The 57,429-nt window shown below is 49.5% G+C and carries 57 protein-coding genes and 1 pseudogene; 18 read left to right on the top strand and 40 right to left on the bottom strand.

Translation table 11 applies throughout. The annotated features are described in order from the left end of the window. Positions 1–164: 164 nt before the first annotated feature. On the bottom strand, positions 165–1,076 hold the full coding sequence (gene mak, locus WBL83_RS18520; RefSeq protein WP_424590505.1) for a fructokinase: 912 nt from the start codon (positions 1,074–1,076) through the stop codon (positions 165–167). Between the two features lie 125 nt (positions 1,077–1,201). Here mak and rdgC point away from each other — a divergent pair, with 125 nt between their 5' ends. Next, entirely contained in the window at positions 1,202–2,113 is a 912-nt protein-coding gene (gene rdgC, locus WBL83_RS18525) for a recombination-associated protein RdgC (protein ID WP_424590506.1), read from the top strand. An 89-nt stretch (positions 2,114–2,202) separates the two neighbouring features. Here the strand turns inward: rdgC and ppnP are convergent, their stop codons facing one another. The 5 genes from ppnP to WBL83_RS18550 form a co-directional block, all read right to left on the bottom strand. Beyond that, positions 2,203–2,496, bottom strand: a complete 294-nt coding sequence (ppnP, locus tag WBL83_RS18530; protein WP_424590507.1) for a pyrimidine/purine nucleoside phosphorylase — start codon at positions 2,494–2,496, stop codon at positions 2,203–2,205. 80 nt (positions 2,497–2,576) lie between these two features. Then, positions 2,577–3,254, bottom strand: a complete 678-nt coding sequence (locus WBL83_RS18535) for an AroM family protein (RefSeq protein WP_424590508.1) — start codon at positions 3,252–3,254, stop codon at positions 2,577–2,579. Positions 3,255–3,531: 277 nt separating this feature from the next. Next, the gene (locus tag WBL83_RS18540; RefSeq protein WP_424590509.1) at positions 3,532–3,723 is read right to left on the bottom strand and encodes a YaiA family protein; all 192 of its coding nucleotides are present in this window, start codon (positions 3,721–3,723) and stop codon (positions 3,532–3,534) included. A gap of 44 nt (positions 3,724–3,767) precedes the next feature. Further along, entirely contained in the window at positions 3,768–4,292 is a 525-nt protein-coding gene (gene aroL / locus WBL83_RS18545; RefSeq protein WP_424590510.1) for a shikimate kinase AroL, read from the bottom strand. 109 nt (positions 4,293–4,401) lie between these two features. Further along, positions 4,402–4,863: a YaiI/YqxD family protein gene (locus tag WBL83_RS18550; RefSeq protein ID WP_424590511.1), complete on the bottom strand. Its 462-nt coding sequence runs from the start codon at positions 4,861–4,863 to the stop codon at positions 4,402–4,404. Positions 4,864–5,035: 172 nt separating this feature from the next. Between WBL83_RS18550 and proC the strand changes: the two genes are divergently transcribed. Beyond that, positions 5,036–5,845: a pyrroline-5-carboxylate reductase gene (gene proC, locus WBL83_RS18555; protein WP_424590512.1), complete on the top strand. Its 810-nt coding sequence runs from the start codon at positions 5,036–5,038 to the stop codon at positions 5,843–5,845. A gap of 41 nt (positions 5,846–5,886) precedes the next feature. Here proC and adrA read toward each other — a convergent pair whose 3' ends face one another. The 5 genes from adrA to WBL83_RS18580 form a co-directional block, all read right to left on the bottom strand. Further along, positions 5,887–7,014, bottom strand: coding sequence for a diguanylate cyclase AdrA (gene adrA / locus WBL83_RS18560; protein ID WP_424590560.1), 1,128 nt, complete (start codon positions 7,012–7,014; stop codon positions 5,887–5,889). A 90-nt stretch (positions 7,015–7,104) separates the two neighbouring features. Then, the gene (locus WBL83_RS18565; protein ID WP_424590513.1) at positions 7,105–7,422 is read right to left on the bottom strand and encodes a PsiF family protein; all 318 of its coding nucleotides are present in this window, start codon (positions 7,420–7,422) and stop codon (positions 7,105–7,107) included. A 235-nt stretch (positions 7,423–7,657) separates the two neighbouring features. Next, complete coding sequence (gene iraP / locus WBL83_RS18570; protein WP_424590514.1) at positions 7,658–7,918, bottom strand: anti-adapter protein IraP; 261 nt, start codon at positions 7,916–7,918, stop codon at positions 7,658–7,660. Between the two features lie 252 nt (positions 7,919–8,170). Beyond that, positions 8,171–9,391 carry a multidrug efflux MFS transporter gene (locus WBL83_RS18575; protein WP_424590515.1) on the bottom strand — a complete coding sequence of 407 codons (1,221 nt, stop codon included), beginning with the start codon at positions 9,389–9,391 and terminating at the stop codon, positions 8,171–8,173. 66 nt (positions 9,392–9,457) lie between these two features. Further along, positions 9,458–10,135 (bottom strand): extensin family protein, encoded by a 678-nt coding sequence (locus tag WBL83_RS18580; RefSeq protein WP_424590516.1) that lies wholly within the window; start codon positions 10,133–10,135, stop codon positions 9,458–9,460. Positions 10,136–10,289: 154 nt separating this feature from the next. Between WBL83_RS18580 and ddlA the strand changes: the two genes are divergently transcribed. After that, positions 10,290–11,390, top strand: a complete 1,101-nt coding sequence (gene ddlA, locus WBL83_RS18585) for a D-alanine--D-alanine ligase (RefSeq protein WP_424590517.1) — start codon at positions 10,290–10,292, stop codon at positions 11,388–11,390. A 3-nt stretch (positions 11,391–11,393) separates the two neighbouring features. Here the strand turns inward: ddlA and WBL83_RS18590 are convergent, their stop codons facing one another. Then, positions 11,394–11,624 carry a DUF2754 family protein gene (locus WBL83_RS18590; RefSeq protein ID WP_424590518.1) on the bottom strand — a complete coding sequence of 77 codons (231 nt, stop codon included), beginning with the start codon at positions 11,622–11,624 and terminating at the stop codon, positions 11,394–11,396. Between the two features lie 272 nt (positions 11,625–11,896). Here WBL83_RS18590 and WBL83_RS18595 point away from each other — a divergent pair, with 272 nt between their 5' ends. Then, positions 11,897–12,223 carry a DUF2755 family protein gene (locus WBL83_RS18595; protein WP_424590519.1) on the top strand — a complete coding sequence of 109 codons (327 nt, stop codon included), beginning with the start codon at positions 11,897–11,899 and terminating at the stop codon, positions 12,221–12,223. 51 nt (positions 12,224–12,274) lie between these two features. On the opposite strand, the gene WBL83_RS18600 is transcribed toward WBL83_RS18595, so the two are convergent. Continuing rightward, positions 12,275–13,384, bottom strand: coding sequence for a DUF1615 domain-containing protein (locus WBL83_RS18600; RefSeq protein WP_424590520.1), 1,110 nt, complete (start codon positions 13,382–13,384; stop codon positions 12,275–12,277). Positions 13,385–13,576: 192 nt separating this feature from the next. Here WBL83_RS18600 and WBL83_RS18605 point away from each other — a divergent pair, with 192 nt between their 5' ends. From WBL83_RS18605 to WBL83_RS18615, 3 genes are read left to right on the top strand one after another with little or no spacing between them, the layout of a single operon-like run. Next, positions 13,577–14,032: a MarR family transcriptional regulator gene (locus tag WBL83_RS18605; RefSeq protein WP_424590521.1), complete on the top strand. Its 456-nt coding sequence runs from the start codon at positions 13,577–13,579 to the stop codon at positions 14,030–14,032. 20 nt (positions 14,033–14,052) lie between these two features. Further along, positions 14,053–15,231 (top strand): efflux RND transporter periplasmic adaptor subunit, encoded by a 1,179-nt coding sequence (locus WBL83_RS18610; RefSeq protein WP_424590522.1) that lies wholly within the window; start codon positions 14,053–14,055, stop codon positions 15,229–15,231. A 10-nt stretch (positions 15,232–15,241) separates the two neighbouring features. Continuing rightward, entirely contained in the window at positions 15,242–16,777 is a 1,536-nt protein-coding gene (locus WBL83_RS18615) for a DHA2 family efflux MFS transporter permease subunit (RefSeq protein ID WP_424590523.1), read from the top strand. Positions 16,778–16,813: 36 nt separating this feature from the next. Here the strand turns inward: WBL83_RS18615 and sbmA are convergent, their stop codons facing one another. The 3 genes from sbmA to lpxP form a co-directional block, all read right to left on the bottom strand. Further along, positions 16,814–18,031, bottom strand: a complete 1,218-nt coding sequence (sbmA, locus tag WBL83_RS18620) for a peptide antibiotic transporter SbmA (RefSeq protein ID WP_424590524.1) — start codon at positions 18,029–18,031, stop codon at positions 16,814–16,816. 95 nt (positions 18,032–18,126) lie between these two features. Continuing rightward, positions 18,127–18,648, bottom strand: a complete 522-nt coding sequence (locus tag WBL83_RS18625) for an isochorismatase family protein (protein ID WP_424590525.1) — start codon at positions 18,646–18,648, stop codon at positions 18,127–18,129. A gap of 56 nt (positions 18,649–18,704) precedes the next feature. Then, positions 18,705–19,631 carry a kdo(2)-lipid IV(A) palmitoleoyltransferase gene (lpxP, locus tag WBL83_RS18630; protein WP_424590526.1) on the bottom strand — a complete coding sequence of 309 codons (927 nt, stop codon included), beginning with the start codon at positions 19,629–19,631 and terminating at the stop codon, positions 18,705–18,707. A 434-nt stretch (positions 19,632–20,065) separates the two neighbouring features. On the opposite strand from lpxP, the gene WBL83_RS18635 reads away from it, so the two are divergent. Beyond that, on the top strand, positions 20,066–20,353 hold the full coding sequence (locus WBL83_RS18635; protein WP_424590527.1) for a hypothetical protein: 288 nt from the start codon (positions 20,066–20,068) through the stop codon (positions 20,351–20,353). A 170-nt stretch (positions 20,354–20,523) separates the two neighbouring features. Then, positions 20,524–21,681 (top strand): D-alanyl-D-alanine-carboxypeptidase/endopeptidase AmpH, encoded by a 1,158-nt coding sequence (gene ampH / locus WBL83_RS18640; protein WP_424590528.1) that lies wholly within the window; start codon positions 20,524–20,526, stop codon positions 21,679–21,681. 33 nt (positions 21,682–21,714) lie between these two features. Here the strand turns inward: ampH and WBL83_RS18645 are convergent, their stop codons facing one another. The 4 genes from WBL83_RS18645 to proB form a co-directional block, all read right to left on the bottom strand. Then, complete coding sequence (locus WBL83_RS18645; RefSeq protein WP_424590529.1) at positions 21,715–22,335, bottom strand: helix-turn-helix domain-containing protein; 621 nt, start codon at positions 22,333–22,335, stop codon at positions 21,715–21,717. A gap of 148 nt (positions 22,336–22,483) precedes the next feature. Next, positions 22,484–25,327, bottom strand: coding sequence for an autotransporter outer membrane beta-barrel domain-containing protein (locus tag WBL83_RS18650; protein ID WP_424590530.1), 2,844 nt, complete (start codon positions 25,325–25,327; stop codon positions 22,484–22,486). Positions 25,328–25,833: 506 nt separating this feature from the next. After that, entirely contained in the window at positions 25,834–27,087 is a 1,254-nt protein-coding gene (gene proA / locus WBL83_RS18655; RefSeq protein ID WP_424590531.1) for a glutamate-5-semialdehyde dehydrogenase, read from the bottom strand. A gap of 10 nt (positions 27,088–27,097) precedes the next feature. Beyond that, positions 27,098–28,201 carry a glutamate 5-kinase gene (proB, locus tag WBL83_RS18660; protein ID WP_424590532.1) on the bottom strand — a complete coding sequence of 368 codons (1,104 nt, stop codon included), beginning with the start codon at positions 28,199–28,201 and terminating at the stop codon, positions 27,098–27,100. A gap of 295 nt (positions 28,202–28,496) precedes the next feature. On the opposite strand from proB, the gene WBL83_RS18665 reads away from it, so the two are divergent. Further along, positions 28,497–29,597, top strand: coding sequence for a porin (locus WBL83_RS18665; RefSeq protein WP_424590533.1), 1,101 nt, complete (start codon positions 28,497–28,499; stop codon positions 29,595–29,597). 41 nt (positions 29,598–29,638) lie between these two features. Here WBL83_RS18665 and crl read toward each other — a convergent pair whose 3' ends face one another. From crl to gpt, 3 genes are all read right to left on the bottom strand, one after another. Then, a complete protein-coding gene (gene crl, locus WBL83_RS18670; protein WP_424590534.1) occupies positions 29,639–30,040 on the bottom strand; it encodes a sigma factor-binding protein Crl in 402 nt (133 codons plus the stop codon). Positions 30,041–30,097: 57 nt separating this feature from the next. After that, positions 30,098–31,345 (bottom strand): esterase FrsA, encoded by a 1,248-nt coding sequence (gene frsA / locus WBL83_RS18675; protein ID WP_424590535.1) that lies wholly within the window; start codon positions 31,343–31,345, stop codon positions 30,098–30,100. 240 nt (positions 31,346–31,585) lie between these two features. Next, the gene (gene gpt, locus WBL83_RS18680; RefSeq protein WP_034457839.1) at positions 31,586–32,044 is read right to left on the bottom strand and encodes a xanthine phosphoribosyltransferase; all 459 of its coding nucleotides are present in this window, start codon (positions 32,042–32,044) and stop codon (positions 31,586–31,588) included. A gap of 265 nt (positions 32,045–32,309) precedes the next feature. Between gpt and pepD the strand changes: the two genes are divergently transcribed. Next, positions 32,310–33,767 (top strand): beta-Ala-His dipeptidase, encoded by a 1,458-nt coding sequence (gene pepD / locus WBL83_RS18685; RefSeq protein ID WP_424590536.1) that lies wholly within the window; start codon positions 32,310–32,312, stop codon positions 33,765–33,767. A 191-nt stretch (positions 33,768–33,958) separates the two neighbouring features. On the opposite strand, the gene dinB is transcribed toward pepD, so the two are convergent. The 8 genes from dinB to WBL83_RS18725 all read right to left on the bottom strand — a co-directional run bounded on the left by dinB (position 33,959) and on the right by WBL83_RS18725 (position 41,198). Continuing rightward, entirely contained in the window at positions 33,959–35,014 is a 1,056-nt protein-coding gene (gene dinB / locus WBL83_RS18690) for a DNA polymerase IV (RefSeq protein WP_424590537.1), read from the bottom strand. A gap of 105 nt (positions 35,015–35,119) precedes the next feature. Continuing rightward, the gene (gene nqrM / locus WBL83_RS18695) at positions 35,120–35,344 is read right to left on the bottom strand and encodes a (Na+)-NQR maturation NqrM (protein ID WP_424590538.1); all 225 of its coding nucleotides are present in this window, start codon (positions 35,342–35,344) and stop codon (positions 35,120–35,122) included. An 11-nt stretch (positions 35,345–35,355) separates the two neighbouring features. Further along, entirely contained in the window at positions 35,356–36,579 is a 1,224-nt protein-coding gene (nqrF, locus tag WBL83_RS18700) for an NADH:ubiquinone reductase (Na(+)-transporting) subunit F (protein ID WP_424590539.1), read from the bottom strand. Between the two features lie 12 nt (positions 36,580–36,591). Further along, positions 36,592–37,188 carry an NADH:ubiquinone reductase (Na(+)-transporting) subunit E gene (gene nqrE / locus WBL83_RS18705; protein ID WP_034461600.1) on the bottom strand — a complete coding sequence of 199 codons (597 nt, stop codon included), beginning with the start codon at positions 37,186–37,188 and terminating at the stop codon, positions 36,592–36,594. Between the two features lie 6 nt (positions 37,189–37,194). After that, entirely contained in the window at positions 37,195–37,833 is a 639-nt protein-coding gene (locus WBL83_RS18710; protein WP_424590540.1) for an NADH:ubiquinone reductase (Na(+)-transporting) subunit D, read from the bottom strand. Beyond that, the gene (locus WBL83_RS18715) at positions 37,826–38,620 is read right to left on the bottom strand and encodes a Na(+)-translocating NADH-quinone reductase subunit C (protein ID WP_424590541.1); all 795 of its coding nucleotides are present in this window, start codon (positions 38,618–38,620) and stop codon (positions 37,826–37,828) included. Before WBL83_RS18715 ends, WBL83_RS18710 begins: the two co-directional genes overlap by 8 nt. After that, on the bottom strand, positions 38,613–39,851 hold the full coding sequence (locus WBL83_RS18720) for an NADH:ubiquinone reductase (Na(+)-transporting) subunit B (protein WP_424590542.1): 1,239 nt from the start codon (positions 39,849–39,851) through the stop codon (positions 38,613–38,615). Before WBL83_RS18720 ends, WBL83_RS18715 begins: the two co-directional genes overlap by 8 nt. 3 nt (positions 39,852–39,854) lie before the next feature. Then, complete coding sequence (locus WBL83_RS18725) at positions 39,855–41,198, bottom strand: Na(+)-translocating NADH-quinone reductase subunit A (protein ID WP_424590543.1); 1,344 nt, start codon at positions 41,196–41,198, stop codon at positions 39,855–39,857. 486 nt (positions 41,199–41,684) lie between these two features. On the opposite strand from WBL83_RS18725, the gene dpaA reads away from it, so the two are divergent. Next, on the top strand, positions 41,685–42,422 hold the full coding sequence (gene dpaA, locus WBL83_RS18730) for a peptidoglycan meso-diaminopimelic acid protein amidase (RefSeq protein ID WP_424590544.1): 738 nt from the start codon (positions 41,685–41,687) through the stop codon (positions 42,420–42,422). Here dpaA and WBL83_RS18735 read toward each other — a convergent pair. Then, positions 42,393–43,160 (bottom strand): class II glutamine amidotransferase, encoded by a 768-nt coding sequence (locus WBL83_RS18735; RefSeq protein ID WP_424590545.1) that lies wholly within the window; start codon positions 43,158–43,160, stop codon positions 42,393–42,395. The two genes, dpaA and WBL83_RS18735, sit on opposite strands and share 30 nt — an antisense overlap. Positions 43,161–43,236: 76 nt before the next feature. Continuing rightward, complete coding sequence (gene lpcA / locus WBL83_RS18740) at positions 43,237–43,818, bottom strand: D-sedoheptulose 7-phosphate isomerase (protein WP_424590546.1); 582 nt, start codon at positions 43,816–43,818, stop codon at positions 43,237–43,239. A gap of 214 nt (positions 43,819–44,032) precedes the next feature. Between lpcA and fadE the strand changes: the two genes are divergently transcribed. Together fadE and WBL83_RS18750 are read left to right on the top strand one after the other, a co-directional pair. Continuing rightward, positions 44,033–46,477 (top strand): acyl-CoA dehydrogenase FadE, encoded by a 2,445-nt coding sequence (gene fadE, locus WBL83_RS18745; RefSeq protein ID WP_424590547.1) that lies wholly within the window; start codon positions 44,033–44,035, stop codon positions 46,475–46,477. Positions 46,478–46,587: 110 nt separating this feature from the next. Beyond that, a complete protein-coding gene (locus tag WBL83_RS18750; RefSeq protein ID WP_424590548.1) occupies positions 46,588–47,355 on the top strand; it encodes an amidohydrolase in 768 nt (255 codons plus the stop codon). On the opposite strand, the gene uraH is transcribed toward WBL83_RS18750, so the two are convergent. From uraH to WBL83_RS18775, 5 genes and pseudogenes are all read right to left on the bottom strand, one after another. Beyond that, complete coding sequence (gene uraH / locus WBL83_RS18755; protein ID WP_424590549.1) at positions 47,352–47,687, bottom strand: hydroxyisourate hydrolase; 336 nt, start codon at positions 47,685–47,687, stop codon at positions 47,352–47,354. The two genes, WBL83_RS18750 and uraH, sit on opposite strands and share 4 nt — an antisense overlap. Then, positions 47,684–48,196, bottom strand: a complete 513-nt coding sequence (uraD, locus tag WBL83_RS18760) for a 2-oxo-4-hydroxy-4-carboxy-5-ureidoimidazoline decarboxylase (RefSeq protein WP_424590561.1) — start codon at positions 48,194–48,196, stop codon at positions 47,684–47,686. Before uraD ends, uraH begins: the two co-directional genes overlap by 4 nt. Beyond that, positions 48,188–49,438: pseudogene (gene hpxK, locus WBL83_RS18765) on the bottom strand (allantoate amidohydrolase); the annotation flags it as partial. The pseudogene hpxK and the gene uraD, both read right to left, overlap by 9 nt. Next, positions 49,438–50,679, bottom strand: coding sequence for a pyridoxal-phosphate-dependent aminotransferase family protein (locus WBL83_RS18770; RefSeq protein WP_424590550.1), 1,242 nt, complete (start codon positions 50,677–50,679; stop codon positions 49,438–49,440). The gene WBL83_RS18770 and the pseudogene hpxK, both read right to left, overlap by 1 nt. Positions 50,680–50,962: 283 nt before the next feature. Then, positions 50,963–51,802, bottom strand: a complete 840-nt coding sequence (locus WBL83_RS18775) for a MurR/RpiR family transcriptional regulator (RefSeq protein ID WP_424590551.1) — start codon at positions 51,800–51,802, stop codon at positions 50,963–50,965. Between the two features lie 116 nt (positions 51,803–51,918). Here WBL83_RS18775 and WBL83_RS18780 point away from each other — a divergent pair, with 116 nt between their 5' ends. Genes WBL83_RS18780 through hpxZ form a run of 4 tightly spaced genes read left to right on the top strand, consistent with a single transcriptional unit; the run spans position 51,919 to position 55,474 of the window. Beyond that, positions 51,919–53,505, top strand: a complete 1,587-nt coding sequence (locus WBL83_RS18780) for a gamma-glutamyltransferase family protein (RefSeq protein ID WP_424590552.1) — start codon at positions 51,919–51,921, stop codon at positions 53,503–53,505. A gap of 10 nt (positions 53,506–53,515) precedes the next feature. Then, entirely contained in the window at positions 53,516–53,704 is a 189-nt protein-coding gene (hpxX, locus tag WBL83_RS18785) for an oxalurate catabolism protein HpxX (protein WP_424590553.1), read from the top strand. After that, on the top strand, positions 53,701–55,080 hold the full coding sequence (locus tag WBL83_RS18790; RefSeq protein ID WP_424590554.1) for an AtzE family amidohydrolase: 1,380 nt from the start codon (positions 53,701–53,703) through the stop codon (positions 55,078–55,080). Before hpxX ends, WBL83_RS18790 begins: the two co-directional genes overlap by 4 nt. A gap of 10 nt (positions 55,081–55,090) precedes the next feature. After that, entirely contained in the window at positions 55,091–55,474 is a 384-nt protein-coding gene (gene hpxZ, locus WBL83_RS18795; protein ID WP_424590555.1) for an oxalurate catabolism protein HpxZ, read from the top strand. A gap of 40 nt (positions 55,475–55,514) precedes the next feature. Here hpxZ and puuE read toward each other — a convergent pair whose 3' ends face one another. Both puuE and hpxA read right to left on the bottom strand, forming a co-directional pair. Beyond that, a complete protein-coding gene (gene puuE, locus WBL83_RS18800; RefSeq protein ID WP_424590556.1) occupies positions 55,515–56,471 on the bottom strand; it encodes an allantoinase PuuE in 957 nt (318 codons plus the stop codon). Positions 56,472–56,502: 31 nt separating this feature from the next. Beyond that, positions 56,503–57,240 (bottom strand): allantoin racemase, encoded by a 738-nt coding sequence (hpxA, locus tag WBL83_RS18805; RefSeq protein ID WP_424590557.1) that lies wholly within the window; start codon positions 57,238–57,240, stop codon positions 56,503–56,505. Between the last annotated feature and the right edge of the window lie 189 nt (positions 57,241–57,429).

Here is a 57,429-nt window from a genome sequence, read left to right on the forward strand (position 1 = left end):
AAAGATAGTTTGCGGACGAAAATTTGACCGTGATGAAGATCACATAGAAAGAAATAGGGAAACGTACAAAGTGGAGGGAAAATTCAATGTCAGGATTGTCGGATGACGCTGCGCTTATCCGACCTACATTCTCTTTTGTAGATCGCAGCGTCATCCGCCAGCTTTTACTTCTCCAGCGGCCACAACCACGCCGCACCGCGCACACCGCTGGAATCACCGTGTACTGCTTTGCGGATTGGAGTTTCAAATTCACCGCCAAACACCCACGGTTTCACCAGTTGTGGCACCGTTTTGTACAAGCGTTCGTTGTTGCTCATCCCGCCGCCCAACACGATGACGTCCGGATCCAGAATATTGACGATGTGAGCCAGCGATTTAGCGAGGCGCATTTCATAGCGAGCGATCGCCAGCTCAGCAACGGGATCTTGTTGATCGACTAAATGCATAATCTCGTTGCCCTTCAGCCGCTTTCCGCTCAGGCGATGGTAGTCTGTGCCAAAACCTGTACCGGATATAAAGGTTTCGATACAACCTTGTTTGCCGCAGTAGCAAGGCACTTCTTCACGAAAACGGAGTTCGTCTTCGTCCATCCACGGTAAGGGGTTATGCCCCCATTCGCCCGCCGTTCCGTTGCCGCCAATCAGGCTGCGACCATTGATAGCCACACCCGCGCCACATCCGGTTCCAATAATCACCGCGAAGACCATTGCCTCGCCCGCTGCCGCACCGTCGATAGCTTCTGAAACAGCCAGGCAGTTGGCATCATTGGCAAAACGCACTTCACGCTGAAGCGCATCGCACAAATCTTTATCGAAAGGCTGCCCGTTAAGCCAGGTGGAGTTAGCATTTTTCACCACACGGGTATAGGGCGAAATCGAACCTGGAATACCCATGCCTACGGTTCCCTTCTCGCCTGTCGCCTCTTCAGCGAGACGCACCAGCTCAACAATGGTAGCGATGGTTTGCTGATAATCATTTTTTGGCGTCGGCAAACGGTGGCGGTAAAGTTGCTTGCCATCATTCGCCAGAGCGATCGCTTCTGTTTTTGTTCCACCTAAGTCGATACCAATGCGCACAGCGATACCCTCATTTAATTAGCATTATCAATAGAATAGAAGTGAGCCACCGTAAAGGCAATGAAACAAAGCGCCTGATTCGCTATCATGCCCGCTGCGTTTAACTGACAGTCCGGGAAAAAATCATGCTGTGGTTCAAAAATTTAATGGTTTACCGTTTAAGCCGCGACATCACGCTTTCAGCGGATGACATGGAAAAACAGTTGGCCGCGTTCACTTTCACCCCATGCGGCAGCCAGGATATGGCCAAGACCGGTTGGGTGTCACCTATGGGCTCGCACAGCGATGCATTAACCCATGTCTCCAACGGGCAAATTGTGATTTGTGCCCGTAAAGAAGAAAAAATCCTCCCGGCCCCAGTGATTAAACAAGAACTGGAAGCAAAGATCAGCAAGCTAGAAGCAGAACAGGCTCGCAAGCTGAAAAAGACCGAGAAAGATTCTCTGAAAGATGAAGTTCTGCACTCTTTGCTGCCACGCGCGTTCAGTCGTTTCAATCAAACGATGATGTGGATCGATACCGTAAACGGTTTGATCATGGTGGATTGTGCGAGTGCCAAAAAAGCTGAAGATACGCTGGCATTGCTGCGTAAAAGCCTCGGTTCGCTGCCTGTTGTCCCGCTGGCGCTGGAAAATCCGATTGAGTTGACGCTAACAGAATGGGTGCGTTCAGGCGATGTTCCTGCTGGTTTTGCGCTGATGGATGAAGCCGAGCTGAAGGCTATTCTTGAAGGTGGCGGTGTGATCCGCTGTAAGCAGCAGGATCTGGTGTGCGACGAAATCGCCGCTCATATCGAAGCCGATAAAGTCGTGACAAAACTGGCTCTGGACTGGCAAGAACGTATTCAGTTCCTGGTCGCCGATGATGGTTCGATTAAGCGTCTGAAGTTTGCTGATACGCTGCGTGAGCAGAATGATGATATCGACCGCGAAGATTTCGGTCAGCGTTTTGATGCCGATTTTATTCTGATGACGGGTGAACTGGCGGCGTTGATTAAGAATCTGGTTGAAGCGTTAGGTGGCGAAGCTCAGCGCTAAAAATCAATGTCGGATGTCGCTTACGCTAATCCGACCTGCTAAGTGCTGTTGTAGGGTGGATTAGCGTAAGCGACATCCACCACAAATTATTATTTATCAGCTAAATAACGGCAAAGATAAGAAGTAGGTTCGGCAACTTGTAAATGGAATTCGCTGTGCCCAGGTACATGGAACACGGAGCCCGCTGCATGGGTTTTCCACTCGGTTTCACCCGGCAGTAAAACGTGTAATGCCCCACTCACCACTGTCATTTCTTCTGGTTGAGCAGTACTGAAAGTGTATTCACCTTCAACCATCACCCCAACACTCGCGCGGCCAGTGCTGCTGCTGGTAAACCCAATTGATTTCACTTTACCGGAAAAGTACTCATTGTTTGAAAGCATGACCAGGCCCTTTTTAAAATAGTTGAAAAAACAATATAGAGGGGAACGGAAGAACCTGTCACGCTAATTATTTATCATCTTTAGGCGAGTATTTCCGACACTAAGCGCGCAATCAACACGTTCGATAACAATACCGGAACATCCAGGGCTTTTTGCAACAAATCACGATGTTTTTGGTGGAAACCCAGACAATCCAGAACCAGCACACCAGCCCCCTCTTTAACCAGTTTCTTACCTGCTTCGATTAAATCTTGCTCAGTGCCATGAATAGGATTCGCCAGTTCGTACAGGGGCTCATTCTCCAACAGTTGCCATTTTTTATTCTGAAACTTTAGCAACTCGGGAACGGGAATGATGATTCCGACCTGATGCCCAACCACTATCGAGGCCACCAGAGGCGGGATAATGCGCTCCGGCTCCAGTAAAATGCCTTTGCGCACCGAGAGATTAGATAAACGATGGGTGCTCATCAGCAAAATGACATCGAAACCCTGGTTATCCAGCACTTCAATCACGCTCTGTAGCGCACGTTCCACTTTTTGCTTATCGACATAAACCATCACGTTCCCGGTTAATAGCGTCAGAAGAGGCTCGTTCCCGGGCGTTGGGGCATATTCTGCCATCACTTCTTCTTCTGTCAGGCCCCCCAGCAGACTGAAGTGTTTGATACTCTCTTCAGCGATGTGATCTGTCAGTAGCGGCAGTATTTCACTGACCGGGACGACGCCGATGGTGATAATTGCTAATGATTGCTTCATGTTTCGTTCCGCCCTTGTTCCATATCAGCCCCTCATTGCTGCGCTGGTATCCATTCAAACCAATGATACTCTGCTGAAGGTCGTTCAATAATTAACCACAAAGCGTAGCAGCATTATTGCAGAGCACCTGCCGCAATATTCAACGAAACGTCAATGACATTAATACAACTTAACTTTAATGAATTATTAACAAATGAAGTTATTGAAAGATGTGACGAATCACAAGGTCGATGAATTAATTTTATAGCGGGGGATTTTCGGCGTCCTTGCCAGGATGTTACGTTTTTTGCGGATCTTCGTAACGCTGCTTAGCATCCAGCGCTTCTTGTTCGGTTTCGTGCTCACTAATCAGCGTATCAGGATGGGGATGATCGGCACGCAGTTGATACCACGTCACCGTTTGGTCTGTTGCACCCTTTTCAATGGTAACTATATGCGCTTCACGGGGATATGGAGGATTGCTCGCCATCGCTCTTCCTTTGGTGATGAATGAGCACTAAGTATAGACAAAAATCAGCTGGCCCGAGCCGTATGCAGTACCGCGAGCACCGCTTCTACGATTTCTGCCGGGGGACGAGTGGCATCAACGACATGATGTGCCGCCTGATGGTAGAGCGCTTCACGCGCGGCGAGAACCTCAACGATTTCATCAGTAATCGGTCTGCCCGTCAGCGTAGGACGCTGGCCTTCCTCCGGGAAAGCTTCTAAACGCGATGCCAGGATTTGTGCAGGTGCGCGCAAATAGATGACCACGCCGTGCTCACGCATAAACTGACGATTACATTCCGCCAGAACCATACCGCCGCCAGTTGCGATAACCGTTCCGGGAGCCGTAACACTTTGCAGCGCATCGGATTCACGACGACGAAAACCTTCCCAGCCCTCTAGCGCCACAATATCAGCGACGCTCATTTGCGTACTACTTAACAGGTAGTGATCGGTATCAACAAAGTTACAGCCCAATGCCTGCGCTAATGCAACACCCACGGTTGTTTTGCCACAACCTCGTGCGCCGACTAAATAAATGGGTTGAGTCATCAGTGGCTAATCCTCAGCAGTCCGCCAGAGTGGGTAAAAAACGGTAACGTTTATCGTTACGCAATCATCATATCAGCTAGCTAGTACGTGGAATAGAATTACATCGGTTTCAGGCGCTTTTTGAACGACTGGCAACCAGTAACCATTTTTCCAGTTCATTAGCAAACAGCTGACGGTCGCGCTGGTTAAGGCTATCCGGACCGCCCGTTTGAACTCCACTGGAGCGTAAAGTCTCCATAAAATCGCGCATCGTCAGACGTTCCCTGATGGTAGCGGGTGTGTACAACTCTCCGCGTGGGTTCAAGGCAATCGCGCCCTTTTCCAGAACGTCAGCTGCCAGTGGGATATCTGCGGTCACTACTAAGTCCCCTTTTTCACAACGGCGCACAATTTCGTTATCTGCGACATCAAATCCCGTTGCCACTTGCAGTGTGCGGATAAAGCGTGACGGCGGGACTTTCAGTCCCTGATTGGCAACCAGTGTCACCATCATTTGTGCGCGTTCCGCGGCGCGAAACAGCACTTCTTTAATCACTTTCGGACACGCATCAGCATCCACCCAAATTTGCATGACGACTCCTGATTGTCGGGCTAATGGGGGCGATCTTGCCGTGCTTTTCCGTCAATCGCCAACTTTATCTTTCCAGGCTTCGACAATGGGCGGTTAAGTTTTAGCGTAGCGCGAGTAGCTGAATGCACGTTAAGCTATGCTCATCACACAACTCAGAAGATGGAGTGAGACTATGGATAAGAAGATTGGTTTTATTGGTTGCGGCAACATGGGAACCGCCATCCTTGGTGGTCTGATAGCCAGTGGACAGGTGCTTCCAGGTAATATCTGGGTCTACACCCCTTCACCCGATAAAGTGCAAGCCTTGCACGACCAATACGGTATCAACGCGGCAGAAAGTGCGCAGGAAGTCGCGCAAATTGCGGATATCGTTTTCGGCGCCGTAAAACCGAATGTCATGCTAAAAGTGCTGAGTGAAGTCAATTCCAGCCTGAATAAAGACACGGTGGTGATCTCCATTGCTGCGGGCATTACGCTGGATTCTCTGGCTAAAGCGCTCGGTCACGATCGCAAAATCATTCGCGCCATGCCAAATACCCCTGCGTTAGTGAATGCTGGCATGACGTCTATTACGCCGAACGCATTGGCGACTTCCGAAGATATTGCCGATGCGGTTAACATTTTCCGCAGCTTCGGGCTTGCCGAAGTGGTTACTGAAAACATGATCCACCCGGTTGTCGGAGTGAGTGGTTCAGCACCAGCGTATGTATTTATGTTTATCGAAGCCATGGCTGATGCTGCAGTGCTGGGCGGAATGCCACGCAAACAAGCGTATCAGTTTGCGGCACAGGCCGTTATGGGTTCAGCCAAAATGGTACTGGAAACCGGCAAGCATCCGGGTGAGCTAAAAGATATGGTGTGCTCGCCAGGCGGTACCACCATTGAAGCAGTTAAGGTTCTGGAAGAAAAAGGGTTCAGAGCCGCTGTGATGGAAGCCATGGTGAAATGTATGGCGAAATCCGAGCACCTGGGTAAATCATAATGGTGATGCCCTCTCCTGTACTCAGGAGAGGGCTTTATATTTTAAGCCGCAATATCAGCCACTTCGGTACGACTACGTCCCAGTTTTTTCGCTTTATACAACGCCACATCGGCCGATTTTAACCATTCACGGTAACTCGCCATATTGTGGTCAAACTCTGCCACACCGACGCTAATACACAGCGAGAAATGCGGGGCATGGGGTAAGCGGAACTCATCCAGATAATCTCTTACACGCGCCATGGCCTGAATCGCGCTCTCTTGCGTCGTGCCGGACATAATCACCCCAAACTCATCACCACCGAAGCGCCCTACCACATCCGTAATACGCAATGTGAGCTGCAAATGTTCGGTAATGGCCAGAATCGCTTCGTCCCCGACATCATGCCCAAATGAGTCATTAATCGATTTAAAGTGGTCGATATCAATCAAAAGCAAGGTTGCACGTCTTTGGTAACGCTGGCAGTTATCATATTCACCATGCAACAGATGTTCCCAGTGACGGCGGTTGTAGACCCCCGTCATGCCATCACGGGTGCTCATGTGCATTAACCTTCGTTTATGTTCGGAAAGTTTAAGCGCGGTTCGGTAACTCACCAGCCCAAAGTAGGTTGGGTAAATCAACAAAAATGGCAGGCAAATCCAGACCTGTGAGGGCATGGTTTGAAGATTTAGCGGGATAAGAAACAGCCCCAGCGTTAGCAGACAACCCAGCACGATGAAAGCTAAACCATTGAAGAACAATTTCAGGCCGCCACAGCCGACATTGTTCATGCATATCATCGCCAGGATTAGCGCTGATGGGAGCGCATTCATTCCCATCACCCCAATCCAGACGCCGCCCATAAAAGCGTCGACCATGAGATTACGGATTTCTGCCTGTGCGGGGTCTGGCGCGTGATCAGCTGTTTGCCATGCAAGGTGCGGCCAGATAAAACCGTAGGCAATGAGTAGCAACCACCACCACCCCGACACCGGTTGCATAACCAGAACCGAGGCGACACAGAAGAAACCAGTCCCTAACCCAATAGTTCTCGGTATATATATGCGCCGGGCAAATCGTCGTCCCGAACGATGCCGGTCCTCATCGAGGTATGTCGAGCTGTCCATAAATCCCCCAGGAAGCCATCTACCAGAGTTGTGATCATCATTCATGATATTTAGGAATATTCTGAAACATTTGCCGTAATTATAGAAAGCATACTCTGGGGGAAAGTATGATTTTTCGGGTGAGTCAGCGAAGCGACTCACCCATTTAGCTTACTTAGGCTGTTTTTTCAGGCAATTACTCATAAAGGTTTTGCGCGTTTCACCGGATAACGTTTGTTTTCCAGCTTCAGCATTACACTCTTTCATTTTCTGCTGTTGTGGGGTCAGGCTTTTATCTGCAGGAGCCGACTCGCTATTTTTCAGGCAATTACTCATATAGGCTTTACGTTCATCCCCTTTAAGGGTTTTCGCAGTGGCCGTTTGATTACATGTGGTCATTCGCTGTTGCTGCGGCGTCAGCGCTTTGTCTGCTGCCACCGCTGAGCCCATAAAACCGACCAATAAAGCCATCATTAATACAGTTTTCATAGCACCACCCTTTTTGTGTTGTGCTTTAATTTTGGTATGAATATGGCGAAAAGGCGAACTGCCGGAAGGAAATATCCTCCCGTCTCGCTCTTTATTGGAAATTATTCAGAGAGACCATGAATGACAAATATTATGGTGGAGATAAAAACTGGATATGACATTACATTAATTACACTTACTAACTATTAAGAGTAACAATAATAAATTTCAGGCAGCAAAACACTTATACTCAAACTCAAATGCAAGGATTGTTCAGCAGCCTGGTTAAATTTTGCTTCAACAGGTTCGCATCATGAGAGGTAACTGGATCACTGGGTCTGACGCTTGATAAAGCATCTTCAATAGTGCTTCTTATTGCCTGCTGGTCGCTGTGTTCCATTCTGTGAAGCATTGCGGTAACGACTATTTCAAGAGCTTCCATCTGTGCAACAAACTCTTTTGACTCTTCTTCTTTTTCGGCGAGTCTGGTCAGTAACTCAGAAATGAGGTTTCTCATGATAATTGCCCCAAAGGATTTGAAGCATGAAGTTATCATTCTGATTTCCGGTTGCCTAGTGGGGGCGGCGACTATTTTTATATGGCTTAGCGAATTTGTGTGGGAGCGCAAAATATCTCGAACTCTCCGACTTAAAAATAGCATCATACCGTTATTTCAGAAGCCAAATTAACAGCATACTTTATAGCTGATGTAAATTTGGCTAGCTTTTGACACCATTAAATGGCGTCCCAGGCAGCAGAAAATTAAAGATTACGGCAACAACTGTTTTCGCAGGGCATCTTGCTGCTTTTTACGCCGTAACATAATGGCCAGCTGCCAGACGTTGAGTAACACCACTAACGCCGTGGCAATGAACACCCAACGATACCCCGCCATTGCTGAGACGCCCGCACCAATTAGCGGGCCAACCACATTCCCCAGATACATGAACGACTGGTTATATCCAAAAATCCGGCCGGTCACCTGGTCGCTGGAATACTTCACCAGCAGCGTTTGCACTGCGGGTAACATCGCACCGTCGGCGAAGCCGAGTAAAAAACGTAATACCGCAAGCTGCATAGGTGATGTTACCCATGACATAGCAAAAAATAATATTACTGAAATAATTAGCGTCGCCATTAATACTCGGGCGGTACCGATTCTGTCACCCAGCTTACCTAATCGCGGAGCTGAAATAAGTGCTGAGATCCCCGGAACCGCTGCGATAAAGCCGCTGATAAAGGCGATGTTGTTACTTTCTGGGGAGAGGTGCTTAATAAATAGCGCGAGGATTGGCCCCACCGACCCATTACAAAGCTGAATGACCATGGTGGTGACAAATAAACTTATCATCAACTTCGGATAAGGAAGAGAAGCAAACACCGCTTTACCCGACAAACGATCCGCTTTACTTATTTTGGGACGCGCACCTTCTTTAATCAGGAACAGCGTCACTAAAAAGCTCACCATTAATAATGCTGCCGTGACGTAAAAGACCATCCGCAATCCGAGGGTGTCTGCCATATATCCACCCAGCAGTGGGCCGACAATAACTCCGCTAATCTGCGCGGTAGAAAGTGTGCTTAAAGCCCAACCGCTGCGTTCCCGAGGGACTTGAGAGGCTACAAGCGCCATCGCATTGGGAATATAACCCGAGGTGAGCCCCATGATGGCGCGAAGAATAAAGAGCTGCCAAACATTCGTGGCAAACGCCTGTAATAAAATGGCGACTGCCATCCCAAGCGAGGCCCGCAGCAACATCAATTTGCGGCCTTTCCTGTCGGCCAGGCTCCCCCACATCGGCGAGACAATAGCAGAAACCAGAAACGTGACGCTGAAGGTCAGCCCGGACCACATTGATAAAGCCTGATGAGATGTCACGCCGAGCTGTTCAACATAGAGCGGCAAAAACGGCAGAATTTGGCTAATGGCTAATCCGGTAAAAAAGCACCCGAACCATACCGAGATGATATTGACCTTCCAGGATTCCATACCGTGCACGCTTTAAAAGTGAGATAAATAAGCGGAATAGTGTGAACAGTATCATAAAAATTTAATTTAACGACATATGCCGTAGCCGCGCATCCCAAGATGAAAGTGATCAGCATGAGCCGCGTTATAGTCCGGTCCTAGCGAATTACCGTAAAACAGGCAGCTATTGTCGAATGCGGCCCGCAAGTACTCACTCCTCTTCCCACTGCCCTTCCAGTCCTTCAAAACACTGAGCTGTTGTTGACTGGCAAAACTAAAACCGCTGATATCCAGCGCGTCCGCTGTGGCATGTTCACTGCGCCGCGCACCTTCACGGTTATAGATATTCCGGCAGGCGAAACTACCCAAATGGTTAATGCGAGTCAGCTTACTGCCCAGTTCAGCTTGTGCCAACGGCACGGCACGTTGATGAATAAACATGGTACTGCTTAGTGCTAACGGGCAACTGGCCAAAAAGCTGCTGCTTACCCCCACACTGCCAAAACTCTGCACCCGCACCACATCAGTCAGCGGGCAATTCCCGGAGGTATCAGAAACAGTACGGAAGGTTAAGAGACCGCGAGTTTTCGCCTGCTCTAACAGCGCCAGGCATTTCTGCGGATCGTTTGCCATCTGACGGAGTTTATAGCGGGTGACCAGCGTCGGCGGGTCATCAATGGAAAGCGGGGCAAACGGATTAAATTGTGCGGGCAGACGCTCATAAAGCCAGAAAGAAGCCGCTGCTATCAAAAAGAGTCCAACCATCGTCTTCGCTCCCTTCGCCATCCCCTCTCCCAGTATTGATTACGGAATAATCATTATAGAAGTTGCACGATTTTAAGCTGCAGGAAGCACATGAATCCTCGCAATGAGCGTGGTATGTTGTCCGCCTTTGTACAGTTTAAGGATGGGTTTAGGCATGGCAAAACTGCGGGTGGGTATCGTGTTTGGTGGCAAGTCGGCAGAACACGAAGTGTCGCTGCAGTCGGCGAAGAATATTGTCGACGCCATTGATAAATCAAAATTTGAAGTGGTGTTATTGGGCATTGATAAACAAGGCCAGTGGCACATCAATGATGCGTCTAACTATCTGTTAAATGCTGAAAACCCGGCATTGATCGCCCTGAATCGCTCAGGAACCAATGTAGCTGTGGTACCAGGCCAAACTGAAAACCAGCTTATTGAATCCTCCTCCGCACAGTTTTTAGCACCTGTTGATGTAATTTTCCCCATCGTTCACGGCACATTAGGCGAAGATGGCTCCCTGCAAGGGATGCTGCGCATGGCGAACTTGCCGTTTGTCGGTTCCGGTGTGTTGGGTTCAGCCGTAAGTATGGATAAAGACGTAACTAAACGTCTGCTGCGTGATGCCGGGCTGAACATCGCTCCGTTTATTACCCTTACCCGCGCAAACCGAAACAAAATAAGCTTTGCGGAAGTCGAAGATAAACTCGGCCTGCCGCTGTTTATTAAACCCGCCAACCAGGGTTCCTCTGTCGGTGTCAGCAAAGTCAGCTCCGCTGAACAATATGAAACGGCTGTGGCATTAGCCTTCGAATTTGATAGCAAAGTCGTGGTTGAAACCGGCATTAAAGGCCGTGAAATTGAATGTGCAGTGTTGGGCAATGATGAACCGCAAGCCAGCACCTGCGGTGAAGTGGTCGTCAGCAGCGATTTCTACTCTTACGACACCAAATATATCGATGATAAAGGTGCGCAAGTTGTAGTGCCTGCAGCGATTGCAGCAGACATCAACGACAAAATCCGTGAAATCGCAGTACGTGCTTATCAGACGCTGGAATGCAGTGGGATGGCGCGGGTGGATGTGTTCCTGACCGATGATAATGAAGTGATTATCAATGAAATCAATACACTGCCTGGCTTCACCAATATCAGCATGTATCCAAAACTCTGGCAGGCAAGCGGTTTAGATTATCAAACACTGATTACGCGTTTGATTGAGCTGGCTCTTGAGCGCCACCAGCAAGATAGCGCTCTGAAAAGTTCGATTACGGCTTAAGCCCTACTCTTTCGTCGCCGTTGGTTCTTCTGGTTCCGGACGGCGGCGAATGATAAATCCCGCCAACCAGAAACAAATTACCCAGGTCACCAACCCGACCGCATAGTTTTGCCAGCCTTCGGTTTTAAATCCCAGTAAGCCAATCACACCATTCAAAATAAAGATCAGGCCAATCGCTACGGCGTAGTAATGCCAGTCACGGCGCATTTTCAAAGACAATGTTTTCGCAGACATGGTGCAATCCGTCAGGACAAAAAAGAGGTCTCATTGTGGCATACCGCGCGGCGATAAACCGCACGTTGATGCGGGCTAAATAGCATAATGTTACGCAAATTTCACCTAAGTTACGAAAATGTGATCTTATACATATTTTCACGAACCAGGATTAATCTGCCCGCATAATTACCAACAATCTGATATTGACATCCAATATGACCTGCCAAACTCAAGCCAACTGAAGTATCAGGCCGCAGCCTGAACCGTTTTACTGTTGCATGGGGGTCGAGATGGCTGATATGAGTTTGTCGAAACAGGTTGTTCCGGTAATAACCACCGTTTCAACAACCAAAGCAGAGGGATCTTCCCGGAGCAATCTGGCATATGCCGCGTTCATTTTGTTCTGCTTTTGGGTCGGAACCCAAATCCTGAGCTTGATGGTTCACGCCCCAGGCGTACTTGAACATCTGGCACAGGGTAACGATGCTTCGCGTCCACGCATTGAAATGGGATTTGCCGTCAGCACTGTTTTTGGTGTGGTGCCATTTCTTGCTGGTTGCGCGCTGCTAGGTGTGGTTTGCCTGATAATCAAATTCCAGCATCGTTATCATTTCTAAAGGTATTTTGGCGGATGGCTAAGCAAAAAAGCCAACCGCCGCGTGCTGGAATTAACGTTTCATACACGCCGCTCTCCGCTCATCCACTCGCTTCGCAAACCATGCTGTCGTCAGATTACGGGTGATTTTTGGGCTTTCAAGCGTGATGCCTGGCAGCATTTCTCGTGGCAACTTCTTGCCGACTTTCTTCTCCGCTATCGCATAAACCTGCTGATATAAATCGGTTTTCTCAAAGTCGATGCTATCCCCTTTTTGCAGCGCGCGATGAATCTGGCTTTCGCTCATATCGAGTTGGTTTGCCAACTTCCTTACGGCCAGTTCGGTACTGCCTGCTTTATCGGTGTTATACAAAATTAAGTCGCCATCCAGCGCCAGTTTTACGCCCGTCGCCTTGCTGACGGCACTCTGAAATGCGGCATTGCGGCTGGCGTACCATCCGGCGTTGAAATCCGCAAAACGGTAAAGTGGTTGGGTGTAATTCGCCGGATAGTTCAGCAAATGGTAAGTGCCGAACCACAAGCCACCGCGCCTGGTGAACACTTCCTGACGCACGGTGCCTTCCATTTTCCATGGATAACCACGGGTATGCTGTTCAGCAAAAGCGATACTGACCTGCATCGGGCCGCCTGTATGAACCGGGTTCAGATTGCCAAACAACTTTTGCCCCATCGGCACCATGTCGATGAAATCATCAAAAATCGCGCTCAACTGCCCTTCGGTTTTGACGTTATCCAGACGTTCGCTGTAACTCTTGCCATTTGGCGACTTGATTAATAACGCGGTATGAACCAAAAACACCGGAATATGCATTTTTTCTGCCCGACGGTCGATCTCCTTCCAGGCAATTTTATTCAGGTTTGGCACTGACGGATCGGCAACCAGACTGGATTCTTGCTGCGCTACCGCCAAAACTGAGCAGATATTTTCTTCGCTTGGCGCAATATTCTGGCTCTTAAAAGTGGTCGCTAAATCCTTCGCCAGATTGTTACGGTCTTTTACGCTGGCGGGGATTTTCTGCTTCACCACAGTTTCAACATCTACCGGTTTCGACGTTTCCGATACGGAAGGTGCCGTTTGAGTTGTACACCCCGCCAAAACGAAAAGTGCGCCGAGGCTTAGTGCGAAAAGTCCATGCAGCCTGATTAAAGTCACTGTGGTCATAACGTTCCGTTGTGATTGTTTTTTAAGACTTCCGAAACAATAACAGTTCTGTGGCCAGGCGTTTATCAGAGATTGGCTTATCGTTACGGACAATCTCGCACGCTGACATAAAGTGCGGTCTTCTTGACATAAACTTGACAGTTGGTTGCCTGGTCAGTAATTTCAAATGTAATTACTGACCAGGCAAGTATCATGAAAAACAATCCGGGTATTATCGATAACAAATTCCATCTCGGTTTGCTCATCCACCTCGCAAACCAGTTTAAAGATCAGCTTATTAGCCAATATTTCTCTGGCATGGACATCACCGCGCCACAGTTTAAAGTACTGATTAATATATACAAAGGCGTTACCAGCCCAGTGGAGATTAGTAAAGCTCTGGTTATGGACGCAGGCGCGATGAGCCGTATGGTTGACCGCATGGTCAGGCGTGAACTCATCGTTCGTCACCCCCATCCCCAGGATAAACGCCAGGTGATTCTGGCTCTGACAGATAAAGGCCAGTTGATTTGCGATCGTTTTCAGAATGAAGCGCTCGCCTCAATTATCGGCGATCTCACCGCACGCCTGACGCAAGATGAATCTCAGCAACTGGTTGCATTAATCACCAAAATGCTGCCAGACGACATCACTGCGCCACACCGTTAATACCGTATAAAGGCCAAAAGATGGAAACGACTCCAGAAGAACACGTTCAGCGATCCAGTAAGCGCAAACGTAATTTGATTATTTTTATCCTGATTCTTGTGCTGGCAGCTGCGGGCTGTCTCGCCTGGTATTTTTTGTACGCTCGTTTTTACGAGTCTACAGATGATGCTTATGTGAACGGCAACCAGGTCGCGCTGACACCACAAATCAGCGGTACGGTCACGCAGGTCACCGCTGACGAAGGAGACTTCGTCGAAAAAGGCCAGCCGCTGGTGTTGCTTGATCCTGGCGATACCCAGATTGCGCTTCAGCAAGCAGAAGCCAGCCTTGCAAACACCGTGCGCCAGGTTCGCGGGTTATACAGCACAGCGGATAATTACCGTGCACAGGTCGCCGCCAAACGGGTCGCCCTGCAAACGGCTCAAAATGATTATGCGCGCCGCCAGAAAATATTCTCGACTGGTGCGATTGCGGCTGAAGATCTCTCACATTACCGTGATGCCGTAGCCAGTGCACAAAGTGATTTAGCCGCCGCTCAACAAGCATTGCAAACCAATGTCGCGATGGTTGATGACACAGTTATTGATAGCCATCCGGAAATCAAAACCGCCGTGGCCACGCTTCGCCAGCGTTATCTGGATAACTCGCGCACTACGATTGTGGCACCAGTGAGTGGCTATGTCGCTAAACGCGCCGTGCAGTTGGGGATGCGTGTGACTTCCGGCACCACGCTGCTGGCGATTGTGCCGCTCAATGAAGTTTGGGTTGATGCCAACTTCAAAGAAAGCCAGATGAACACCATGCGTCTGGGGCAGAAAGTGACGCTCAGCGCCGACCTTTACGGCGATGACGTCGAATACCAGGGAACCATTGAAAGTCTGGGTATTGGAACCGGCAGCGCGTTTTCTTTGCTGCCCGCGCAGAACGCCAGTGGTAACTGGATAAAGATTGTTCAACGCTTGCCGGTGCGTATCACGCTCGATCCTCACGATATGCAGAAACATCCGCTGCGTATTGGCCTGTCGATGAATGCGCGTGTGGATATTCGTAACGCAGACGGTCATCTGCTGCCACAAAAAACAGTCAGCTCGCCTCGCTTCACTACCGATGTCTATCAAGACTCTCTGGAAGCGGCAGACAAACTGGTGGCGAAAATCCTTCATGACAACAGCAATGCGGTAGCTTCAGGCGCCCATTAAGAGAGACGTTATGCAAGATAAGGCGGCGTATACGCCACCCAGTCTGCTGCTTGCGACGCTCGCGCTGTCGTTGGCAACTTTCATGCAGGTGCTGGACTCGACAATTGCCAACGTCGCATTGCCGACGATTGCCGGTAACCTGGGGGTCAGTGCGGACCAGGGCACATGGGTTATCACCTCGTTTGCAGTGTGTAACGCGATTGCTTTACCGCTCACCGGTTGGTTTACCCGGCGCTTTGGGCAGCTGAAATTGTTTATCGGCTCAGTGGTGATGTTTACTCTCACCTCTTTCCTGTGTGGTTTCGCCCACAGCATGACGGAGTTGATTTTCTTCCGTGCCATGCAGGGCTTTTTCGCCGGACCGATGTTTCCGATGTGCCAGACGCTGCTGTTGGTCATCTTCCCCCCCATGAAACGTGGGATGGCGCTGGCACTGCTGTCGATGGTGACCGTGGTCGCGCCAATAGTTGGGCCCATTACCGGCGGTTGGATTACCGATAACTACTCCTGGCCGTGGATTTTTTACATCAACGTGCCAATCGGTATTTTTGCCTCGATTGTTGTCTGGACACAGATGCGCGGACGCGAAGAAACCACCACCACATCACCGATTGACTATATCGGCATCGGTTTGTTGGTGATTGGGGTTGGATTGCTGCAAGTGGTGCTGGATAAGGGCAACGATCTTGACTGGTTTGCCTCGCCAGAAATTATCATCATGTCGGTGATTTCAGCGATTGGCCTGATTGCTTTTGTCATCTGGGAATTGGGCGAGCGCCATCCGATTGTGAATTTGCGTCTGTTTAAAGAACGCAACTTTGCCATTGGCACCACGGCATTGATGTTGGGATATGCAGCCTTCTTTGCCATCAACATTATTCTGCCGCAATGGCTACAAACTCAGATGGGCTATACGGCTATCTGGGCCGGGCTTGCCGCAGCACCAATGGGCTTCTTGCCGCTGTTACTGACGCCGATTGTCGGGCGTTATGCCAGCAAAGTGGATTTACGAATCCTGGCCACCATGTCGTTCCTGATTATGGGCGCGTCCTGCTTGTTCCGTGCCCAGTTCAATACCAACGTTGATTTCCACACTATCGCAGAAGTGCAAATGTTTATGGGCATTGGCGTGGCATTCTTCTTTATGCCATTAACAACGATTGTGTTGTCGAATCTTCAGGGTGCAGAAGTGGCAGAAGGTTCAGGCTTAGCCACGTTCTTCCGCGTATTGGGGGGCTCATTTGCCTCATCACTGACCACCTGGATTTGGTCACGCCGGGAAGTTTTCCACCATGCTAATTTGACCGAGAGCGTATCGATTTATAATCCGTCTGCGGTTGATTATCTCGATAAGATGGGTGGCGTGACGCAGCAGCATCTGGCGTTTGTCGATAAAACTATTGAGCAGCAGGCGTACATGATGTCGACCATCGACTACTTCTGGATTCTGGGATGGGGGTTTATGGGGCTGATTGTGATTATCTGGTTCGCTCGTCCGCCATTTATTCGCTCGGGTGCACCTGGCGCTCCGGCGGCGGGACACTAAATCAATCTGGCGGGGAGCCCCGCCAGACTTTTCCTCTTAGACGGTCTCTCCTGCCGCTTCGACAGGAATATCCTGCAACGTACGCTCAAAGCTGCGTAGACGTTTGTAGATAGACATCAGCTCAACCAGAGTTGTCCACGAGCTAATCAAATACTGGAATGAACCGCGCACCTGGCCGAATACGTTGGTGATTTGCGTCATCAAGCCAAGAGTAATGGTCCCCGCAACAATCGAAGGGAATAGCAAGAACAAACCAAATACGTTATCCACTTGCAGGTAGAGAATACGTGCAATATTGAAGTACATGTAATGGAAGTAGAGACGGTAATAGTTTCTGCGCACCCCATCGAAAAGCTCTTTAACGGTGGGAGGTGACGCGCGTGATGGATCGTCCTCGCCATAGACCAGTTCTTTACGATAAGCCGCTTCTACCCGCTGATTTTTAAATTCCAGACCGGGTAATTTAATCCCTACGACTGCCAACAACCCCGTCCCCAGCAGTGACCAGATTATAGCGGCAATCACCAGACCATAAGGGATGTGTCCAACAATCGGTAATTCCGGAACATGTGCGGAAAGCGTCACCAGCACGGGGAGGAAGGCGATTAACGTCATAATGGCGTTTATAAAACTGACCCCCATGTCTTCCAGTGTGGAGGCAAAACGCATGGTGTCTTCTTGCACACGCTGCGCCGCACCTTCGATTTTGCGCAGCATTTGCCAGTTTTCCATATAGTATTCGTTCATAGCGGTACGCCAGCGGAATACATAGTGACTGACAAAGAAATTGTTCATTACGCCAACAATCACTGCAATTAATGCGATCCCCAGGAATACTCCAACTTCATGATAGAACTGCTCAATAGTAACTTTATGAGGTGAGCTAAGCGCCGTCTGAATTAAATCGTAGAATGGGGCATACCACGCATTCACCGCGACCCCAACTTCCACCAGGAACCAGGTCACGAAGATTATCAGTGAAGAGCCGAGAATCGACCAGTATTGCCAACGGTGCGGGCTGTAGATAAACCAGAACAGCGCAAACATGCCGACGCACAAGGCGTAGTAGGCATAAAATACCAGGTAGCCCATCGACCAGAAACGGGCGGCACTGATTGGCACCTCGCCCCGCGCCCCCGTAATATGCTCAAGCCAATTACCGCCACCAGCCTGCCAGAACACAACGGCGATCATTGCCCAAATAAAAGCCGACAGGAAAAACGCTGTCGGGCGTGGGAAAAACGATTTAAACATTACAACACTCCTGAAAACACACTCTTATTGTTATAACTATCCCGACTAAATAAGGCTCACTCAATGTTGTATCAAGAGATGTAAGGTTGTGGGCTTTACCACTGTTCGAGGATCTCTGCGGTGGATTTTACCCGCAGAGTATTTCCCGGGATCGTAAAGTTACGCCAGACATCGTTGTAATGCTCGATCAACACTTCGGCAAGCGCAGCCGGACGATTTGCTGTGGTATGCGCGTCTGCGGCGACAGTCATGGCATAACCGCGACTGGCTCCGTTTTTAATAGTAGCGTCCACGCAGTAGTCCGTTGCACAACCGCATACCACAAATTCGTTTATCTGGTGGCGGTTGAGGACGTCATCAAGTTCCGTACGGTAAAACGAGTCGCACGCTGTTTTAGTCACATAGAGCGCGTCAACAGGTCGTATTAGTTCAGGTAAAAGATCAAACGCCACAGTTCCCTGCTCCAACCCCGTTTCAGTATGTTGGATGAAAATGACTTTATCGGCGGCGGAGATCAATTGGTTTATACGTGTCGTGCAGATTTCACGGTTAAAACGAGGGGCTTCAAAAACCCCATTTTGCATATCAATAACCATCAGTACACGTTGGGCAGGCATGATTAAGCTCTCACTAAACGAGGAATTCAGGAGCGTAGCACATACCTGTTTTGGCATTAAACCGTATAAAGTTTAGGTGCACCTTCTGGCCGGGTTTTGAATCGACGATGCAGCCATAAATATTGTTCAGGCGCCCGCATGATTTCCCGTTCGATCTTACGATTCACGTACGCAGCGGCGGTCTGTTCGTCATCCATCGGATAATCACTAAACTCGGGCTCAATCACCAGTTGATAGCCTGTGCCATCTTGCTTGCGGATAAGCACAATGGTCAGAATCGCAGGTTTTGCCAGACGAGCCATCGTGTAGGTTCCGTTAGTGGTGGCTGCCTGCTCTACGGCAAAGAACGGAGCGAATGAACTGCCCTTAGGGCCGTAATCCTGATCGGGTGCGAACCAGACGGCTTCACCGGCTTTAAGCGCCTTCACCATGCCTTTCAAATTACGACGATCCAGCATGGCTTTGTTGGAACGTGAACGTCCCCGGGTTTGAACAAACTCCATCGCTTTGTTGTTATGTGGCCGGTACATCGCCATCATCGGACGGCAAAGGCCCATTACGCGACCACCCAATTCCAGCGACATAAAATGCACGCCGATAGCCATCACGCCCTTCCCTTTATCACAAGCCGCAGTGATATGTTCAAGCCCGCTGACTTCGAACCACTTACGCACTCGTGCATCTGACCAGAACCAGGCCATGCCGGTTTCAATTAAGCCCATACCGAGGGATGAGAAATTTTGCACAACGATGGCATCAACCTGCGCATCAGTGTATTGCGGGAAACACAGTTTGAGGTTCTGGCGAGCAATGGAGACCCGGCGTTTGAGAAAACGCATGGAGACGCGACCAATGAAGCTACCCATTTTCAGTAATACTGGGTAAGGCAATTGCACCCACAGCCACAAAATACCCAGACCAAACCAGGTCAGCCAGTAGCGTGGGTGGAGGAGTTCAGTTCGAAAGTGCGGTTTACTAGACATTATCAGCTTCTGTATGCGTAATTAGTGTGTATCGCATAAAGAAGTCACTCTATTAGCGGTACAACGTAGTGCTCGTACTATGACGCCACGCGGCGGGAATAGTTGCAGCAGTGAGTTCACAGTAGCCCTGATAATACTCATTTTCTGATCAAGTCATGAATAGATGTTGTCAGTTTTTTTAAGTATTTCGCCTCATTACGTATGCTTTCGGAGTAACACACTCATTATCGATTAAAAAATAGACTACAGAGATTAAATTTAGACTGTTTGGCGGAAGAGAATGTCGTATTTGTTTGCAGCTAAAGAGCCAATGGAAACGATAAGCTAAAAGTGTGATTTTTAACGGGTAAATTTTAGACACTTCAGCTTTCTAAAATCAAATTCTGGGCTAATACTTATTGGGATTTCCCTACACTCTTCAGGAACCTGGCATAATGAAAAAACTAACCTTAGCCTTACTGTCCAGCACCCTTCTATTCGCAAGCGCCGGCGCCTTTGCCGAGAATCCCGCGACCAGTACATCGGGCATGCAAGCAGAGAAGGAACAGCTCAATAATCCGGGTCATATTATTGATGACTGCCGTGCAGCCGGAAACGAAAACAAAAAAGGCTGTGAATCCGGGCATGAGATGCGTTCTGAGCATAAAAGTGACGATAAAATGCTCAAACACGGCGGGACAACTGACGACGTAACCCAGAAAGACATACAGAAAACGAATTAATGCAGATTGCACCGCAGCAACAAACTGTGGTGCATTACTACGCGAAAATGCCCTTGAAATGCCACGTTACGCTTTTTCTCATCACAATCCTCATTTTCCCGTTTGCGTAGAGCCTTAGAGTAGTATAAATACGGTCAATATCGCTTCATTTCGTTTATGGGTTACCCGCGTTGAAAATTCGTCTCCCGCGTCTCGCTGCGCTTGTCATTGCTGCGCTGCCAATTTTGAGTTTTGCACAAACTTCTCCCGATCCTGTTTTTGCTTCGGAAATAGCCGATCGTTATGCCAATCACATTTACTACGGCAGCGGTGCTACAGGCATGGCAATGGTAGTGATTGACGGCAACCAACGCGTGTTCAGAAGTTTTGGTGAAACCCGCCCTGGCAATAACGTTCGTCCTCAACTGGACTCGGTTATCCGCATTGCCTCGCTGACCAAACTGATGACCAGTGAAATGCTGGTGAAAATGTTGGATCAGGGAAAGGTTCAGCTCAATGATCCGTTGAGCAAATACGCCCCGAGTGGCGCCAGAGTCCCAACATTCAATGGCAAACCTATTACTCTGGTGAATCTGGCGACTCACACCAGCTCATTGCCTCGCGAACAACCTGGCGGTGCCGCTCATCGAACTGTGTTTACCTGGCCGACGCGTGATCAGCGCTGGAACTGGCTCGCCAATGCGAGTTTAAAAAGCGCACCGGGCACCATCGCCTCTTATTCGAATCTCGCATTTGATCTTCTTGCCGATGCGCTGGCTCGTGCTGCTGGCAAACCCTACCCTCAGTTGTTCGAAGAACAAATCACTCGCCCGCTAGGCATGAAGGACACGACATTCACTCCTTCACCTGACCAATGCAAACGCCTGATGGTGGCTGAAAAAGGTGCGAGCCCTTGCGATAATACGCTCGCGGCAATTGGCAGTGGCGGCGTGTATTCAACACCTGACGACATGATGCGCTGGATGCAGCAGTTCCTGAGCTCTGATTTCCACCGTCGCAATACCCAGGCCGACAGAATGCAGACGCTTATCTATCAACGAACCCAACTCACCCGCGTCATTGGTATGGATGTTCCAGGAAAAGCTGATGCTTTAGGAATGGGCTGGGTATATATGGCACCGAAGAATGGTCGTCCGGGCATTGTGCAAAAAACTGGCGGTGGCGGCGGATTCATTACGTATATGGCGATGGTGCCGCAAAGTAATGTCGGGGTGTTTGTCGTCATCACCCGCTCACCATTAACTCGTTTCGTGAATATGAGTGATGGGGTAAATGATTTGGTATCAGAATTAAGCGGATTTACCTCTCAAGCCGGCCCTGCATCTTGATAATTGAGCAGGTCGATTTTCGACCTGCTGCTCTCAATAACTTACAGGAAGACGACTTATCGAAACCAGCTTACCTTTATCCATCTCGATATAATTGCCTTTGCGCAGTGCAGATAAGACTTCTGCAATCACCGAACGGGATATTTTCGTTCTTTTTTGCACGAAATTAATCACACCCGTACGTGCCCGTAAATCAGAATTCCATGAATCCATAGTGAGCAAAGTGGCCCGAATCTGAGAATAAGTTGTCGTGCCAATAAAACGAGCATCACGATACTCAAGATTACGCATCAGATAAGTGACCCAGTGAAAAGCGGGTTGCCACAGCTTATATTTTTCAATTATTTCGAAAGCAAGATTTGCAGGAAGAGTAAAACCCCGACATTCAGTTAGAGTGGTTATTCGATATTTAATCTGCGTCGTTTGAAATATATTTGCCAGACCAATCAATGTTGGGCTAGAAACCAACTCCATCAACAGGTCATCCATTTCCCGATGCAGTATGATGCTCCCTTCACTAAAGAACAAAACTAATGGTGTATTATCCTCTCTGAACATGCTCAATTCACTGTCTGCTGGAAAAGTAAATTCTTTTCCAACCTCCACCAACCTACTGCGAATCGCCTCGAGTTGGGTTAATGGTTTTATATACATAAAAGATATTCCTTTACCTTAATGGCCCAGTAACATGCCTATCCCTATTAGGGATAGGCATCTATTATAACAATTTGATTCAAACTGGAAATAATATTAATGGGACCCAGACTCTTGTATCCTAAGAGCAACATTATTATATATATTATTACCAGGTATACTTCACACCCACATTAGCTGACCAATCCTGATCGACATCACCGCCGCCGAGGTAATTTGTATCAGCATAAGCTGCGAAGTTTTTGGTAAAGCTAAATTGACCGCCAAGTCCAACACGTACCGCAGAGCCTTCGACACCATTATCAATGTTATCTCCATTAATATCGGCGCTATTGCTGTTGGAGTCGTCATAGACGTATGCCAGTTTGAAGTAAGGAGTCAGAGCCTGGTCACCGTAGTTAAAGGTATAACCTGTATCCACACCTAATTCATAACGCATGCTGTCATATGACTGGCTGCCAACGGCCATATCGTTGCTCAGCTGGTAGTTATCGCCATCCTGGAACAAACCGGAAATAGAAGCATATGGGGTGACATAGCCTTGTTGGTTCAACTGGAAGTCATAACCCAATTTCATACCGAAGCCCCAGGCATCGGAAGAAATATCGCCATCTACCGCCTGACCATTACTCATATCAGCAGTCAAATCATTGCTGTAGTGACTGTAGCTCAGAGTGGAATCAAGGAAGATATTATTCTGGAAACGTGCGGACGAGTAGATTCGAGCAGACTGGCTGTCTTGATCGACATTACCACTGTCATCACTGATACTACCTTTGGCAAAGCCTGCTGCCGCACCGACTGTCCACTTAGCATTGTTACCTTCGATCTGTTTATCCAGACCAACCATAATGCCGTTGACAGTTTGATCGTAATTCAGTGTGCCGGTGTCACCAGAGAAACCACCGCCGATATACGTCACCCAGGCGCCACCGGTATCACCACCAGGAGTGTGACGACCATTAGCCAGACGAGTGTTCAGTGCATCTTGTTCCAGGTTCCAGGTATTGGTGTTAGCTGAAGGGATACTCAACGCCATGTTTGCGTAATCAGTCAACTCACCCTGCTTGAGAACAACCGTATTTCCATTCTGCTCAGCCTGATATGTGTAAGCACCCAAATCAGCTTTGTTTGCAGCAGAGAAGGTTGCAGTACTATTCACATCGTTAACATAGATAATTTCTTTATCTTTATAGTTAGCAATAGAACCTGTACCCGTTGAGTTATTGATACGGACTTTGTAGTTACCAGCAGCCGCTACTGTACCATCATTGCTATCATCGACACTGAATTCTTGATCCGCATTGTTACTATTACCATTACCGTTGATGGTTAGATGACCATCGGAATTCATAGCAACTACGCCATAACCGTAAGTCGCATCTTGTGTGTTTGTGGTATTGGTATGGCCATTAATCAAATCAGCAGCTAATACATAGTCGCTACTATTGATGTTAAATACACCACCATTAGTCAGCTCCATGGTATCCGTGCTAAACAGATTCGCATCGAACTCACCGGCACCAATGCTGAACTCACCGCCATTAGACACGCTAATGGTGTTAGCACGCAGGTAGGTGCTTTCATCAGTCAGATTGACCTTACTGTAACTATCAACAATCAGATGATCTGTACCGACTTCTCCGTCAGTACTCAGGTTCATTGTCGAACCATTAGTCAGAGTTATTGAGTCTGCCAGCAGGGATGAACTTTGAGCGACGTTGACCTGCGAACCATTATTCACAGTTAGCGTATCAATATTAGAACCGTTTACGGTATCCCACTCTGAACCGTTGTTCAGCGCAACGTTGAACACACCACTTTGGAAGGTCTGATCATCAACAACATTGCCCCAATGATCATAAGTAGAGTTTGGCTCCAGACTGTTGATCGCAACATCAAACATGCTTGTAGGGCCAATAGCGTCATAGTTGAATACCGCTGCACCCACCCACTTGCTACCGTTATCCAGAGTAATGTTTAGTTCATCAACATTCAGGCTATCGTCAGCCCAACCGCCATTGGTATCTAAAACACCATTACCGTCAGAATCGTGACCCACTGGATAGAAGTTTGCATTCCAGGTGCTGCTAAATACAGCATCGCCCATCAGGGTAGAATGATCGAACTTAACATTGTTTTTCAACGCATAATTTGATGCTGAGCTATCAGTAAAAGACAATGCGATGTCGTTTATACCACCATCACCGTTATAGTCACTTGGTTCCTCTGAATTGCCATAGAAACCCTCGCCTTCAAGCGGCGTGTAGGCACCTGATGTCACTGTAGAATTAACAACTGAGATGTTGTTATCCCATGTCCGATATTCAGTAGTGTAATCGGTATTGCTGGTGTCTCCTTGAGACAGGGCAATACCGGCAACATGAGAGTTATCGCTGATGTTGATATTACTTTCAACATCCAGCGTGACTGCAGCACCTAAATAAGCATAATCAGCAGTCCGATACTGTTCGGATGCTGCTTTACCTTCAGCATTCAAATAACTGTCAGTAAAGTAGAAATACTCGTAATCGTCATCAATGGTAGAATTAGCGATATTCAGTGTAAATGCATCGCCGTCAATCCATTTATAATCATCATCTGTCCCTTTCGTCCAACCATAGCCATCGTGGTCATAAACTTTTTCAGACGTGATCATTCCATGAATGACTGAATTAGAAATGTTCAGTGTATTTGCATCACCATCCGCATAATCATTATTGAGATAGTAAGTGGAGACAACACCGTTCACGACATCATTATTAAAGGTTTGATCAAAAGCGCCATCAGCCGCATTGTTATAAATATAACCATCATAAGTAATATAGTTAAGCCTATCGGTATTTTCCCAGTCACTCCAGCTAAACGCTGTGGACCCATCATCGTGATAACCGAAGGTGTTATAAGTAGTAGCATTTGCCTGAGAAGCAATTGCCAATGTGCAGGCTAATGCCAGTTGTGATACCACAAGTTTCTTTTTCCAAGAGTGCATTATTCATCCCTCCTCAGGGACTTAACTTATGTTGTTCCATCAATTGTCAATGCAGTAATAACCAATACCGGTAATTGTATTAACGAAAGGATTATGATGCGAAAAAAACAAACCGTTCAATTAATCATTCTATTTTGTATGGAATCGAACAAATAGAATTCGATGCATTTCACTGATGAATGGAACCAGATGAATAAGTCTCTATTTAATGTCATACCTCGCTGAAAGAATAAAAATAAAACATATATAAACATTCTATTCGTTGATTACCTTGCACTCTTAAAACAAATAATATAAGACAAGATTATTCAATATTTAATGCACATGCAATATAGCCATTATTCTGGCAGGATAAGGGGGCGCCAGGAGCACGAAAATAGAGTGATTTTTACAATTGGAGTATCCATAAAATGTGCTAATTGCTCATTCAGGGATCACACAAGAGGAGAGTCATAGATAATGCACAATTATGTTTTCCATATAATTATGCATTATCTGTATTTCAATCACGAACGGATAGTATCGTCACCGAAGCCTATCCATTTATATGTCGTGAGTGCCTCGAGCCCCATTGGGCCACGAGCATGAAGCTTCTGCGTGCTTACCGCCACTTCCGCACCCAATCCAAACTGACCACCATCAGTGAAACGCGTAGAAGCATTCACATACACGGCAGAAGAATCGACTTCATTCACAAAGCGGTTAGCATTACGTAAGGTACGAGTCAGTATCGCATCAGAATGTTGTGTGCCATGTTCACGAATATGGTCAATCGCATCATCAATATCAGCGATAACTTTCACATTCAGATGAAGTGATAGCCACTCGTCGTCATAGTCTTCTGCTTTTACTGGCAAGACTTCCGCAGGGCCGTTTTGTAGCAGTGCCAAAGACTTTTCGTCAGCATGTAATGTCACGCCAGATTTTGCCATTTGTTGGCTGAGTACAGGCAAGAAATTCGTTGCAATCCCTTGATGAACCAGCAAAGTTTCAACAGTATTACAGGTGCTAGGACGTTGCGTTTTAGCATTAACAATGATGTTCAGAGCAGGTTCAAATTCAGCGCTGTCATCAACGAAGATATGACACACGCCAATACCACCGGTAATCACCGGGATAGTTGATTGTTCGCGGCAAAGTTTATGCAGACCAGCACCACCACGTGGGATCAGCATGTCTACATAACGGTCCATGCGGAGCAATTCATTCACCAGTGCGCGATCAGGGCTTTCAATCGCCTGAACCGCAGCTGCAGGCAAGCCACACTCCGTCAGCGCTTGTTGAATGACCTTCACCGTTGCCGCATTGGTGCGCCAGGTTTCTTTCCCGCCACGCAGAATTGCTGCATTCCCTGTTTTCAGACACAGTGAGGCAACATCAACAGTGACGTTAGGTCGAGCTTCATAAATCACGCCAACCACACCTAACGGAACGCGGCGACGCTCAAGACGTAATCCGCTCTCCAGTATCCCGCCATCAATGATTTGACCTACAGGGTCAGCCAAATTACACACCTGACGAACATCATTCGCAATGCTAGTCAGACGTGAGGGAGTGAGTTGTAATCGGTCTAACATCGCTTCGCTAAGGCCATTGGCTTTGGCTTCAGCCAGGTCTTTTTCATTAGCGTCTAAAATAGCCGCAGCCTGAGCTTCCAGATTATCCGCGATACATTCCAGCGCACGGTTTTTTTCACGGCTGGAGAGCAGTGCCATCTGATAAGAAGCGGCTTTCGCTGCTTTACCCATTTGTTCAAGCATTGCCTGCTCCTTAGTTAACAATCATGTCGTCACGATGAACGGCAACCGGGCCATATTCGTAGCCAAGAATTTCACCGATCTGTTGAGAGTGGTGACCCGCAATACGGCGCAAAGCATCGCTATTGTAGCGACAAACACCATGGGCAATATCGCGACCTTCAAGGCTGCGAATGCGGATAACTTCGCCGCGAGAAAAGTTTCCAGTGACGTTTTTGATGCCCTTTGGCAACAAGGAACTTCCGCGTTCAAGGATTGCCGCAAGCGCCCCATCATCAACCGTAATTTCACCGGCAGGAGGTGCGCCAAATATCCAACGCTTACGGTTTTCTAATGGAGTCTGTTGCGCATGGAAACGGGTCCCAACGGGTGTACCCGACATCACATCACCAATCACGCCAGGTTTGCTACCGGCCGCAATCACTACGTCGATACCCGCGCGACAGGCAACATCAGCAGCCTGCAATTTCGTACCCATACCGCCCGTTCCAAGCCCTGACACGCTATCACCGGCTATCGCTCGCAGTGCGTCATCAATGCCGTGAACTTCTTTAATCAGTTCTGCGTCAGGATTGTTACGAGGGTCTGCAGTAAACAGCCCTTGTTGGTCAGTCAGCAGTAAGAGTTTATCCGCACCAGCCAAAATGGCTGCCAGCGCAGAAAGATTGTCGTTATCGCCAACTTTGATTTCTGCGGTGGCAACCGCATCGTTTTCATTGATTATCGGTACGATGTTGTTATCAAGCAGCGCACGCAACGTGTCACGTGCATTCAGAAAACGCTCACGATCTTCCATATCGGCACGCGTAAGCAACATCTGCCCAACATGAATGCCATAAATAGAAAATAGTTGTTCCCAAAGCTGGATTAATCGACTTTGGCCAACTGCCGCCAACAATTGCTTGGATGCAATCGTTGCGGGCAATTCGGGATAACCTAAATGCTCGCGCCCCGCAGCAATCGCCCCGGAGGTCACAATAACAATGCGATGCCCGGAGGCATGAAGTTGTGCGCACTGACGCACCAGCTCAACAATATGAGCTCTATTCAGGCGGCGCGAGCCACCGGTTAATACGCTCGTGCCTAGTTTTACCACCAGCGTCTGGCTGTCACTCATGATTCTCTGCCGTTTAAACGAAATTGGAAAAATTAAAATGCCAGATGACGTTGTAACAGGAGTAACGCGGCTTGCCAACAGGCTCGGAAGGAAAACAGAGATCCAGATGAAAACGATCAGCAAACGTAGCGGTAAATTTTTACATTTTTATGACAAATATAAATAATTACGTTTATTTAAACTTTCTCTTACTTTGTCATAAATCTTTCATCTCCAAACGATAAAACTCTCTGCGTTTTTTAACGGGATATCTCCCGATTAAATTTTTAGCGCGTATACACTATTGGGATGAAAAATGAAGAAAAGCACACTGGCAGTAATGGTATTGGGTTTTCTGGCGTCATCAACTTCTTCGCAGGCAGCGGAAATTTATAATAAAGATGGCAATAAACTCGACCTTTACGGAAAAGTAAAAGCTGAACACTACATGAGTGATAATAATTCTGTAGATGGTGATCAGTCTTATTTTCGTCTGGGCGTTAAAGGTCAGACACAAATTAATGATCAATTAACCGGTTTTGGTCAGTGGGAATATCAGGTTGCAGCTAACAAAGTTGAAGGTGACTCGAATACCACCAAAACTCGTCTGGCATTTGCTGGGTTAAAAGCGGGTGACATCGGTTCCTTCGATTATGGCCGTAACTATGGCGTTCTTTATAACGTCGCATCCTACACCGATATGATGCCAGAGTTTGGTGACGACTCTTACACCAAAACCGATAACTTCATGACTGGCCGTGCAAACGGTGTAGCAACTTACCGTAATAACAACTTCTTTGGTCTGGTTGATGGTCTCAAACTTGCCTTGCAGTACCAGGGGAAAAACGAGAACGACGGACGTGCAACGAGCAAGCAGAACGGCGACGGCTTTGGTACTTCTTTGTCTTATGACATTGCCGATACCGGTCTGACTATCGGTGCAGGTTACGCTAATTCCAATCGCACACTGGCACAGAAAAACCTGGCGGTGGGAACAGGTGATAATGCCGAAGCGTGGACGACAGGTTTGAAATACGATGATCACAATGTTTATCTGGCAGCCATGTATGCCGAAACGCGGAATATGACGCCAATTTCCGGAACTGCATCTATTAATGGTATAAACAGAAGCATCAGTGGTTTCGCCAATAAAAACCAGGCGTTCGAAGTTATCGCACAATATCAGTTTGACTTTGGTCTGCGTCCATCACTGGGCTACGTCCAGTCAAAAGGCAAGGATATTGAAGGTGTAGGTGATGTGGATCTGGTGAAATATATTGATGTCGCTGCAACATATTACTTCAATAAAAATATGTCAGCTTTTGTTGATTACAAAATTAATAAACTGAGTGATGACAACGCACTTAATCTTAACAACGATGATGTTGTCGCATTAGGTTTAGTTTATCAGTTCTAAGAGTCTGACAAAAAAGCCCCACCGTTCTGGTGGGGCTTTTTTTATGCTGATAATTTTACCGGTTTTTCTGCAAAATCTTGTGCAGGTACCAGTTCAAGACCCAGTGTACTTAATAACTCTCGCAAACGTTCGTGGAAACCACGCAGTGTTAGCTCAAGTCTCTCATCCACTTCTTTGTCTTTTGCGGCCGTCGCAGTCCATTTACCATCTTTGTCGAACAAACCAAACTGATAGGTGTAGGTAAACTGTTTTTCCTGAGCTTCCAACTCCATCCACCAGCCCCAGAATTCACGCTTCTCTGGTGCAGGCTTTACGTTGACGCACACAGCCAGGCAATCGAAGAAGAAACGGTTATCTTCACATTGCTCTTCCCGGATATATGGGCCAAGCGAGGCAAATTTCTTAATCAATCTACTTTTCGGGTGTCCACTTGGTAACGTCATTCCGATCTCCTGTTGTGAAGCATCTGTTTTACCAAACCAATGAAATTTAGCAAATCATTAACGTAATCTCTGCTTGATCCATCCGGTAATTTCTTTCAGTGCTTTGTCAAAATTGCGATACACCGGGTTAAACGGGATCGCCAACAACTTACCATCCGCAGATGACGAAGTGATTAATCGAGAATCTTCTTCCGGACTGAAAGGATCGTTCGCCCAGTAACCCGCTAACATCGGTGTTGGACAATGGCGCCCTAATAGCCCCTGGGTTTTTAACGAGTAGCGGTTTAATTCGACACGCAACGCGTTGTCAGATGCGTCGTGCATTCCCAGACGACTCGCCAGCACATCAATATACATCTCCGGCACCTGAGCCTGACGTGATGCATCGCTCAATAAACTATGAACAATCGGGCCAAGACATGCGACAGCCTTCAAACGAGGTGCTTCGATATACCCCAAACGCACCGCGACATTTGCCCCAAAACGGAAACCAAACGCCGCCACGCGAGTGTGGTCGATCCATGGGATATTGGGCAGCGCTTTGAGAACGTGCTGGTGTAAAAGACTGGAATCCTGAGTCAGTTTCCATTTTGAAGAAAACCCAACCGAGGGCATATCGATGGTTAACATCGCGATACCTTCAGGAGCAAAATACTTCTCAAACAAGGTGTAATAATCGCTTTGTAACGCATCCAGACCGCCGCAAATCAGCACCGTCGGGAAGGGACCGTCCCCTTCTTTGGGAACATGGAGGAACCCCGTTATCGCGCCACCGCCTGGAATAGTAAATTCCAGTTCACGCAAGCCACCAGAAAGACGTGGAGCCGCTTCTTCATAGGCACGATTTGCCAGCACTTGCGCCTGTTCCGCCAGTGGGTCGCCTTTAAGGTGTGGGTAGGCAGCAATGCTGTAGAGATTGGCCGCCTGTAACCAATATTTGCCACTCAGAACGTTATCGGTTTCCAGATTAGCCCGCTGCTGCCACAGCATTGCCTGCTTCGACCATTCAAAAATCCAGTTGCCACTGCGGTAACCAACGACCGTATCATACAAATCGGCATTCGTGCGTTCAGCTGGATTAACCGCTATGCGCGCCTGCACTTCAAGGATTTCGCGCGGGTCAACACCACGCCATACCCATAGCAGGCGGTTAATCATGCGATACCAGTGGGGAACAGATTTACCGTCCAGAGCGGACTGGATAACGGGGGCAGTTTGATGTTGAGCACGACGAACTAACGTCGATGTCTCGGGATGTTTAAATCGGGGTTTAAATAGCGTTTCGCTAAGATTGGCCTGTACCATCGCCTTCTGCCTCCATACAAACGTCAGGAATGCGGCTATTGTACTCTGTCGGCAACCAAATAACACAAACGCCCGGCATAGCCGGGCGTAAATCAATGCAAATGTTCAAACTACCGATAGCCTAAATCATTAGATTTACAGCAAGGTGGCAAGGGACTGAATCCCCAGGAGCTTACTTGAGTAAGTGACTGGGGTGAAGGAGTACAGCCAACGCCGCTGTGGCTCAAATGATAACGGCTATTAACGACCAGCCAAAGGTGGAACGAACACTACACCCATATCCCAAGGCTGTTCAATCCAGGTATCCTGCGGGATATCGATAACGTAATCGTCAACCAAAGGCTGACCAGCAGGTTTGGCGAAGATAGTGACAAAATGCGCTTTTGGATACATTTCACGGATAGCCACTGCGGTGCCACCAGTATCAACCAGGTCATCAATTACGATGAAACCTTCACCATCACCTTCAGCACGTTTCAGCACAGTCAGCTCACGCTGGTTGTCGTGGTCATAGCTGGAGATGCAAACGGTATCAACATGACGAATCCCCAGTTCACGTGCCAGCAGTGCGCCAGGAACCAGGCCACCACGACTAACGGCAATAATGCCTTTCCACTGTTCAGCAGGAAGCAGACGGCTTGCCAGCTTACGCGCGTGAATCTGCAACATGTCCCAGGTGACGATGTATTTTTCGCTCATGTGAAATTATCCCAGCCAGTTATTAACGGCTTAAAAATGTTCAAAGGGGTTTTGGTTGCGCGAGATTATAGAGATCTGGCGCACTAAAAACCAGTGCTCTGGGCTCGTCCCCTTCGTTTTTACGTGCTTTAGATCGTCATTACGTCAGTTAAAGTGGTATTCTCAAGCCAGCACACAATGCTTACTTGTGTTGTATTTCATTAAGATCAATCCTGTTCTCTGCTAACCAAAATAGTCGGCAGAGTCGATGTCAAGGAGACTTATCGTGTCTGAATTGTCTCAATTATCTCCGCAACCGCTGTGGGATATTTTTGCCAAAATTTGTTCCATTCCGCACCCTTCTTATCATGAAGAACAACTTGCAGAACATATTCTGTCTTGGGCAAAAGAAAAAGGCCTGCATGTTGAGCGCGACCAGGTCGGCAATATCCTGATCCGTAAACCTGCAACAGCTGGCATGGAAAACCGTAAAGCGGTAGTCCTGCAGGCTCACCTTGATATGGTGCCGCAGAAAAATAACGACACTGTCCATGATTTCACCAAAGATCCGATTCAACCGTATATCGACGGTGAGTGGGTCAAAGCGCGCGGAACGACGCTGGGTGCAGATAATGGTATCGGTATGGCGTCCGCTCTGGCGGTACTGGCAGATGATTCGGTCTCTCATGGTCCATTAGAAGTTCTGCTGACCATGACCGAAGAAGCCGGTATGGATGGTGCTTTTGGCCTGCAAGCGGGCTGGTTGCAAGCGGATATTCTGATCAACACCGACTCTGAAGAAGAAGGTGAGATCTATATGGGTTGTGCTGGCGGGATTGATTTTATCTCCACGCTGCCACTGCAACGCGAAGCGGTTCCTGCAGGTTACGAAACCTTCAAGCTGACCATCAAAGGCCTGAAAGGCGGTCACTCCGGTGCTGAAATTCATTTGGGCCTGGGTAATGCCAACAAATTGCTGGCGCGTTTCCTTTTTGCCCATGCGGCTGAACTGGATGCTCGTCTGATTGATTTAAACGGCGGTACTCTGCGTAACGCGATCCCGCGTGAAGGCTCAGCCATTGTCGCGGTTCCTGCCGACAAAGTTGCACAATTCAAAGAGCTGGCGGCCAAATTCCTTTCCATACTGCAAAACGAATTGGGTGCTGTTGAGAAAAACACCACCGTCCTGGTTGAAGCAACCAGCACCGACAAAACTGCGCTTACTGCAAAAAGCCGTGACGCATTCATCAACCTGCTCAATGCAATGCCAAACGGTGTCATCCGCAATTCCGATGCGGTGAAAGGTGTCGTTGAAACTTCGTTGAACGTAGGTGTGGTCTCAATGACTGATGAAAACGCAGAAATCATCTGCCTGATTCGTTCACTCATTGATAGCGGCAAAGACTATGTTGTTGGCATGCTCGAGGCATTGGGTCAGTTGGCTGGTGCACAAAGTGTTGCTAAAGGTAGCTATCCAGGCTGGCAGCCAGACGCTCAATCCCCGGTGATGGGTCTGGTTCGTGAAACCTACCAGAAGCTGTTCAACAAAACGCCGAACATCATGGTTATCCATGCGGGTCTGGAATGTGGTCTGTTTAAGAAGCCTTACCCAGATATGGATATGGTTTCTATTGGGCCAACCATTACGGGACCGCACTCCCCGGATGAACAAGTTCATATCGCAAGCGTAGGCCAATACTGGATCCTGCTGACTGAATTGCTGAAAGCGATTCCAGCGAAGTAAGTTGTAAACGCCCTCACCCTAACCCTCTCCCCCTGGAGAGGGAACTGATTGGTTTTCTCCTGGGGGAGAGGGAACTGTTTGGTTTTCTCCTGGGGGAGAAGGAACTGATTGGTTTTCTCCTTCTCCTGGGGGAGAGGGAACTGATTGGTTTTCTCCTTCTCCTGGGGGAGAAGGCCGGGATGAGGGCAATTTTACAACCCCAGCACCAGCTGGCGTTCCATCTGCGGATCCAGCAACGTCACATGCAATCCTACTAGTCTTACTCCCCGTTCTCCCCGCCGCTCTTCCCAGGTTTTATTTGCTGTAGCGATTAAATCAGCCTTATTTAACTGCGGCCAGACATGTTCCTGGGTGGTTTGCTGGAAATCATTAAACTTCAGCTTAATACCCTGCCTGGCAATTAATAAATCAGGTTTAACCTTTTTCAAACGACGTTCAAGTTCAAGGTAGAGTTGTTCAATAATGGCTTCGCATTCATGCCACTCATGAATATCTTCAGCGAGGGTTTTCTCAACACCCACAGACTTACGTTGCCGGTCATTGTTAATTACTCTTTCGTCTATTCCCTGACTTCGCTCCCACAGCACACGGCCAAATTTACCAAACCGTTTAAGCAGCGAAGCTAAATCCGTCTTCTGAACATCGGCGCAGGTACGCAACCCGAGGCTTTCCAGTTTGCCTACGGTGACTTTCCCAACGCCGGGGATTTTTCCAAGCGGTAAGGTTTGCATAAATGCAGGAACCTCATCGGGAGTAATCAGGTATTGCCCATCAGGTTTATTGAGGTCAGAGGCAATTTTGGCGAGGAATTTAACCGGTGCAATCCCTGCCGATGCGGTGAGATTAAGTTCATCTGAAATTGTCTGGCGAATTTCTTTTGCCATAAGAGTCGCTGATCCCTGGCAGTTCGGGCTATCGGTAACATCCAGATAAGCCTCATCGAGTGAGAGCGGTTCGATAAGCGTCGTATAGCGGCTAAAAATTTCACGGATATGATTTGATGCTTCTTTATAAGCGTCAAAGCGCCCGGGGAGCAGCGTCAGATGCGGACATAATTTGAGAGCCATGGCGGTCGACATCGCACTGTGTACACCAAATTTTCTTGCCGGATAATTGGCTGTACTAATGACGCCACGCCTTTTCGCGCTACCGCCGATAGCTATCGGGATATCCCGTAATGAAGGATTATCACGCATCTCTACCGCAGCAAAAAAGCAGTCCATATCAACATGAATGATTTTACGCATACGAATTTGCACCAGTTATATTACTGGATAAGTATACAGTTAAAATACTAAAAGAGGAAAGTCCTGGGAGAGAAACCTCCCGACAATGCGGGAGGTTTTAAGCAATTACAAAATACGGTTTTGCTGAAGTTTTGCCTGGCGCTCAGCCCTCGCGATACGCTTCTTACGAGCATCGCAAGGTTCAGGGCAGTTGCAGACTTTCTCCATACCTAACGCGGCAATCCCACCACAACTTCCCTGAAGCGATTTGCGCTTCACGATAACACCCAGTGACATTCCAAATATCACCAAAATGAAAATAGCGAAGGTGGCTAAAAATACGGTCAGCATAGTGGCTCCTGTCAGCCGCCAAAGTCGTCAAGCATGATGTTTTCATCCTCGACACCCAGGTCTTTGAGCATTTTGATAACCGCAGCATTCATCATCGGTGGCCCGCACATATAGAACTCACAATCTTCTGGAGCCGGATGGCTACGCAGATAATTTTCAAGTAATACGTTATGGATGAAACCGGTGTAACCCGTCCAGTTATCCTCTGGCTGTGGGTCTGAAAGCGCCACATTGAAGGTGAAGTTCGGGTTTTCCTGCGCCAGTTTCTCAAACTCTTCTTCGTAGAACATTTCACGCAGTGAGCGAGCACCGTACCAGAAGCTGATTTTACGCGTGCTATGAAGACGTTTAAGCTGGTCAAAAATGTGCGAACGCATTGGGGCCATACCCGCACCACCGCCAATAAACACCATTTCAGCGTCTGTATCTTTCGCAAAGAACTCACCGAATGGCCCGGATATGGTCACTTTATCACCCGCTTTCAACGACCAGATATACGAGGACATGATCCCCGGAGGCGCATCTGGCACATTCGGCGGCGGTGTAGCGATACGCACGTTCAGCATGATAATGCCTTTCTCATCCGGGTAGTTCGCCATGGAGTAAGCACGAACGCATGGCTCAGTAACCACAGACTTGAAACGGAATAGATTAAACTTTTCCCAGTCCCCGCGATATTCCTGCGGAACATCAAAGTCCTGATAGTTAACTTCATGAGGCGGGCTTTCAATCTGGATATAGCCTCCCGCACGAAACGGCACCACGTCCCCATCAGGAATACGCAGCTTAAGTTCTTTGATGAAGGTCGCTTTGTTATCGTTAGAGATAACTTCACACTCCCACTTTTTAACACCAAAGATCTCTTCCGGAAGCTCGATTTTCATGTCTTGCTTAACCGCAACCTGACAGGCAAGACGGCAGCCTTCTTTCGCTTCACGCTTAGTGATATGCGAAAGCTCGGTTGGCAGAATATCACCACCGCCTTCTTTAATCGTCACGCGGCATTGCCCACAAGAACCACCACCACCACAGGCTGAGGAGATGAAAATCCCCTGGCTTGAAAGCGTGTTGAGCAGCTTATCGCCCGCCGGGGCATGGAATTGTTTGTCTGCTTCGTTGTTAATCTCGATCAGCACATCGCCGGAGTTCACAAGCTTCGACTTGGCAAACAAAATCAACAAAGCCAGAGCCAAAACAATGAGCGTGAACATCACCACGCCAAGAATAATTTCCATACGTTTTCGCCCTTATAGCTGCACACCGGAGAATGACATAAAGCCCAGTGCCATCAATCCAGTGGTGATAAAGGTAATTCCTAAGCCGCGCAATCCTGCGGGCACATTGGCATATTTCATCTTCTCGCGGATACCTGCCATCGCGACAATTGCCAGCATCCAGCCCACACCTGAGCCAACACCATAAACAATTGATTCACCGAAGCTATAGTCACGCTGCACCATAAACGATACGCCACCAAAGATTGCGCAGTTAACGGTGATAAGCGGCAGGAAAATCCCTAGCGCGTTGTAGAGCGCCGGGAAGAAACGATCAAGGATCATTTCGAGGATCTGTACCAAAGCGGCAATTACACCAATGAAGGTGATGAAGTTCAGGAAGCTAAGGTCAACACCTTCGACCAAAGCGCCATCACGCAGAACCAGGTTATAAACCAGGTTATTCGCAGGAACGGCAATCCCTAAAACAACAGTCACTGCCACACCCAAACCGAATGCTGTAGAGACTTTCTTGGAGACCGCAAGGAAGGTACACATGCCAAGGAAGAACGCGAGCGCCATGTTTTCAATAAACACTGCGCGCACAAACAGACTAATCATATGTTCCATAGTCAGTTAGTCCTTTTCCTGCTGCGCAGGCTTGAGCGTACGCAGGGCCCAGATAAGCAGGCCAATAATAAAGAATGCACTCGGGGCCAGAAGGAACAGACCGTTTGGCTGATACCAGCCACCGTTCTGAACGGTTTCTAGCACCGTGATACCAAACAATTTTCCACTACCAATGAGTTCACGCAGGAAGCCCACCAGCAGCAAAATCACCCCATAACCCAAGCCATTACCAATGCCATCCATGAAGCTTGCCAATGGAGGTGACTTCATGGCGTAGGCTTCGGCACGCCCCATGACGATACAGTTGGTGATGATCAGGCCGACGAAGACCGAAAGCTGTTTGGAAATCTCGTAGGCATAAGCGCGCAGAATCTGATCCACAACGATAACCAACGAAGCAATGATCGCCATCTGCACGATGATTCGAACACTGTTTGGGATCAAGTTGCGGATCATCGAGATAAACATGCTGGAAAACGCCGTTACCACGGTTACCGCAATGGTCATTACGAATGCCGTTTCCAGTTTGGTGGTCACCGCAAGCGCCGAACAGACACCGAGTATTTGCAAGGCAATCGGGTTGTTATCCACCAAAGGACTCACCAGTACCCGTTTGACCTCTTTCATGTCTGAAATATCAGCCATTATTGAGCGCTCCTTCACGTACTTGTTTCAGGAACGGGCCGAAACCAAGTTCACCCATCCAGAAATCAAAAGTGTGTTGTACTCCGTTTGCCGTCAGCGTAGCACCGGATAAACCATCTACACCGTACTCATCACCCTGACGCGCACCACCTTTCACTACGCGGATTGCTGGCTGCCCTTTGTCATCAAGCAGTTTTTTACCAATCCACTGCGCACGCCAGTTAGGGTTTTCAACCTCACCACCGAGCCCAGGGGTTTCGCCCTGATCGTAGTAAGTGATGCCTTTCACCGTACGGCCATCGGTTTTCAGAGAAACAAAGGCGTACATCATCGACCACAAGCCTTTGCCATAGACTGGCAACACGACTTCCTGCACTTTGTTTTGCTCATCACGTACCAGATAAATTTCGACGATATTGCTGCGATGCTTAATCCCGGCACGGTCGTCGCTGGCTTCAAGGGTTATGCTCTGGTTGGGATCACGAAGTGCTGCAGCCTGGTCAAATTTTGATGAATCTTTATCCAGCAACTCGCCACTTTTAAGATCTAACAAGCGCGGCGTAATACGGGACTCAAAGATTGATTTGACATCTTCACCGGTCATTTTTGGTGTGGCTAAGCCCGCAACATCGAGGATGTTACGCTGCTTATCGAGCGCTTTCTGCTCTTGCTGGCGGGATTTCAACCCTACCGCAGAGCCTGCCACCACGACGGAGCACACCAGGCAAAGCACCAGCACCACCAGCAGTGTTCTGCCGATGCTATCGTTACTTTTTACTTCAGCCACGCGACTTCCTCCGCTTGATATTGGCCTGCACCACCAGGTAATCGAACAGTGGCGCAAAGAGGTTGGCGAACAGGATCGCCAGCATCATCCCTTCTGGATAGGCTGGGTTGACGACGCGAATCAAGACACACATCACCCCAATGAGTGCCCCATACCACCACTTACCTTTGTTGGTAAACGAGGCAGAAACAGGGTCTGTCGCCATAAACATCATGCCAAAGGCAAAACCACCCAACACCAGGTGCCAGTACCATGGCATAGCAAACAGAGGGTTGGTTGCAGAACCAATGAAGTTAAACAGGGTTGCCGTGGCAATCATACCGAGCATCACGCCCGCGACAATGCGCCAGGATGCCACGCGTCCAAACAGGATAATGGCACCACCAATCAGGATCATCAGTGTTGATACTTCGCCAATCGAACCTGGAATGTTGCCGAGGAATGCATCCATCCATGTCACAGGTTGACCGGTTCCCACATTGACCAGGCCTTCACTGCCGCTGTTCGCCCATTGAGAAAGAGGAGTCGCACCGGAGAAACCATCTGCCGCAGTCCAGACTAAATCGCCCGAAATCTGCGCTGGATAGGCGAAGAACAGGAAAGCACGGCCTGCTAATGCTGGGTTCAGGAAGTTACGACCGGTTCCACCGAATATCTCTTTGGCAATGACAACACCAAAACTGATACCGAGCGCGGCTTGCCAGAGCGGTAATGTTGGAGGCACCACCAGCGCAAACAGAATTGAAGTAACGAAAAATCCTTCATTAACCTCATGTTTGCGCACAATGGCGAACAAGACTTCCCAAAAACCGCCCACCAAAAATACCGTGATATAGATAGGCAGGAAGAAGACGGCGCCAAGCGTCATCATGCTCAGCCAGCCAGCATCAGGGGTAAAGTTAACCCCGAGCCACTGCGCGATGACATAGTGCCAGTCAGATGAAATCACCTGCTGGAGCTGTTCTGCGCCGTACATTTTGTTCAGTGCCGGAATAGTCTGTAGCCCGACGTTGTACATACCCCAGAACATGGCTGGGAATACTGCAAACCACACCAGGATCATCATGCGCTTCAGATCGATTGCATCACGCACATGCGAGGCGCCAGGCGTAACGATGCCTGGTGTATAGAACAATGTCGCCGTCGCTTCAAAGAGTGGGTAGTATTTTTCTAGCTTTCCGCCTTGCGTGAAGTGCGGCTCTAGTTTTTCAAATAAATGCTTCAAGCCCATGACTTATCCTTCCTGCTCGATGCGGGTTAACACTTCGCGTAGCACTGGGCCGTATTCGTACTTCCCAGGGCAAACATAAGTACAAAGCGCTAAATCTTCTTCATCCAGCTCCAGACACCCTAACGCCTGAGCGCTGTCGGTATCTCCTGCCAGTAAATCGCGCAATAACATCGTCGGCAGAATATCCAGCGGCATAACACGTTCGTAGTTGCCGATAGGTACCATAGAGCGCTCACCGCCATTGGTATCAGTTGAGAAGTTAAATAATTTCCGCTTCAGGAAGTGGCCGATAGTCGTACGGGTAATGGAATATTTATCCGCACCTGGCATGACCCAACCAAATAGCTCTTTTTCACGCCCTTCTTTCAGGACGGTGACCTGTAAATGGAAACGACCCAGCCAGGCGCGCGGGCCAGCAGCCATCGTTCCGCTTAAGACCGAACCAGAAACAACACGGTTTTCGCCATCTTCCAACTCACCCGCAGTGATTACGTCGAGTGAAGCGCCGAGGCGTGTGCGAATCAGACGCGGCTTTTTAACTTGCGGGCCTGCTAACGCAATAATGCGCTCGGTCCACAACTCGCCTTCTACAAACAATTTGCCAATGGCAATCACATCCTGGTAATTCAGATGCCACACCATTTTTTGCAGGCTAACCGGCTCAAGGAAGTGAATGTGTGTGCCCACTAACCCTGTAGGATGAGGGCCAGCAAACTCATTAAAAGTCACTTGCCCGGCGGGATGACCACCGAGCTTTCCGCCGCCCGCCTGACAGACGTGAACTTTGCCATCGGTCAGTCGGGACAATACGGTTAATCCTGCATCAAACATTTCGCGATGGGCACGAATGATGGGTTGAGGATCAGCCGCCAAAGGATTGGTGTCGATAGCGGTGACAAAAATGGCCGCAGGAACACTTGAAGGTTGCGGTGCTTTGCTAAATGGACGTGTGCGCAGCGCAGTCCATAAACCAGACGAAAGCAGTTGCGTCTGGACGGTTTCACGCGGCAGTTTGGCAAGGCTTTCTGGGGCAAAACGCTCAAAAACAACCTGCTCGTCACCCTGGACTTCAATAACCAGAGATTGCAGCACTCGACGCTCACCACGGTTAATCGCTTTTACTGTCCCGCTCGCTGGAGCAGTAAAGAGAACGCCAGGGTTCTTTTTATCTTCGAAGAGTGGCTGGCCTTTTAATACCTTGTCGCCCTCTTGCACCAGCATAGAAGGACGCATGCCCACATACTCTTCACCGAGCAGGGCCACTAAGGGTATCGCTGGGCCGTCATAAATTTGCTGTTCCGGCAAACCGGCGATAGGCAAATCCAGACCTTTTTTGATTTTTATCATAAGGTTATCACGTTTAAAATTGGCTTAAACATACCGACAAAAACTGTAGCCGACAACGGATGGGTTGAATTAACGTTCAACCGATGCGACATATAATGCGGTGAAAACAGGAAACGCATCCATTCACTATTGCGAGAGGGAGGTATAAGTCGCCCGGACAAACGGGACAACTGACTTATGGATAGTTTCCGTTCATATCCGCAGGTCAACATTCGGCGGGGATTTTAGCACCATTAGAGGCTGTAAGGGGCACAAAACAACACACAGATATGCAGCTATGCGAGCTGTTACGCAAAAAGCTAATCCTTCCCCTTTCCAGAAGTATTGTATAAAGTCCAAATTTATAACTTTGCATCCCCTGCTTTGGGCTTGCGAAAAATCATAACGATGATAATGTGAGCGCTCCTAATCCAGAGTAATCTGATTTCGGGTCCCTATTTTGCCGTCCTGGCATTCGGTATAAGTTTTATCAAGGAATAAAGCAGTATGCGTAAGATCGCACTCGTTATTGCGATGCTTCTGATCCCGTGCTTTTCGTTTGCCAGCTTGTTAAGCAGCAACACGTCAACCACGCCTGTCAGCAAAGAATTCAAGCAACAACTCATGGGCTCTCCTGTTTATATTCAAATATTTAAGGAAGAGCGCACGCTAGAGCTATATGTAAAGATGGGCGAAAAGTTCCAACTGCTCGACAGCTATAGCATCTGTAACTATTCCGGTGGCTTAGGTCCTAAACAGCGTCAGGGTGATTTTAAGAGTCCTGAAGGCTTCTACAACGTCACCCGTAGCCAGCTAAAACCTGATAGCCGTTTCTATAAAGCCATTAATATTGGCTTCCCGAACGAGTTTGATCGCCAACACGGTTATCAAGGGCAGTATCTGATGATTCACGGTGCTTGTGTGTCTGTTGGCTGTTATGCCATGACTGACACCAACATTGATGAGATTTTCCAGTTTGTGACCGGTGCGTTGGTATTTGGCCAGCCGAGTGTACAAGTCAGCATCTATCCGTTCCGGATGACAGACGCTAACATGGAACGCCACAAGTACTCTTATTACATCAATTTCTGGAAACAACTGAAGCCGGGCTATGACTACTTTACGGCGAGTCATCAGCCGCCGGGCGTTTCGGTCATCAGCGGTAATTATGTAATTAGTAAGCCGGTTGTGCCTACGACACAACCGCAGCTGGCATCAAACTACGCGTTCTCCGAGACAAAATAATTCCGACTCGCCTGGTGCAATCTTGTGCCAGGTTTCGTTGCCTGTCAGGGGTTGAGTCGCGATGACAGTGACCACATCGTTCTGAGTGGTCTCTTCCTGAAAATCAATTTCCACATCTTGATCCAGCAGTTTTGCCACACCAAAGGGTGCTCGTCGGGTTATCCAGTAAAGGTTTGTGGAGCAGAACGCCATCACATAACGCCCATCCGACAACAACATGTTGAACACACCTTTCTCACGCAATTGCCCGGCAAGTTCGGTGATATAGCGGAACACGGCCTGCATATTGCCAGGGGTTCTCGGGTAACGCTGTGTCAGTTTGTGCAGTAACCAGCAAAATGCCTGTTCACTGTCAGTTTCACCAATTGGGCGGAATGGGCCGGTATCCAGAGAACGATGGCCTTTGAGCTGGCCATTATGAGCATAGGTCCAGTTGCGGCCCCATAACTCACGGGTAAAAGGATGGGTATTCTCGAGCGCCACTTTTCCGCGGTTTGCCTGACGAATATGCGCGACGACAGAACAGGATTTGATGGGATAATCCTGCACCAGTTTCGCAATCGGTGAGTTAAAACTCGGTTGTGGATCTTTAAATGTGCGACAGCCTTTACCTTCATAGAAAGTAATCCCCCAGCCGTCTTTATGGGGGCCCGTTCCTCCGCCACGCTGCACCAAACCGGTAAAACTAAAGCAAATGTCCGTTGGTACATTAGCGCTCATCCCGAGCAGTTCGCACATATTTACCTCCCACCACTTTTAACCACCCTCACCTTAACCCTCTCCCCAAGGGAGAGGGGACAAGATCAGGCAAAACTTACGCCTTAGCCATCTCTTTTTCGATTAGCTGGATCAGGATATGAATCACTTTGATGTGAATCTCCTGAATACGGTCAGCGTAACCAAAGTGTGGAACGCGAATTTCGACATCCGCCGTCCCATCCATTTTGCCACCGTCTTTCCCGGTCAGGGTGATGACTTTCATGCCTTTAGCACGAGCTGCTTCAATAGCTTTAATAACGTTGCCAGAATTACCCGAAGTGGAGATGCCCAGTAACACGTCACCTTCACGGCCAACCGCTTCAACGTAACGAGAGAAAATGTGGTCGTAACCAAAATCATTGCCAACACAAGAGATATGACTCACGTCTGAAATGGCAATCGCCGGGTAGCCCGGACGGTTTTCGCGATAACGCCCTGTCAGTTCTTCAGCAAAGTGCATTGCATCGCAATGTGAGCCACCGTTGCCGCAAGAAAGCACTTTCCCGCCTGCTTTGAAGCTATCAGCCAGCAGCACTGCTGCACGCTGAATCGCGTGAATGTTAGCGTCATCTTTCAGGAAGTTAGCCAGCGTTTCTGCCGCTTCATTCAATTCGTTACGAATAAGATCCTGGTACATGAGGATATCCTTCAGCATTTTTCGATTAAGTAAACTCAAGCAGTTTACCGGATAGCACGAGAAGCGCCATATCCACCTGCTTTTGCGGTTCTGTGCGGTAACAATGTGAGCAAGGTTGTAATTATTTTGTGAACGTATTGCTAAATAAAATCACATGAACTAAAACCAATACATCCAAGTGGTCAGACCTCCTACAAGCAAGGGAGTTTCCTTTATGTTGATTTTGAGTATTGTTGCAACGGTTGTTCTCCTCGGTGTGCTTTTCTATCACCAGGTCAATTTACTGCTCAGTAGCGCAATTTTGCTGGTGTGGACGGCAGCGCTTGGTTTCGCCGGTATCTGGTCAATCTGGATGCTCGTCCCGCTGGCGATAATTCTGGTGCCGTTAATCATTACCCCAGTGCGTAAATCTTTAATATCTGCTCCGGTTTTCCGTAGCTTCCGAAAAGTCATGCCGCCAATGTCTCGTACTGAAAAAGAGGCAATCGATGCCGGTACGACCTGGTGGGAAGGCGACCTGTTCCGTGGTAAACCAGACTGGGAAAAACTGCATAACTATCCGCAGCCTAAACTGACTGAAGAAGAACAAGCCTTTATTGACGGACCGGTTGAAGAAGCCTGTCGCCTGGCGAATGACTTCCAAATCACACACGAAATGGCAGATTTACCGCCTGAGCTGTGGGCTTATTTAAAAGAACATCGCTTCTTTGCGATGATCATTAAGAAAGAGTACGGCGGCCTGGAGTTTTCCGCTTACGCTCAGTCTCGCGTACTGCAAAAACTGTCTGGCGTTTCCGGCATTCTGGCGATTACCGTTGGCGTGCCTAACTCATTAGGCCCAGGCGAATTGCTGCAACATTACGGTACCGAAGAACAGAAAGATCATTACCTGCCACGTCTGGCTCGCGGGCAAGAGATCCCTTGCTTTGCCTTAACCAGCCCGGAAGCGGGTTCTGATGCGGGTGCGATTCCTGATACCGGCGTGGTTTGCATGGGCGAATGGCAAGGCCAGCAAGTTCTTGGTATGCGTCTGACCTGGAACAAGCGCTACATTACCCTGGCACCGATTGCCACCGTGCTGGGGCTGGCGTTCAAACTGTCGGATCCAGATCATTTGCTCGGTGAAGAAGAAGATTTAGGCATTACCTGTGCGTTAATTCCAACTCACACGCCTGGTGTGGAAATCGGTAAACGTCACTTCCCGCTTAACGTGCCATTCCAGAACGGCCCAACTCGCGGTAAAGATATTTTCGTCCCGATTGATTACATCATCGGTGGTCCGAAAATGGCCGGTCAGGGCTGGCGAATGCTGGTGGAATGTCTGTCCGTTGGCCGTGGTATCACACTGCCATCCAACTCTACCGGTGGGTTGAAATCTGTGGCGATGGCAACGGGCGCTTACGCTCATATCCGCCGCCAGTTCAGAATCTCTATCGGTAAAATGGAAGGGATTGAAGAGCCTCTGGCACGTATCGCGGGTAACGCCTATGTGATGGATGCTGCCGCGTCTCTGGTTACCTACGGCATTATGCTTGGTGAGAAACCTGCGGTTCTGTCTGCCATCGTTAAGTATCACTGTACCCATCGTGGTCAGCGCGCCATTCTGGATGCCATGGATATTGTCGGCGGCAAAGGCATTATGCTGGGCAATTCTAACTTTGTGGCACGTGCTTATCAGGGCGCACCTATCGCGATTACCGTTGAAGGCGCGAATATCCTGACCCGCAGCATGATTATCTTCGGCCAGGGTGCGATTCGTTGCCATCCTTATGTTCTTGAAGAAATGACTGCCGCGCAGAACAATGATGTCAACGCATTCGATAAGCTGCTGTTCAAGCATATCGGCCACGTTGGCAGCAATAAAATGCGTAGCTTGTGGCTGGGCCTGACTAACGGTTTGACCAGCGCCACTCCGACCAAAGATTCGACCAAACGCTACTACCAGTACATGAACCGCCTGAGCGCCAACCTGGCATTGCTGTCTGATGTTTCGATGGCGGTACTGGGCGGCAGCCTGAAGCGTCGTGAGCGTATCTCGGCTCGTCTGGGTGATGTACTGAGCCAGTTGTATCTGGCATCTTCAGTGCTCAAACGCTACGACGACGAAGGCCGTAACGAAGCGGATCTGCCACTGGTGCACTGGGGTGTTCAGGATGCGCTATATCAGGCTGAACAAGCGATGGACGATCTGCTGCGTAACTTCCCGAATGCGTTTGTGGCTGGCATGTTGCGTGTGGTTATCTTCCCACTTGGCCGCCGTTACGATGCACCATCGGACAAGCTGGATCATAAACTTGCGAAGATCATGCAGGTTCCATCAGCAACACGTTCACGCATTGGTCGCGGTCAGTATCTGACGCCAGGCGAGTTCAACCCAGCGGGTCTTCTGGAAGAAGCATTGATGGACGTGATGGCCGCAGAGCCAATCCATCTGCGCATCTGCAAAGAGACCGGTCGCAATCTGTCGTTCACTCGCCTTGATGAGCAAGCTAAACAGTGGCTGGCTGAAGGGAAGATCAACGCGGAAGAAGCGGCGATCCTCACCAAAGCAGAAGTCAGCCGCCTGCGCAGTATCAACGTCGATGAGTTCGAGCCGGAGGAGCTGGCAACCATGCCGGTAAAGTTGCCGGAAAAGCATCGCAAAATTGAAGCTGCATAACTGACAGCGCCTTATAAAACCCGCTTCGGCGGGTTTTTTTATTGCCCAACCAAAGCCTCCTCACTCATGCTACAGTGAATGAAACACTGCTTATCATGAGGCTTCCGATTGTGTCTGGTTTGAAAATCACCGTTCTGCAACAACCGCTGGTCTGGATGGATGGCGCGGCAAACTTACGCCAGTTCGATGTGCTGCTAGATAGCATTCATGGCCGTGACCTGATTATCCTGCCAGAAATGTTCACCACCGGTTTCGCGATGGAAGCCGCTATTCAATCGCTTGCTGAAGAGGAAGTGATTGACTGGATGCAGTTCAAAGCCCAGCAAACTCAGGCGATGATCGGCGGGAGTGCCGCACTGCAAACCGATCGCGGCCCGGTAAACCGTTTTCTGCTGGTTCAACCGGACGGCAAAGTTCATTTCTACGATAAACGTCATTTATTCCGCATGGCGGATGAACATCATCATTATCAGGCGGGTGAAGAACGCGTGGTGGTGGAATGGCGCGGCTGGCGTATTTTGCCGCAGGTGTGTTACGACCTGCGCTTCCCGGTGTTTTCGCGCAATCGTAATGATTATGACCTGGCCTTGTATGTGGCGAACTGGCCAGCACCGCGCTCGCTGCACTGGCAAAGTTTGCTGGTCGCCCGCGCGATTGAAAACCAGGCGTACGTTGCCGGCTGCAACCGCGTCGGCACCGATGGCAACGGGCATCATTACCGCGGTGACAGTAAGATCATCAATCCACAGGGTGAAATTCTGGCGAATGGCGAAGCCCATCAGGCGATGCGCCTCGATGCCGATTTATCGCTGATTGCCTTGCAGGAATATCGCGAGAAGTTTCCGGCCTGGCAGGATGCCGATCCGTTTACACTCTAGCTGCCGCGATAGGTCGACCACGACCACGGGGAAATCAAAAACGGCAGGTGATAATGCCCGCCGTTTTGCGGTATCACGAAATCAATTTGCGCGGTGGGATACAGGGTTTCTCTGTGTGTTGCTGCAAAATAAAGCCCGATTTCTGCCGTTAGCCGATATCGCCCCGCCGCCAATGGTGCCGGGGCGAAATCTTTTAGCCGCCCATCGGTATCCGTAACACCCTGCCCCACCATCTCCCAGGTATCGCCAAGCTGTTGCTCAAGGTGAATAGCCACATCTGCCGCCGGTTTCCCAAGCGCAGTATCAAGAACATGCGTACTTAACTGGCTCATGATGCAAACACTCCTTCCAGGCGTAACAACGTGATTTGGCGTAATTGCTCCAGCGCTTCAAGCTCTTCTTCTGCGTGCGAATTATTCAGGCGACGCTTAAGTTCCCCGAGGATATCTTCCCCGCTGCGACCTTTGGCTCGTATCAAAAACACGCGTCCAAATTGCGCTTCGTATTGCGCATTACCTTGCGCCAGGGCGAGCGCTAATGTGCTGTTTTGCATATCAACCGCAGATTGTTCACCTTGCGAGAGCGCCGCTTCCTTGCCGATACCTTGCGCTTTTTCACCAATTCGTGGATGTGCGCTCAGCGCCTGACTCAGCTCATTTCGCCCCCAATCGAGTGTCAGCTGCGAGGCATAATGCTGCAACACATCGACGGTAGAATAAGGCCGAGCGGCAACCAGGTTTTCAGCCCAGGCGGGTATCGCCACGCACGGTGCCACCAGGTTTAACGCCTCACTTTCCGTTGCATGGTTAAACTCTGCCAGGGGGTTCATTGCAGCCAACATGACCACCGTTTGTGTATACGCCTGCACCGCCTGCATCACATCAGCTTCAGCGACAGATTCTGCCGGATGATGGCTAATCCCGCGATCGCAACGCACAAACATCATGCCCGCCGGCCAGAGTTGTGCAATGGCGATAGCATCATGCCCCGCGCCACTGGGCAGAGATAAACTACGCCCCTGCACCGAAGTGATGGCTGAGGTTAACTGGCGCTGTAAACCCGCGTCGCATGGCGTGGCGGGAATCGAATAATAGATTTCGGAGTAGAACGTCACACCTCGTTGAGCGGCGATTTGCTGCGCTTCGCTTAACAAGTTTTCCAGCAAGGCTTCCAGATCTGCATCTCCCGGGCTACGGATATCCAGCGTGAGCAGGACTTCACCAGGGATAACATTGGCAGCACCTGGCAGACATTGCAGCGTGCCAACGGTTGCAACAATATCCGGGCCATAAGCACGCGTGGCGCTTTCAATCCAGGTCATCCAGCAAGCCGCTGCTGCCAGCGCATCTTTACGAATAGTCATCGGCACCGTGCCTGCATGCCCTGCTTCGCCAACAAAGCGGCATTTCAGACGGCGAGCACCGTTGATGGCGGTCACCACGCCGAGCGCCAGATTTTCGCGCTCCAGCACTGGCCCTTGTTCAATATGCAATTCCAGATACGCACTGAAATCTTCCGTGCTGCGTGCCGCACTCTGAATACGCGAAGGATCAAAACCGGCATTCACCAGCGCCTGAGCGACGCTGATCCCCGCGGCATCTTCACACGCCAGCCAGCTTTCCGGCCACGTACCGGTAAGCCCACGGCTGCCCAGCAATGTAATGCCAAAACGGGTACCTTCTTCATCCCCAAAGCCAACGATTTCAATTGCCTGCTCTAATTGAAGATGGTGTTCATGGAGAAAGGCGACGACTTCCAGCGCGGCTAATACACCTAACATCCCGTCGTAACGCCCGGCATTGCGTACCGTATCAAGATGTGACCCCAGCAAAATTGCCTGAGCGCCTTCCCTTGCCCCTTCGTAACGCCCACAAATGTTGCCGACTGCATCCTGCCAGGTCGTCATTCCGACTTGCTCCATCCAGCCGGCCACCAGATGGTTGGCGCGCAGATGTTCGTGAGAGAGATAGACACGCGTCAGTTGGTCAGCCGATTCGCTAATTTGCGCCAGTTCATCTGCCCGCAACATGACTCGCCTTGCGGCGCGGCTAGCCTCATCCGCATTCATCACATGTTTTACCATCAGCGACTTTCCTGCGCGTAGACATCCCACGCGGCCTGCATCGCAGCCCCTTGCGTCGTTTTAAAACCAAGGCGATTCAATACGGCTTCAAGTGCGGTGAGAGTTTGCAGCACGCAATCTTTACGGGCGTTGTAACCCATGGTACCGATGCGCCAGATTTTGCCTTGCAGCGGGCCAAATGAAGTGCCGATTTCGATATGGAAATCATTCAGCAGCATTTTGCGCACCTCTTCACCGTGAACCTCAGACGGGATCACGACGCCCAGCACGTTATTCATTTTGTGTTGCAGATCGCCGAAGGTTTCCAGCCCCATTCCCTGGATCCCCGCCACCAACGCACGTCCGTGCAGTTCGTGACGCGCGATCCCCACATCCAGCCCTTCTTCGAGAATAATGCGCGCGCATTCACGAGCGGCGAATAACATGCTGGTCGCTTCGGTGTGATGATTAAGACGCTCCGGTCCCCAGTAATCCATTACCATGCCGAGATCGAAATAATTCGAATAGATCATCTCGTCATCACCATCCTGGTGCGCAACTGTGCGGATCCCTTCCTCCACACATTTACGGCGGCGAATCACCTCTTCCATCTTATCGCTCAGGGTAATTGGTGAACTGCCTGATGGACCACCGAGACATTTTTGCAAACCCGCAGAAACCGCATCCAGGCCCCAGCGGTCGGTTTCCAGCGCGTTGCCACCAAACGAAGCGGTTGCATCGGTATAAAACAGCACACCGTGACGGTGACAGATGTCGCCGAGTTCAGCCAGTGGCTGGAGCATGGTGGTGGATGTGTCGCCCTGAACGGTTAGCAGCAAACGAGGTTTAACGGTTTTGATGGCATCTTCGATTTGGTCAGGGGTAAACACTTCGCCCCAGGGAACTTCAATGGTGTGAACTTCTGCCCGGCAACGGCGTGCAATTTCACACAACAGATGACCAAAACGGCCAAACACCGGCACCAGCACTTTATCGCCAGGGCGAATGGCCGATAACAAAATCGCTTCAATACCTGAACGAGAAGTGCCATCCACCAGCATCGTCCAGCGGTTTTGGGTGCGGAAAACCTCGCGATACAACACCATCACTTCATTCATATATCCGGTCATTACCGGGTCATACTGCCCAATCAACTGACTCGCCATGGCACGCAGTACGCGTGGATCAGCGTTAATTGGCCCCGGCCCCATCAACAGACGATGAGGCGGATTAATTTGTGAGAAGTGCTGAATATCGAACATGGCCTTTCCTTTTATTTGTCATGAAACAAAAGATTCTTAATAAAAATATTCTGCAACTAATGTGCCACCAATTTTTGCGAAAGACAAAGAAGAAAAAGTCTTCAAAGCAGACTGCTGACAAAGATTAATGAATGGGTTATGTAGGTCGGATAAGCGCTAGGGTCATCCGACATAATTGGCGAAAATGGTGGATGACGCTGCGCTTATCCGACCTACAAACTGACTCTTCATCTCTGAACCAGAATGGTTCCCACGACATGTGCAAACGCACTATCACAGTGCACTAACGTTGCTCCAGCTCATCAAGCTCGGAATACAATTCCGCAATGTGATGAATGCGTTGGCGACCAGTGGTTAATGCTTCATGCAGGACCGCATTGGAAAGCAAATTCACCAGACTCATCGCGCTGCTATAACTGTCAAACGCAGAGACGCTATCGAGCGGAGCCGTAAAGTGCCAGCGGCACCAGGGTGTGAGGCCAGAACCTTGCGCTTCGCTCATTACCAGAAGCGGCACCTCGCGTTTATGCAGATTGGCCAGTAAGGGTTTGATAATGCGTGGACGCCTGCGAAACGCGATCGCGATAACACAATCGTGTTGGTTAATATCCACCACATCTTCAGCCAGCGTCTGCCCGGGTTGAGGTAGCAAATACACATCACTACGAATTTGCAGCAACTGTTGGCGCAAGTGCATGGCGACGGGCCAGGAATTTCTTAACCCAATGATAAAAATACGTTTTGCGGTTGTGAGCGTAGTGACCACATCGGAAAACTGTTGGGTTTCAAGCTGGCTAATCCATTGCGTCAGGTTGGCCATTTCCTGTTTGTAATGCCGCGCCAGCAATGTGTTACCTTGCACCGCATCGCGATTTTCCGTGAGCGGCATTCCGCTCTGGCGCAAGGTGCGCAACTCTTCACGCATATCTTTGTAACGCTCATAGCCAAGGCGTTTGAATAAACGGCTGACAGTGGCTTTCGATACGCCAGAAAGACGGGCAAGTTCTGCACTGTTATAGCTGATGAGGTCATCAAAATGATCCACAATAAATGCAGCAACCCTTTGTTCTTGTGGTGAAAGCTGTTCGTACGTCGCTCTCAATCGCTCATCTAATTGTTTCATTACGGCCTCTGTAACTTTTGTTTCATTGGAGCCTGGCACAGTGAAACTCATCGCGTCAACCTGGAACATCTTTTGCTTAGTGATAACTCCAGCTTCCGTTCTGAGAGATAAATACGATGATGCAAAGCAATATGGCACCTTCCGGTATGGCGGTCACACCGCACCATTTGGCGAGTGAAACCGCGCTATCCGTGCTGCGCCATGGTGGTGATGCCATCGAGGCGATGGTCGCTGCTGCTGCCACCATCGCCGTGGTTTATCCTCACATGAATGGGATTGGTGGCGATGGTTTCTGGCTGATTGTGCCACCTGAAGGCGAACCGATTGCGATTGATGCCAGCGGAGCTGCGGGTTCTCTTGCGTCACTCGACTTTTACACCGGCGAAAAAACGATCCCGCATCGTGGTCCCAGAGCAGCGTTGACGGTGCCTGGCACGCTCAGCGGCTGGGATGAAGCGCTAAAAATTGCAGCGCAACTCGGAGGCGGGCAATTACCGCTCTCGCGTTTATTGGCCGATGCCATTCGCTACGCGGCAGATGGCATTCCGGTGACTCAATCTCAAGCGCTGGCGACGCACAGCAAATACAGCGAACTGGTTAACATTGCAGGTTTCGCCGGGACATTTTTGCACCGGGGTGAAATCCCCCGGGCTGGCAGTCGTTTTACCCAACCCCGTCTCGCTGAAACCCTGACACGCCTGACCGTAGAAGGGCTGGATAGCTTTTATCGCGGGCCGTTAGCGGCACTCATCGCCGAAGAACTGGCTGATTTAGGGATGCCAGTGACACGACAGGATCTTGCCGCCCAGCGTGCCAAACGCAGGATCCCCCTGAAACTGAGCCACCAGCACGGGGAGATTTTCAACATGACTCCCCCGACTCAGGGCCTGGTTTCACTGGCGATTTTGGGGATCACCGAGCATTTAGATATGGCACAAGCCGACGAAACCCAAACCGTTCATCGTATCGTCGAAGCCACCAAAAAAGCGTTTGCGCTGCGCGACAAATACATTACCGACCCGCGTCATATCACTACCTCGATACAAAGTTTGTTAGACCCTGAACCGCTCGCCGCCCTTGCCGCAGAAATTGACGACAACAAAGCTGCTGACTGGGGAACCGGAAAAGGCCCGGGCGACACGGTCTGGATGGGCGTAATCGACAGCAGCGGACTGGCCGTTTCCTTTATTCAAAGCATTTATCACGAGTTTGGCAGCGGCGTTGTGCTGCCAAAAAGCGGCATTCTGTGGCAGAACCGCGGAGCGGCTTTCAGCCTCCAGCCTGACAGCTTGCTGAGTCTTGCTCCCGGAAAACAACCGTTCCACACGCTCAACCCAGCCGCCGCACGACTGGCTGACGGGCGCACGATGGTTTACGGCTCGATGGGCGGCGACGGGCAACCGCAAACTCAGGCCGCCATTTTTACACGCCACGTCATTCAGGGGATGGCATTACAAGAAGCCGTCACCGCACCACGCTGGTTGCTTGGCAGAACATGGGGGCAAGCCTCCGACAGCCTGAAATTAGAAGCCAGATTTAGCCCGGAAACGTTCAAAGCACTGCGTGAATTAGGCCATGACGTTGAATCCCTGCCAGATTTTAGCGAAGCCGTGGGCCATGCGGGTGCCATCGTTCGCCATACCAACGGCATGCTTGAAGGCGCTTATGACCCACGCAGCAATGGCAGTGCCGCTGGATTTTAAGGAATATAAATTGACCTCTACCGATATCGACTGGCCGGCTTATATCCAGTTAATGGAGCAACTGCTTAACGTTCCACTTGATGATGCTCGTCGTAAAGAGCTGGAGGTACAGCTGACACGCATGGCTGCATTGGCTGAACCGTTAATGGAATTTCCATTACCACAACGTCAGGAAGTCGCCGGGATATATAAATTATGAGCACGCTTTCCATTCGCGATATCCAGCAAGGATTAGCCCTGGGCACGTTTTCAGCTCGCGAACTGGCTCAGCTTACGCTTGCGAAAATAGAACAGAAAAACCCTGAGATTAATGCTTTCACCGAAGTGACTTCACAGCGTTTGCTACACGAAGCCGAAGCCATCGACCAGTTGCGTTCACTGGGGGAACCGTTGCCTGCGCTGGCGGGGGTTCCTTATGCGGTAAAAAATCTATTTGATATTCAGGGTGTGACAACACTGGCTGGCGCGGAGCTGTTTAGTTCGCAACCTTCAGCGAGTTCTGATGCCTTTGCTATCAAACAGTTGAGTGCCGCCGGCGCCCTGCTTTCAGGCGCACTCAATATGGATGCCTACGCTTACGGCTTTACCACCGAAAACACTTTTTACGGTGCGACCCGCAATCCTCATGATCCCAGCCGTATTGCGGGGGGATCATCTGGCGGTTCTGCGGCAGCCGTCGCCGCCGGACTGGTGAACTTTTCCCTCGGCACCGATACCAACGGATCCATTCGCGTTCCGGCGTCGTTGTGTGGCGTCCTGGGTTTGAAACCCACCTTTGGGCGCCTCTCACGTAGCGGCAGCCAGCCGTTCGTCGCCAGCCTTGATCATATTGGCCCGTTTGCCCGAAGCGTTGATGACCTGGCGCGTGTTTATGATGCGTTGCAGGGAACCGATGCGTCCGACCATTTCCAGTCAGCATGCTGCGTTGAAACGGTCTCCGATAAACTGGGACGGGATGGAAGTTTGCGATGCGCTGTTTTGGGCGGTTTTTTTGCTAGCTGGTGTGACGCTGATGCAAAAGCCGCGGTAGCTCAGGTCGCTCACGCTCTTGAAGCCGTTGAGTCTATTACATTACCTGAAGCCGAATTAGCTCGCTCGGCCGCCTTTTTGCTCTCTGCCGCCGAAGGGGGAAATCATTACTTACCCGCGTTACGCGAACACGCTGAGCGTTTTGAGCTGAACTCCCGTGAACGCCTTTTGGCAGGTGCAATGACACCATCAGCCTGGTACACACAAGCGCAACGGTTTCGGGCATGGTTCCGGGATAAAACCCTGCCGCTTTTCGATCATTATGATCTGCTGATAGCACCCGCCACGCCATGCAGTGCCACATTAATCGGCCAACAAACAATGCAAATCAACGGGACGGATCTTCCCGTTAAAGCCAGTATGGGAATGCTGACACAACCCATTTCTTTTCTTGGCTTGCCGGTTGTCACTGTGCCATTGATGACCGCAAAGGGCCGTCCTATCGGTGTGCAACTTATCGCGGCACCCTGGCGTGAAGATATCTGTCTGAGAGCCGCCCATCGGGTTGAAATACAGGGTATGCTACCAGGGAAAACCACCAGGTAAGGTAAATACTATGACGCGAGACAATATTGATCGCCCGGCAATCGTCAATGAAGTGAGTGACGCTTTTTACCGCTACGAACAGGCGTTGATCACCAACGATATTGCAGTGTTAGATGAGTTATTTTGGTCCGATCCCCGCACCGTTCGCTACGGCGCCAGTGAAAATCTGTACGGAATCGATGAGATCAGAGCGTTCAGGAATGCCCGCTCTTCTCAAGGCTTAGACCGGATTTTACAAAATACGACTATCACCACCTACGGTGATGATATGGCGGTTGCCTGCACCGAATTTACTCGCGAAGGCAGCGATAAAATCGGTCGCCAGATGCAAACATGGGTCAAGTTCCCTTATGGCTGGCGAATCGTTGCCGCCCATGTCAGCGTGATGAGCTAAATTGTGCGGCGGGTTTACACCACGTCACCCGCCACGCTCATCATCCTTTGAAGGGATGTGTGGTTATCCAGTGTTCAGCAATATCCTGACGACGACAAACCCACACATCATCATGCTGTTGCACATAATCCAGGAAGCGCTGTAACGCTCTGAATCGCCCCGGGCGTCCCAACAAGCGGCAATGCATGCCAATCGACATCATTTTAGGTGCCGTTTCCCCCTCTTCATACAACACATCAAAGCTGTCTTTCAGATAGGTATAAAACTGCTCTGCGGTATTAAAACCTTGCGCGGTGGCAAAGCGCATATCGTTGGCATCTAGTGTGTACGGCACAACAAGATGCGGCTTGATGGATCCGTCACTACAGGTGACTTCACTCCAGAATGGCAGATCGTCACCATAATAATCGCTGTCATACAGGAAGCTGCCGTTCTCCGCCACCAGCCGACGCGTATTTGGGCTGTCACGGCCGGTATACCAGCCAAGCGGTTTGCTGCCGAACAAATCCTCCAGAATCTCGATTGCCTGATGCATATGCTGGCGTTCTGTTGCTTCATCCAGATTTTGATAATGGATCCAACGCCAGCCGTGGCTGACAACGTCATAATCCGCCGCTTTTATCGCGGCAACGATTTCAGGATTACGCGCCAGTGCCATCGCGACCCCAAAGATGCTCATGGTCAGGCCGCGTTTTTGAAACTCATTGTGGATGCGCCAAAAGCCTGCACGCGAACCATATTCATAGAGTGAGTCCATCGACATATGGCGGTCAGGGAAACTCGCGGCGCCAATGATATCGGAGAGAAATTGTTCGGAACCGGCATCGCCATGCAGCACGTGGTTCTCACCGCCTTCTTCGAAATTGAGGACAAACTGCACCGCAACTCGGGCATTATTCGGCCACTGCGCGTGTGGCGGCTTACCCGCGTAACCTTTCATGTCGCGCGGGTAGTTCTCGGTAAAGTGATAGTTTTTAGTTTTAGGTGCTTCAGTCATGGTTCGGTCCTTAATGAGCCGAGCCAGAAAATCAACTCAGCATGTCAAAACAGCCAGATAACGGCTTTTTATTCGGATACGCGAGATCACCGTGTTTACTGGTTCCAAGCCCCAGTGCGATCAGGGATTCCACCATTTTCACCGCAGCCGTAACGCCATCGATAACCGGAATGCCTAATTCAGAAGTGAGTTCTCGGGCAAGATTAGCCATCCCACCGCAACCGAGCACAATGGCTCCGCTGTTATCTTCTTTCATAGCTTGTATACAACGCTCGCGTACCTTCATCTGAGCAAGACCCGTGCCATCTTCCAAAGCGAGCACCGGGAGATCAATTGCATGCAGCGCCGCACAGTGGTGCTCAAAACCGTATTGTTGCAATAAATGACGCGCAATAATTAGCGTTCGGGGCAAAGTAGTCACAATTGAGAAGCGGGTCGCAATCATAGTTGCAGCGTGCATCGCCGCTTCTGCGATCCCGATAACCGGCCCGTTCGCCAGCTCACGCGCAGCCAGCAACCCCGGGTCACCAAAACAGGCAATGACATGGCCGCTCACACCCTGCTCCTTGCCGCGCTTGATTTGCTCAAGCACCCCAATGGCCGCAATCGCTTCATCAAAATGCCCTTCAATAGACTCCACACCTTGCGTTGGGCAAACGGCAATAATGTCGCTGGAAGGTGCAGCAACACTCCGTGCCGCCTGTGCGATGGTATGCGTCATCGCCACGTTTGTATTTGGGTTGATCACCTGGATCAAATGTTTCGCCATGTTGAGTCCTCTTTATTTTTTGCCATCGGTTTAGCACCAGATACGGGCAACGAAATGTTTAAATGCACCATGATAAAGCGCAATAAATAACCACACGACCTTATTAATGCACCAAAAAACCCGAATAATCCATTCGTTCCACAAAACATGAAACCTGGCCTGGTTAATGCAACGAAAGTTGCAGACATT

The organism is Buttiauxella sp. (genome assembly GCF_049686335.1).
Classification (GTDB): domain Bacteria; phylum Pseudomonadota; class Gammaproteobacteria; order Enterobacterales; family Enterobacteriaceae; genus Buttiauxella.

Bases quoted from the DNA above. Each gene is read 5' to 3' on its own strand.
- rdgC (WP_424590506.1), top strand. From the start codon at position 1,202: ATGCTGTGGTTCAAAAATTTAATGGTTTACCGTTTAAGCCGCGACATC.
- ppnP (WP_424590507.1), bottom strand. From the start codon at position 2,496: ATGCTTTCAAACAATGAGTACTTTTCCGGTAAAGTGAAATCAATTGGG.
- WBL83_RS18535 (WP_424590508.1), bottom strand. From the start codon at position 3,254: ATGAAGCAATCATTAGCAATTATCACCATCGGCGTCGTCCCGGTCAGT.
- WBL83_RS18540 (WP_424590509.1), bottom strand. From the start codon at position 3,723: ATGGCGAGCAATCCTCCATATCCCCGTGAAGCGCATATAGTTACCATT.
- aroL (WP_424590510.1), bottom strand. From the start codon at position 4,292: ATGACTCAACCCATTTATTTAGTCGGCGCACGAGGTTGTGGCAAAACA.
- WBL83_RS18550 (WP_424590511.1), bottom strand. From the start codon at position 4,863: ATGCAAATTTGGGTGGATGCTGATGCGTGTCCGAAAGTGATTAAAGAA.
- proC (WP_424590512.1), top strand. From the start codon at position 5,036: ATGGATAAGAAGATTGGTTTTATTGGTTGCGGCAACATGGGAACCGCC.
- WBL83_RS18565 (WP_424590513.1), bottom strand. From the start codon at position 7,422: ATGAAAACTGTATTAATGATGGCTTTATTGGTCGGTTTTATGGGCTCA.
- iraP (WP_424590514.1), bottom strand. From the start codon at position 7,918: ATGAGAAACCTCATTTCTGAGTTACTGACCAGACTCGCCGAAAAAGAA.
- WBL83_RS18575 (WP_424590515.1), bottom strand. From the start codon at position 9,391: ATGGAATCCTGGAAGGTCAATATCATCTCGGTATGGTTCGGGTGCTTT.
- WBL83_RS18580 (WP_424590516.1), bottom strand. From the start codon at position 10,135: ATGGTTGGACTCTTTTTGATAGCAGCGGCTTCTTTCTGGCTTTATGAG.
- ddlA (WP_424590517.1), top strand. From the start codon at position 10,290: ATGGCAAAACTGCGGGTGGGTATCGTGTTTGGTGGCAAGTCGGCAGAA.
- WBL83_RS18590 (WP_424590518.1), bottom strand. From the start codon at position 11,624: ATGTCTGCGAAAACATTGTCTTTGAAAATGCGCCGTGACTGGCATTAC.
- WBL83_RS18595 (WP_424590519.1), top strand. From the start codon at position 11,897: ATGGCTGATATGAGTTTGTCGAAACAGGTTGTTCCGGTAATAACCACC.
- WBL83_RS18600 (WP_424590520.1), bottom strand. From the start codon at position 13,384: ATGACCACAGTGACTTTAATCAGGCTGCATGGACTTTTCGCACTAAGC.
- WBL83_RS18605 (WP_424590521.1), top strand. From the start codon at position 13,577: ATGAAAAACAATCCGGGTATTATCGATAACAAATTCCATCTCGGTTTG.
- WBL83_RS18610 (WP_424590522.1), top strand. From the start codon at position 14,053: ATGGAAACGACTCCAGAAGAACACGTTCAGCGATCCAGTAAGCGCAAA.
- WBL83_RS18615 (WP_424590523.1), top strand. From the start codon at position 15,242: ATGCAAGATAAGGCGGCGTATACGCCACCCAGTCTGCTGCTTGCGACG.
- sbmA (WP_424590524.1), bottom strand. From the start codon at position 18,031: ATGTTTAAATCGTTTTTCCCACGCCCGACAGCGTTTTTCCTGTCGGCT.
- WBL83_RS18625 (WP_424590525.1), bottom strand. From the start codon at position 18,648: ATGCCTGCCCAACGTGTACTGATGGTTATTGATATGCAAAATGGGGTT.
- lpxP (WP_424590526.1), bottom strand. From the start codon at position 19,631: ATGTCTAGTAAACCGCACTTTCGAACTGAACTCCTCCACCCACGCTAC.
- WBL83_RS18635 (WP_424590527.1), top strand. From the start codon at position 20,066: ATGAAAAAACTAACCTTAGCCTTACTGTCCAGCACCCTTCTATTCGCA.
- WBL83_RS18645 (WP_424590529.1), bottom strand. From the start codon at position 22,335: ATGTATATAAAACCATTAACCCAACTCGAGGCGATTCGCAGTAGGTTG.
- WBL83_RS18650 (WP_424590530.1), bottom strand. From the start codon at position 25,327: ATGCACTCTTGGAAAAAGAAACTTGTGGTATCACAACTGGCATTAGCC.
- proA (WP_424590531.1), bottom strand. From the start codon at position 27,087: ATGCTTGAACAAATGGGTAAAGCAGCGAAAGCCGCTTCTTATCAGATG.
- proB (WP_424590532.1), bottom strand. From the start codon at position 28,201: ATGAGTGACAGCCAGACGCTGGTGGTAAAACTAGGCACGAGCGTATTA.
- WBL83_RS18665 (WP_424590533.1), top strand. From the start codon at position 28,497: ATGAAGAAAAGCACACTGGCAGTAATGGTATTGGGTTTTCTGGCGTCA.
- crl (WP_424590534.1), bottom strand. From the start codon at position 30,040: ATGACGTTACCAAGTGGACACCCGAAAAGTAGATTGATTAAGAAATTT.
- frsA (WP_424590535.1), bottom strand. From the start codon at position 31,345: ATGGTACAGGCCAATCTTAGCGAAACGCTATTTAAACCCCGATTTAAA.
- gpt (WP_034457839.1), bottom strand. From the start codon at position 32,044: ATGAGCGAAAAATACATCGTCACCTGGGACATGTTGCAGATTCACGCG.
- dinB (WP_424590537.1), bottom strand. From the start codon at position 35,014: ATGCGTAAAATCATTCATGTTGATATGGACTGCTTTTTTGCTGCGGTA.
- nqrM (WP_424590538.1), bottom strand. From the start codon at position 35,344: ATGCTGACCGTATTTTTAGCCACCTTCGCTATTTTCATTTTGGTGATA.
- nqrF (WP_424590539.1), bottom strand. From the start codon at position 36,579: ATGGAAATTATTCTTGGCGTGGTGATGTTCACGCTCATTGTTTTGGCT.
- nqrE (WP_034461600.1), bottom strand. From the start codon at position 37,188: ATGGAACATATGATTAGTCTGTTTGTGCGCGCAGTGTTTATTGAAAAC.
- WBL83_RS18710 (WP_424590540.1), bottom strand. From the start codon at position 37,833: ATGGCTGATATTTCAGACATGAAAGAGGTCAAACGGGTACTGGTGAGT.
- WBL83_RS18720 (WP_424590542.1), bottom strand. From the start codon at position 39,851: ATGGGCTTGAAGCATTTATTTGAAAAACTAGAGCCGCACTTCACGCAA.
- WBL83_RS18725 (WP_424590543.1), bottom strand. From the start codon at position 41,198: ATGATAAAAATCAAAAAAGGTCTGGATTTGCCTATCGCCGGTTTGCCG.
- dpaA (WP_424590544.1), top strand. From the start codon at position 41,685: ATGCGTAAGATCGCACTCGTTATTGCGATGCTTCTGATCCCGTGCTTT.
- WBL83_RS18735 (WP_424590545.1), bottom strand. From the start codon at position 43,160: ATGTGCGAACTGCTCGGGATGAGCGCTAATGTACCAACGGACATTTGC.
- lpcA (WP_424590546.1), bottom strand. From the start codon at position 43,818: ATGTACCAGGATCTTATTCGTAACGAATTGAATGAAGCGGCAGAAACG.
- fadE (WP_424590547.1), top strand. From the start codon at position 44,033: ATGTTGATTTTGAGTATTGTTGCAACGGTTGTTCTCCTCGGTGTGCTT.
- uraH (WP_424590549.1), bottom strand. From the start codon at position 47,687: ATGAGCCAGTTAAGTACGCATGTTCTTGATACTGCGCTTGGGAAACCG.
- uraD (WP_424590561.1), bottom strand. From the start codon at position 48,196: ATGTTGGCTGCAATGAACCCCCTGGCAGAGTTTAACCATGCAACGGAA.
- WBL83_RS18770 (WP_424590550.1), bottom strand. From the start codon at position 50,679: ATGTTCGATATTCAGCACTTCTCACAAATTAATCCGCCTCATCGTCTG.
- WBL83_RS18775 (WP_424590551.1), bottom strand. From the start codon at position 51,802: ATGAAACAATTAGATGAGCGATTGAGAGCGACGTACGAACAGCTTTCA.
- WBL83_RS18780 (WP_424590552.1), top strand. From the start codon at position 51,919: ATGATGCAAAGCAATATGGCACCTTCCGGTATGGCGGTCACACCGCAC.
- WBL83_RS18790 (WP_424590554.1), top strand. From the start codon at position 53,701: ATGAGCACGCTTTCCATTCGCGATATCCAGCAAGGATTAGCCCTGGGC.
- hpxZ (WP_424590555.1), top strand. From the start codon at position 55,091: ATGACGCGAGACAATATTGATCGCCCGGCAATCGTCAATGAAGTGAGT.
- puuE (WP_424590556.1), bottom strand. From the start codon at position 56,471: ATGACTGAAGCACCTAAAACTAAAAACTATCACTTTACCGAGAACTAC.
- hpxA (WP_424590557.1), bottom strand. From the start codon at position 57,240: ATGGCGAAACATTTGATCCAGGTGATCAACCCAAATACAAACGTGGCG.